Genomic DNA, 47,219 nt, shown 5'->3' with positions numbered 1-47,219 from the left:
CCATAAGATCCGGCACTTTGGCCTCTACGCCTCGGCCCAGGGTGGAGGTCTGCTGGAACAGGCCAGGGCCCTGCTGCCTGCTCCGAAACCCAGAGCCGAGGCGTGTCCAGCCGAAGGCACGGGGCAACGCTGCCCTCATTGTGGTGGTCTGATCCTCTGGCGGCCGCTGATGAGTGAAGCCTCCAGGGCACCCCCGGCGGTGATGCCATGACTGTCAGCCTCTCAGCTATCCATCACCTGCACCACGACCTCCACCACGGCGGGACGGCGAAGCCCTGCTATGACGCCAACTCGGTCCAAGCCCCCTGCCGGGACTGTCGGGCTCAGCAGTCAGCAATCCCTGGGCGACAGGGGACCTGGCGTCCCCAAAAGTGGATCAGCAGGCGCGATTTCCCCATAGCCCTCGCCCAACTCCCCCGCCGCTCCGGGCTTGTTCAACACCGCATTTCATCGGTGGGGGCTCCGTCTACCTGAGGCAGCCTCGCCCACGCCCCACCGACGAAATGCTCACTGTTTTCAGAGATCAGCTGACGCTCGTTCTCGCTCATTCCATGAGCATGGCCACCCTGAACGAAAAGTACAACCTAATGGCTCATATGGACTGAATTTGTAAGCGTCCATCCCCCTGCGGGGGCTGAACGCTTACGAAATTTTCACCTTCTTTGCACGTCTCTGGAGCCGCTCCCAGGTAGTCTTTGGTTTCCAGGGTGATCCAAGCTACGACTTTCAGACCCAAAACATGCGGGTGAATGTCATGGGCATCCGGGGACTGTTCTTTAAGTTCAGGGATAACGAGGTTACCTATCGCAACAGTGTCATTGTAAACAAAAGCGGGGTCTTTGATGATTGCATCCTGGTGTTGCAGAACGAAGGCTCCAGCACCAAAGTCCATTCCTTTAGCGCATCCTTGGAATACGGGATGCCCGCCCATGGGAATGAGGCGAAACTCCGGGACCTTCGCTTGGGCATGCATCGCTACCGATTCGGAGTCCATCACCAGAGCCGTCCCAGAATCAGGCTGGACAAGGCCCCTGTCTTTCCCAAAGGCAAGGGCTACCGGGCTCTGCGACCCATAAATGCGGGAGCATTCTACGACGACAACCGTGATCGAACTCAGAACCCCAAGGAACCCCTTTCCCATACGGATCAGCACAACATCCACGCCGGAAACGCCTCCGATCAGGAATCGGGCTTTACAGGCAGCGAGGGGTGCCAGGTCGTCAAAGAATGGGGTCAATTTAAAAAATTCATCGAAGTCGTTGAATCCGACTACAGTCTGAACGAAACCGACAAGAATGAGATGGCGGACCCCGCGCCAGCCGGGAATGTGCCTGTGCGCGACATCACCTACACCCTCCTGGATTCCACCTGTCTCTTTCCCTGCATGCTCCCTGTGGGCAAGGATAAGAAAAAACTAGTCATTAGCTTCACCGATACCGCCACGGCCCTTGCGAATGTGAAGAGCCTGCTGGAGGACGTGAACCGGGGCTTCCATGGCGGAAACTTCCCCATCGGGCAGAACAACTGCTGGCATGGGGGATTGCATGTGGCCGCGGATCTGAACACCCCCATCTACGCCCCCATGGCGGGGGAGATCGTGGCCTTCCGCCTGGGGAACGGCGGGGCGGGGCAGGCCAGCGCCCGCTGGCAGCAGAACGGGGAGGAGCGGAGCCTGGACCTGGGGAACCGCAACTTCATCCTGATGCGCCACCGCATGGAGGACGCCATGGGCTGCCTTCTCACCGGGCAGGCCTACAGCGATTCCAAGGGGAATGTCCTGGGGGGGCATGAGAAGGTGTTCTACAGCCTGTACATGCATTTGGCGGAGCACCGGGACCTGACTCAAAAGAACATCGGGGAAGATGCGTTCCCCTTTCGGTGGATGCAGGATGGATACACGGTAAAAAAGACCGAAGACAAAAAGCATCCCACCTCCTTCCCCGCCTACCCCACCCTCCTGGACGGCGATGGAGTGGTCCGTTCCAAGCGGGCCATGGTGGACACCCACCACGGGAAGGTCACCCTGGTGCCGGGCGACCGCTTCCGGGTGCTGCAGGACAACCTGCTGGTGCAGGACAATGATGTCTGGGTACAGATTGAGCGCTACTTCGATGGCGCTGCCTCCAGCTACCTGGATCGGCCCCAGAAGCTCTATACCCTCAAGAAGCACGTCGGAAGAAAGTTTTCAGCCCTCTTCCCAGAGTGGAAGCAGCGGGATTTCCTTCCGGCCCTGACCCGGGGGGACATCCTGATCGCGGAGGAGGCCTTCGGTCATCCCGTCCTGGTCAACCCGGGTGATCTCCTGTGGCGGACGGGAGCGGGCGTTCAGCCGGGCGGGAATACCGGGGGCTTTCTGCACTGGTCGGTCTTCTCTACGGAGCCCATCTTCCCTGGGTGGAATCAGATCGTGGATGACACCCAGGACTCGATCATCGAGGATCGGAAGGTGCTGGATCTGGTGCCCCAGGCCCCCGAGCGGAAGGGTAAGCCCCTGTTGTGGTGGGAGGTCAGGGACTTCTACCGCTCGGAGGAGCCGGAGGTTAAGCAGAAGGTCTGGAAGCTGGGCTGGACCGCCGTGAAGTTCCAGACCGAGTGGGCCGGGGATCCAGCCCAGCACGCAACCCACCTGGGCACCATGCCCCTGGAAGAGGGCAAGAAGCTCAACCAGGAGCACTACAAGAGTGCTGCAGCCCCCTTTCTGTGGTGGGGAGACGTTGCGGCCAAGGTCGGCCTGCCGACTGATGGGAAGGTGTGGCACTACAACCCGGCCATCTTCACCCTGGCCCTGGGGGTGTTCACCGAATCTGCCGCCGAGCGTTTCAGCGATTATGCGTGCGAAAGACTCTCGCTGGATCGATCGCCTGGGATTCGATGGCAGGAATACGCCACCTTGAAACCACTGGAAGACGTCGGGCTCGCGCCTTGGGAAAAACTGGCAGGGTTCTGAAGACGATGCCAACAGACGAGTCTCCCGAATCTGTTCAGTCGGCATTCCATGCCATGACTGGCTAACCCAATGAGTCTTGACAGTCGGGGAAGAATCTCTTCTTTACCGTCGGTGCCTCGCCATATGCCCCCGATTCCCGAAGACCTGCTCGAACTGGCGGATGGCGATGGGATCGCCCTCTAGCCGGATGGGCTCCCTGAACTCCTGGGGATCGATCTGGGCGAACTCGCCCCCCTTGGCGATATTGCCATTGATGTAGGCGATGAATTCCTCCTGGCGGCGTTTGATGTAGCCCTTGAAGGGTTTGGAGATGAAGCCTAGAAGGGCGGAGTCCAGGGTGGTCCAGGTCCGCAGGTAGCTCTGGAAGCCCTTGGGACCTTCCCAGTAGCGGTACATGACCACCATGCGAGCCCCCACGGCGAAGGGATTCCCCATGCGCCCCTTTTCCACCCGGCCATCGACGAGGTATACCCGCAGGCCGTACTGGCGGTGCACCAGGGTGAGGGTGCCAGCGAGTCCCTGCCCATCCTCGATGGTGAGCCGACGACCCGGCTCCTCGAAGGCGTAGAAGGACGGCACGAACTGGCAGTGACGCCACATGGCCGCCGCCAGGCGGGGATGGTCGAAGAGCTTCTCCATGATGTCGAAGCGCACCGGGACCGGATCCGTGTGGGTCTCAAAGGTGAAGTCAGGCTTTCGAACCACCGCCTCCACCACCGCCCGGTGATGGGGGGCCATCTGGTTCAGGGGGAGCTGAGCCATGGCCCAAGGCGAGCAGAACAGGATCAACAGCGCCAGGAAGCCACGCATCAACCCGGGCAGGACCAGGGGCCTGCGGGCCGACAAAGGCTTTTCATCCTGCGTATCCTGGCCATCCTGTTGAAAGGAAAGGGGAACAGGATAGGCAGGATGAGCAGGATAAAAGACACGCAACCCAGTGATGCCCGTCGAAACCATCGCCCTTCCCATGGGTGCCGAGGCCTGAACGGATACACGCCTGGAAATCCTGTCAGCCATTTCGTTCCCCCACTGCCTCCACTCTACGCCCAAGCCCAATCCATGGGCACTGGTGCCACAATGGAAGCCGAAGCAATCCAACGGGATCCCACAATGACGACCTACGCTGAAGCCCTTCGACAGATCCTGGAACAGACCGCTCCCATGCCTCCAGCTCCAAAACCCCTGGCCGAGGCCCTGGGACTGCCGGTGGCGGAGGACATCCTGGCCCAGGAGGCCCTGCCCCCCTTCACCAACTCAGCCATGGACGGCTTCGCCCTGCGGGGGGTCGATATCCTCCCAGGAGTCCGCCTGAAGGTGCTGGGTACCGTGGCGGCCGGCCAGGTGGCCGAGCAGAACGTGGTCGCTGGCACGGCCCTGCGGATCATGACCGGCGCCCCTCTGCCGGAGGGGGCGGATACGGTGGTGCCATTGGAGCACACAAACCATGGCGAGGACTGGGTGGAGTTCCCCAAGCCCGTCAAAACCGGCTCCAACGTCCGGCTGGCGGGAGAGGACATCCAGCCAGGCACCAGGGTCCTAGAGGCCGGAACCATCCTGAACCCCGCCGCCATAGGTGTCCTGGCCTCCCTCGGCCTGGACCGGGTGGCCGTGCGCCCCCGCCCCCGGGTGGCGGTCATGAGCACCGGAAACGAGCTGGTGGACGCCTCCCAGAAGCCCGGCCCTGGCCAGATCCGGGACTCCAACAACCCCGGCCTCTGCGCCCAGATCACGGCCCTGGGGGCCTGCGCCCAGCCCTTCCCCCGGGTGCGGGACACTCGGGAGGCGGTGGAAGCGGCCGTGCGGGAGGCCCTGGCCACCTGCGATGTCCTTCTGACCACGGGCGGCGTTTCCGAGGGAGACTACGACTTCGTCAAGGTGGTGCTGGAGGAGTTGGGTGCCAGCAAGCTCTTCTGGAAGGTGGCCCAGAAGCCCGGCGGCCCTTTTGGCGTCTGGAGCCTGAATGGCAAATTGATCTTCGGCATTCCCGGCAACCCGGTTCCCGCCATGGTGATGGTGGAGGAGTACGTCCGGCCCGCCCTGCGGAAGATGATGGGCTTCCAGACCCTCTTCCGTCCCGAGCGCCAGGCGATCCTGGAAGATGCCTGGAAGAAGGGCAAACCCGATGGAAAGATCCACATCCTGCGGGTGATGCTCCGGGAAGAGCCCGATGGTCTCCACGCCAGGCTCACGGGCCCCCAAGGCTCTGGGGTCCTCAGTTCCATGCTCCTGGCCAACGGTCTGGCCATGGTGGGGGCGGATACCCTGGAAGTCCAGAAGGGCAGTTCCGTCCTCGTCCACCTCACGGAGGAGCCTGAGGACCACTGATCCAGGCCATCCTTTCTGATACCTTCAACTAGTTCCCGAAGGCTCCCCATGCCCACCCTCGCCCATCTTCTGCACCTCTCCCCCGAGACCCTGTGGATGGTCGCCAAGGTCCTCATCGTTTTCGGGGGCCCCTTCACCCTGGCCTCCCTCCTCACCTGGGTGGAACGCCGGGGGGCCGCCATGATCCAGGACCGCATTGGCCCCAACCGGGCGGCCCTCTTCGGGAAGTGGCGCCTGCTGGGCCTGCCCCAGATCGCCGCCGACGGCATCAAGGCCTTCCTCAAGGAGGACCTCGTTCCGCCCCACGTCAACAAGCTGGTGTTCTGGGTGGCACCGCTCCTGACCTTCCTGCCGGCGGTCATGGGCTTCGCCATCATCCCCTTCGGCCAGAGTTTCGTGAGCGGTGGGCAGACCTACCACCTGAGCCTCCTGGATCCGGGCAACGGCATGGGGATGCTCTACCCCCTGGCCATCGGCTCCATGGCGGTCTACGGGGTGTTGACTGCCGCCTGGAGCAGCAACAACAAGTGGTCGATCCTGGGCGGCATGCGGGCCAGCGCCCAGATGGTCAGCTATGAGATCGCCATGAGCCTGGCCGTGATCACCATCTTCATGCGGGCCGGGGCCTACGACCCCCATCAGATCATCCAGGCCCAGTGGGGCCTTTGGAACGTCCTGCCCCAGTTCCTGGGCTTCCTGGTCTTCACGACCTGCATGTTCGCCGAGACCAACCGCCTGCCCTTCGACTTCGCCGAGGGCGAGGCCGAGATCGTGGCGGGCTACCTCACCGAATATGGCTCCATGAAGTTCGCCCTGATGTACCTCTCGGAGTACGTCCACATGGTGACGGCCTCGGCCCTCATCGTGACCCTCTACTTCGGCGGCTGGCGGGTTCCCTTCGTGGCGGATCCCGGGGTGTGGCTCTCGGTGCTCGCCTTCCTGGTCAAGCTCCTCTTCTTCTGCTGGCTCTTCATCTGGATCCGTTGGACCCTCCCGAGGTTCAGATATGACCAGCTCATGAAACTGGGATGGAAGGTCATGCTCCCCCTCTCCATGGCCAATTTCCTGTTCCACGCCTTCCTCATGTTCAAGCGGGGCTGACCATGGCCATCCTCATCAAGCAGGTCGAACTGAGCTGGCTGGACCGCACCTATGTCTGGCCGATCCTCAAGGGCATGGCCATCACCCTGGGGCACTTCTTCCGCCAACTCTTCACCCCCACCTCCAAGCGCTTCACCATCCAGTACCCGGAGATGAAGAAGGAGATGCCCGAGGGCTACCGGGGCCTCCACGAACTGAAGCGCTTCGAGGACGGTTCCGTGAAGTGCGTGGCCTGCTTCATGTGCGCCGAGGCCTGCCCGGCGCGCTGCATCACCATCGAGGCCGAGGAGTTCTCGGAGCTCAACCTCACCCAGGGTTTCGAGGAGAAGCGACCCAAGCGCTTCGAGATCGACCTCCTGCGCTGCATCTTCTGCGGGATGTGCGAGGAGGCCTGCCCCAAGGACGCCATCTGGCTCCGCAAGGACTACGAACTGGTGGGGACGGACCGGGAGGCCCTGCGCTACGGGAAATGGGATCTCCTGAACACCTACGCTGAACCTGACGGAAAGCCCGTGATCAAGACAGACCCCACGCCCTCGACCCCCAGCCGCAAGGAGGTCGCATGTTCCTGATCTTCGCCCTGATCACCCTCCTCGGTGCCGTGGCCATGTTCCGAAGCCGGAACCTCATCGTGGCGGGGCTCTGCCTGGTGCTGTGCTTCCTCGGCGTGGCGGGACTCTTCCTGCTCCTGGCCAACCCCGTGGCGGCGGCCCTCCAGATCATCGTCTACTCCGGGGCCATCGTGGTCCTGGTGCTCTTCGTCATCATGCTCCTCAACAGCCACGAGGAGGAGCCCGCCGAGCATCCCCGCAGGATCCAGCGCTGGCTGGGAGCCCTGGCGGCCGCGGGCCTGGGGGCCGGAGCCTGCAAGGCCGTCCTGAGCAGCCCGGCTCTGGCCAGGCTCGGGCAGGAAGGCCCGGTGAAGGTCATGGACCTGCACCAAGTGGGCGTCAGCCTCTTCCAGCAGCATGTCGTGGCCTTCGAAGCCGCCGGCCTTCTGCTCCTGGCCGCCATGGTCGCCGCCGTGGCCCTTGTGAAGAAGGAGCTGTGATGAGTCCAGCCCTGCTCCATGGCAGCCTGCAAGGCTACATCCTGGTGGCCCTCCTCCTCTTCGTCATCGGCCTGGCGACGGTGCTGATCCGACGCTCCCTGCTGATCCAGTTCATGGGCATCGAACTGATGCTCAACGCCGCCAACGTGGCCCTGCTGGCCTTCGCCCGATACCGGGGCGGGGATGTGCAGGGGACAGTGTTCTATCTCTTCATCATCGCCGTGGCGGCCTGCGAGGCAGCGGTGGGCCTGGCCCTGGTGGTGGCCCTCTACCGCCATCGGCGCACCACCGATTCCGACCGCGCCGATGCGCTCCGCCGCTGAGGGACTGATGCATATGACCACTTGGCTCATTCCCCTCCTCCCCCTCTTCGGAGCCGCCATCATCGGGCTCCTGGGCAGGAAGCTCGGCAGGATCGCCGTTTCCGTCATCGGTGTCGGCGTGGTGCTGCTGGCCTTCGCCTTCACCCTCAGGGCCTTCGTCCTGGCGGGAAGCGCCCCGGACCACCGCCTGGCCTCCTGCTCCTTCACCTGGATGAGCACCGGGAATCTCTCGGTCCCCATGGGCCTGGTCTTCGATCCCCTGTCCTCCCTCATGGCCCTGGTGGTGACGGGCATCGGTGCCCTGATCCACCTCTACTCCGTGGGCTACATGTGGGAAGAAGAGGGCTTCGCCCGGTACTTCGCTTACCTGAACCTCTTCATCTTCTTCATGCTCTGCCTGGTGCTGGGCAACAGCCTGCCCCTGCTCTTCGTGGGCTGGGAGGGCGTGGGCCTCTGTTCCTACCTCCTGATCGGCTACTACTTCGAGACGGACTACGCCCCGGCGGCGGGCCTCAAGGCCTTCCTCACCAACCGGGTAGGCGACCTGGGCGTGCTCATCGGGATGATGGCCCTCTTCGCCCACTTCGGCACCCTGACCATCGCTGAGCTGCTGACCAAGGTGGGGCATCTGAGCCCCGAGGTGGGCTTCGGCATCCTCAGCTTCGCCACCCTCATGCTCTTCGTGGGCGCCTGCGGCAAGAGCGCCCAGGTCCCGCTCTACATCTGGCTCCCGGACGCCATGGCGGGCCCCACCCCCGTCAGCGCCCTCATCCACGCCGCCACCATGGTCACGGCGGGCATCTTCATGGTGTGCCGCCTGGCGCCCCTCTTCCAACTGGCCCCCATCACCCTGAGCGTCATCGCCTGGGTGGGCGGCATCACGGCCCTCTTCGCCGCCACCATCGGCCTGGTGCAGCGGGACATCAAGAAGGTCCTGGCCTATTCCACGGTCTCCCAGCTGGGCTACATGGTCATGGCCCTCGGCGCCGGGGGCTTCGCGGCGGGCTTCTTCCACGTCTTCACCCACGCCTGGTTCAAGGCCCTCCTCTTCCTGGGGGCGGGCAGCGTGATCATGGCCATGCATCACGAACAGGACCTCTTCAGGATGGGCGGGCTCCGCGCCAAGCTGCCCATCACCTTCTGGACCATGCTCCTGGCCACCCTGGCCATCATGGGCTTCCCGGGCTTCTCGGGCTTCTTCAGCAAGGACGAGATCCTCTACCTGGCCTACCTCAGGCACCCGGCCCTCTGGGTGATCGGCGTGGCCGCAGCCTGCTGCACCAGCTTCTACATGTGGCGCCTCATGGCCCTCACCTTCTGGGGCGAGCCCCGGGATCCCCACGCCTATGAGCACGCCCACGAAAGCCCCTGGACCATGACCCTGCCCCTGGTGATCCTGGCGGTGGGAAGCGTCGTGGTGGGCTATCTGGGTGTTCCCGAGGCCTTCGGGGGTCACTTCGCCATCGGGCGCTTCCTGGAGCCCTCCCTCAGCTTCGGGCAGCTCCACGCCCACGAAGGCCACCACGAGGGCCCAGCCATCCTCCTGGCCTGCATCTCCACGGTCCTGGGCCTGGGCTTCGGCCTCTTCGGCTTCCTGAGCTACCGCTCGGGAACGGCCCTGGCGGAGTCCCGGGCGGCCCGCTTCCCCACGCTGCACCGCATCCTGCTGAACAAATACTATGTGGATGAAGGCATCGAGCGCGGCATCCTGGCCCCGGTGCGGGGTCTGGGGCGCCTTCTCTGGCAGGTGGGTGATGTGATCATCGTGGACGGCATCGGAGTGAACCTCCCGGCCGCCCTGGCGCGACTGGGCGGGGAATTCCTGGCCCTCTTCCAGACCGGCCGCGTCCGCAACTACACCCTGGGCATGGTCCTGGGGGCTCTGGCGATCCTCTGGATCTTCTTCAAGTAGGGGGCGCCATGATCAGCACCTGGATAAACACCCACCTTCTCACCTTTCTGGTTTTCGCCCCGCTGGTGCTGGGCCTGATCCTCCTCTGCCTCCCGCAGAAGCAGGCTCCCATGGCCAAGCTGCTGGGATTCCTTGGAAGCCTCGGCGTCTTCGTAATCAGCCTGGTGCACTTCCTGCGCATGGGGGGACACTCCTACGTGGAGAACCTCCCCTGGATGACCCTGGTCAACATCCCGGTGGACTACCATCTGGCCCTGGATGGCCTCAACTTCTGGCTGGTGCTCCTCACCACCTTCCTGACCCCCCTGACCCTCCTGGGTACCTGGGCCAGCCTGAAGGAGCGCTCTGGACTGGCCACGGCCCTCTTCCTGATGCTGGAGACAGGGATGCTGGGAGCCCTCCTGGCCCAGGATCTCTTCCTCTTCTATCTTTTCTGGGAGGCCATGCTCCTGCCCATGTACTTCCTCATCGCCCTCTGGGGCGGGGAGGAACGGCGCTACGCCTCCCTCAAGTTCATGCTCTACACCCTGGCAGGCTCCCTGCTTTGGCTGGTGGCCCTGCTCTACCTCGCGGGCAAGTCCGGAAGCTTTGCCCCGGCCCTCATGGCCCAGACGGCCCTGACGCTTTCAACGGGCATCCAGGGCATCCTCTTCCTGGCCTTCGCCCTGGCCTTCGCCATCAAGGTTCCCCTCTTCCCCTTCCACACCTGGCTGCCGGACGCCCACACTGAGGCCCCCACCATGGGTTCCGTAATCCTGGCGGGCGTGCTCCTCAAGCTGGGCACATACGGATTCCTGCGCTTCGCCCTGCCGATCTTCCCGGGCGCAACCCTCCACTACGCCAAGCCCATGGCCATCCTGGCGGTCATCGCCATCATTTACGGGGCCCTGGTGGCCATGGCCCAGAAGGACATCAAGAAGCTGGTGGCCTACAGTTCCGTGAGCCACATGGGCTTCGTGATGCTGGGGATGGCCAGCCTGACGATCATCGGCACCCAGGGTGCCATGCTCCAGATGCTCAACCACGGCGTCTCCACCGGAGCCCTCTTCCTCCTGGTGGGCATGCTCTACGACCGGGCCCACACCCGCATGATCTCGGACTTCGGCGGCATCGCCACCCGGATGCCCGTCTTCACCTTCTTCTTCATGGTGGTGACCCTCAGCAGTATCGGCCTGCCCCTCACCAACGGGTTCGTGGGCGAGTTCTGGATCCTCAATGGCACCTACACCTCCGCCTTCGGCTGGGGAAGGGCCCTGGCCTGCATCGCCGCCCTGGGGGTGCTCCTGGGCGCGGTCTACATGCTGTGGATGGTCAAGCGGGCCTTCTGGGGAGCGGCGAATACCGATGAACATAGCGGCACGGCCCATCTGACGCAGGATCTCAATGGCCGGGAGATCGCAGTGATGGTACCCATCGTGGTCCTGATCTTCTGGATGGGTCTGCATCCCCAGACCTTCACGGCCATTTCGGAGCGCCCGGTGGCCGAACTGATGGCGCCCTTCCAGCCCGATGCACCAGCCAAGATGGCGGAGGTGGCCCGATGAGACTGACCCCCGACCAGATTTCCGCCATCATGGCTCTGCTGATCCCCGGGGTGGCGGGCTGCCTCCTTCCCCTGGCGGCCATCGACAAGGATCAGAACACCCAGAAGTGGATCCGGGCCGCCATGTTCTTCATCGCCCTCTTCGCCCTGATGGGCTGCTTCTTCTACGTCACCTCCCTCTGGGGGAAGGGCGCCCAGCCAAGCTTCGGCCCACTGCGCATGGACCGTCTGGCCCAGTTCGCCACCATCTTCATCCTCATCACGGCAGCCCTGGCGGTGCTCCAGCTCTGGGACCACCTCCACCAGGAGGGATGGGTGAAGGGCGAGGCCCTGTCACTCCTGTTGTTCTCAGTGACGGGTATGATTCTCTTCTGTTCCAGCACCAACCTGATGTTGCTCTTCCTGGGTCTGGAGCTGCTCTCCATCCCTCTCTACGCGTTGACGAGCACCCTTCGCCAGCGACATGAAGCCCTGGAAGGTGGCGTGAAGTACTTCATTACGGGCGCCGTGGCTTCCAGCTGCTTCCTCATGGGAACGGTGCTCCTATACGGCATGACAGGGACCCTGGATGCCGCGGCCATGATCCCGCTCATGCCGAAGCTGGGGGGCGACCCGATGGTGCTCATCGGCGTGGTCCTGCTCCTCCTTGGATTTCTCTTCAAGATCAGCGCCGTGCCCTTCCACCAGTGGACACCGGATGTCTACGAATCGGCCCCCCATCCCATTGCCGGATTCATGTCGGTGGCTACCAAGGGGGCGGCCCTCTTCGCCCTGATTCGCATCTTCCCGGCGGCCCTCGTGCGCCAGGAAGGCATCCTCCAGGGAAAGGTCCAGGCAGCCCTGATCCTCGTGGCAGCCCTGACCCTGATCCTGGGCAACCTCACGGCTCTGACCCAGACCAATGTCAAGCGGATGCTCGCCTACTCCAGCATCAGCCACGCAGGCTACCTCCTGCTGGGCATGGTGGCGGGCACCTCCCAGGCCTTCATCGGCATGGGCTTCTACCTGGTGAGCTACCTGGCCATGAACATGGGGGCCTTCGGCCTCCTGACCGCCTTCGGGCTGGCTGGGGGCCGCACCACCTACGAGGATCTCCGCGGCCTGGGCTGGAAGCGCCCGGAACTGGGTTTCGCCGCCGTGATCTGCATGTTCAGCCTGGCGGGCATCCCGCCCACGGGTGGCTTCTACGGCAAGTACATGATCTTCCGGGAGCTGATCGCCCAGGGCCATGTCGGCCTGGCGGTGCTGGGGGTCCTGGCGAGCCTGGTGTCCGTGGCCTACTACCTGCGGGTGGTGGTGGCCCTCTTCCTGGAAAAGCCCCTGCCCTCCGCGGAACGGGAGGCCTCCGAGCATCCACCCCTCGTGGCCTCCCTGGCCAGCGGCACCGTCCTGGTCTGCGGGGTCCTGGTGATGCTCATCGGCATCTTCCCGGGCTTCCTCAGCTCGGTCTTTGCCCAGCGGGCGGTGCAGGAAGGCCTGAACCTGCTGAGATGAGCTCAACCATCCGCCATCCTGGTCCGTCTCTACCTTGTGTAATGCTCCGTTCTGGGGCCTGTGGGAGCTTGGCATGGCGTTGAAGCGGAACACCTGGATCGGAGCGGCTGTGGTGGTGGTCCTGGCGGGAGCCGGCATGGCCTGGGCCCTGCGCAAGCCTGCCGAGGAGATCAAGTGGCGCACCGCCTCGGTGGATCGGGGGGACATCACCCAGCGCATCAGCGCCACGGGCACCATCAACGCCCTCGTCCAGGTACCCGTGGGCACCCAGGTCTCGGGCGTGGTCACGGACCTCTATGCCGACTACAACAGTCTGGTGAAGAAGGGCCAGATCATCGCCCGAATCGATCCCACCGTGTGGGAGACCCAATTGCGGGACGCGGAGGCCGCCCTCCAGCGGGCCCAGGCCACCTATGACAACGCCAAGGCCGACTTCAACCGGAACAAGCGCTTGGCCTCTCTCCAACTCGTGGCGGAATCGGATCTGGAGGCCAAGGAAATGGCCATGAAGACCGCCTCCGGAAGCCTGGAATCCGCCCGGGCGGCCCTCTCCAAGGCCCGGATCAACCTTGGCTACTGCACCATCCAGGCCCCGGTGAACGGCGTGGTGGTGGCCCGCTCCGTGGATGTGGGCCAGACCGTGGCCGCGAGCTTCAGCACCCCCAACCTCTTCACCATCGCCCAGGACCTCTCCCGGATGAAGGTGGAGGCCTCCATCGACGAAGCCGACATCGGCCTGGTGATGGTGGGCCAGAGGGCCTTCTTCACCGTGGACAGCTTCCCGGAGAAGCAGTTCAAGGGCTCCGTCAGCGAGGTGCGCCTGGAACCCATCACGAACCAGAACGTGGTGACCTACAAGGTGGTCATGGAGGTCACCAACGAGCCCAAGGCCTCCCAGCCCTCCAGGACCGAGACCGGCCCCGGCACCGCCCGCTATGTCCCCTCCGGGGGGCAGGTCTACCAGGGGGATCTGGCCCTGATGCCCGGTATGACAGCCAATGTCAGTATCGTCACCAGCCGCCGAGAGCAGGTTCTTCGGGTTCCCGCGGTGGCGCTGCGCTTCAATCCGAACGCTTTCCTGAAGACCGAAGAGGGCAAGAAGGGCGAGAAGGCGTCCCAGGGCGGCAGCCGTGGCCCCACCGCCAAGGGCATCGTCGCCAAGCGAGAGGATCGGATCTGGATCCTGGAGAACGGCAAGCCCAAGGCTGTGCCCGTGCAGGCAGGGGTGAGCGATGGCCAGTTCACCGAGATCTCCGGAGACAACCTCTCCGAGGGGATGTCCATCCTCACCGGGGTTGAGGACACCAAGAAGGCCTCCAGCTCCGCCTCCCCCCTGGGGGGGACTCCCGGCGGCATGCCGCGGCGCTAGTGTGGTGGCCCTGAATAACTGGGACCACCCCCTTGGGGGCACTGCCGTGCCCCCAAACCCCCGCCAAGTGTGGTGTCAGAGCCGCTTTCAATGGTTCGCATTTCAACGGGACACCACACTAGGAGCGCAACCATGACCGGATTCTACGAGTTCATCAAGCTCGCCCTATTTGCCATCACCCGGAACAAGACCCGGGCCTTCCTGACCATGCTGGGCATCATCATCGGCGTGGGCTCGGTCATCGCCATGATCGGCATCGGTGAGGGGTCCAAGCGCGCCTCCGTGGCCATCATCGAGAACATGGGCTCCAACATGCTCACGATCTTCAACGGGGCGGGAGGCAAGAGCAGCATGGGCCCCATGAGCCAGGGCAGCGTGGAGGTCCTCCGGGACGACGACGCCCAGCTCATCATGAACGAGTTGGGAGACGGCAGCGTGGTGGCGGCCAGCCCCATGGTGCGCACCAGCCGACCCGTGGTGTACCAGAACAACAACTACGTCACCAATGTCCAGGGTTCCAATGTTCACTTCCCCCGCATCCGGGGGTGGGATGTCCGGCTGGGCCGCTTCTTCACGGAGGGCGAGGTCAAGGGCCAGGCCAAGGTCTGCGTCCTGGGGCAGACCGTAGCGGACAACCTCTTCCCCAACGGGGAGGAGCCCGTAGGCCAGACGATCCGCATCGGCAAGATGCCCTTCGAGGTCATCGGCGTCTTCGAAAAGAAGGGAGCCAGCCTCATGGGGGACCAGGACGACACCCTGGTGGCCCCCTACACCACCGTCATGCGCAAGATCATGGGCCGGGACCGCATCCAGAACATCACCGTCAGCGCCCGGGAGGGCAAGGGGGACGAGGCCGAGGCCGAGATCACCGCCCTGCTGCGCCAGCACCTGCGCCTCGGCCCCAAGGACGAGACCCCCTTTCAGTTCCGCAAGCAGGACGACTGGATCAAGATGCAGGAGCAGCAGGCCGGGGTGCTGACCCTGTTCCTGGCCATGTCCGCCGGGATCTCCCTGGTGGTGGGGGGCATCGGCATCTCCAACATCATGCTGGTGAGCGTCACCGAACGCACCCGGGAGATCGGTATCCGCCGCGCCCTCGGGGCCACCCGCCGGAAGGTGCTCTGGCAGTTCCTCACCGAAGCCGTCGTGCTCTCCATCCTGGGGGGCGTTCTGGGCATCGTCATGGCCCTGGTGGCCATCTGGATCATGAAGTCCTTCACCCCCCTGCCCGCCGTGGCCATGCCCTGGGCCATCGCCCTCGGACTGGGCTTCAGTGCAGTGGTTGGCATCCTGGCGGGCTTCCTTCCGGCGCTGAAAGCGGCCAAGCTGGATGTGATCGATGCATTGAGATACGAGTGAGCCGCCACGACCCCTTCCAGTCCCTCCGATACGCCGAATTCCGCTGCTTCCTGCTTGGCACAACGGCTGTCTTCATGGCAACTCAGATCCAGACCGTCGTCATGGGTTGGCAGGTCTATGCCATCACCCACGACCCCCTTTCCCTGGGCTTGGTGGGGCTGTCCGAGGCCATCCCCTTCCTGTGTCTCACCCTGGTGGGGGGCTACGCCGCCGACCGCAGGGACCGCCGAGGGCTCTCCCTGGGGGCCACGGCCCTGCTGCTGCTCTGCGCCGTCCTGCTCTTCGCTTACAACCTGGGAGCCCCGGCCAGCGCCCTGCCCTTCTATGCGATCCAGGCCCTCGCGGGTCTGGGACGCGCCTTCTATCGCCCCGCCTCCCAAGCCCTGGGGACGGAACTGATCCCCCGGGAGGCCTATCAGAACGCCGCCACCTGGCGCAGTTCCCTGGGCCATCTGGCCATGGTGCTCGGCCCCGCCCTGGGGGGTCTGCTCTTCGGTTTCGGCAGCGCTGGCCTGGCCTATGGAGTGGAGGCCTGCCTGATGGTCCTGGGCTTCGCGTTCCTGATGCGACTGAAGCCCAGGCCCCGCCATACCCCTGCGACCGGAACCTTGTTCCAGAGCCTTTCGGAGGGCCTGCATTTCGTCTTTGAACGGAAGCTCATCCTGGGGGCCCTTTCCCTGGATCTCTTCGCTGTGCTCTTCGGCGGTGCCGTGGCACTCCTGCCGGTCTTCGCCTCTGACATCCTCAGAACCGGTCCTGAGGGCCTCGGCATCCTTCGCGCAGCGCCAGCGGTGGGCTCCGTCGCCATGAGCCTGGCCCTGGCCTTCCTCCCTCCCATGCGACGGGCGGGACGCACCCTCCTGTGGTTCGTGGCCGCCTTCGGGGCCTGCTGGATCGCCTTCGCCCTCTCCCGGAGCTTCGCCCTTTCCCTGGCCATCCTGGCGCTCTCCGGCGCCTTCGATAACGTGAGCGTGGTCCTGCGGGCCACCCTGGTGCAGAGCTTCACACCACAGGGCATGATGGGCCGGGTATCGGCCGTGAACAGCTTCTTCATCGGCTCCAGCAACGAACTGGGCGCCTTCGAATCCGGCCTCGTCGCCAAGCTCATGGGCCTGGTGCCCAGCGTCATCTTCGGGGGATTCATGACCCTGGGGGTGGTGGCGGCCACAGCGAAACTGGTGCCGGAGCTCAGGAAGCTGGACCGGATGGACGCAAAGTAGGGCAGTAAATGCCTAACCAAAGAGCGAGAGGGTGCTGGAACTGGACCCGCTCCCCGAATCACCAAGAAAATCGAGCAGAGAATTCTGGCTTTGGGCTGAAAGAAGGGCGGAGAGCAGGGACTTGTGATCCGAGCTGCTGGCGAGGATGCCCGACGCGTTGTAAGTGCTGGTTCCACTCTTCAGGCTGCTCAGGACATTGACCAGACTCTGGGGATTATCCTGGAAGTAGCTTGTCAGTTCGGTGATATCCCCCGCGACATCCTCCTGCCCGGAAAAGAGGTCGGCCATGGCTTCGGTCACGGAATCAGGAGCCTGGGCAAGCTCCTGTGCCGTCGAGGAGATGGAGACAACATCCCCGAGGACACCGGAGAGGCCGCTTGCGCTCTGCGAGCTTCCCTCTTCAGCCAGCAGTTGCTGGAGGAGGAGATTGCCAATGCTCGAGATGCTGTTCGAATCAACCGAATTGACGCTCATGGGGGCTCCTGGGCAACCAATGCAGACCAAGGCCAGGAACAGGCAAATTCCCCGCCATTACGATGGCCCAGGCCTCAAGGTCTGCCGCTCCCCTCAGAAGAGGCTCACGCCCTCCATCTCCACCGGCTGCTCGATGCCCATGAGTTTGAGCAGTGTGGGCGCCACGTCGCAAAGGGCACCCCCAGATCGGAGCTGGCGCGCCTCGAAGCCTTCGGCGACGAGCACGGCAGGCACGGGGCTGAGGGTATGGGCGGTGTGGGGGTTTCCCTTCTCGTCCCGCATGCACTCGCAGTTCCCGTGGTCGGCGGTGATGAAGAGGGCGCCCTTCCGCTCCAGAACAGCCTGTGCGATCTGGCGGACGGCGTCGTCCACCACGGCGCAGGCACTGGTGGCGGCGCCCAGGTCGCCGGTATGCCCCACCATATCGGGGTTGGCGAGGTTGCAGACCAGGAGCTGGTGCTGCCCCTCCTTGATAGCCTGCACCAGGCCACGGGTCACCAGATGGGCGCTCATCTCCGGCTGGAGATCGTAGGTCGCGACCTTCGGCGAGGGCACCAGGATCCGATCCTCGCCCGCGAAAGTCTCTTCCCGGCCCCCGCTGAAGAAGTAGGTCACATGGGCATACTTCTCGGTCTCAGCAGTGCGGAGCTGCTTGAGGCCACGCTGCGCCACCACCTCGCCCAGGATGTTGGTGAGATTCTGGGGGGGATAGGCCACCGCAACGTAGGGCTCCAGCTCCCGGTCGTACTGGGTGAAGGTCACAAGCTTGACCTTGGGCCGGTGCGCGGGCTGGAACCCCACGAAGTCGGGGTGGACCAGGGCGTGGCAGAGCTGGCGGGCGCGATCGGCCCGGAAGTTGAAGAAGATGACCCCGTCCCCGTCCTGGATGGGATGGAAATCCGGAAGCCGGGTGGGGCCCACGAACTCGTCGGTCTCGCCCCGTTCGTAGGCGGCGTTGATCCCCGCCAGGGCATCGTCGGCTTCGTACTCGGCCACGCCGTCCACCAGCATCTTCCATGCGCGCTCAACCCGCTCCCAGCGGTTGTCCCGGTCCATGGCCACGTAGCGGCCGCAGAGGGAGCCGATCTTCACCAGGGGGCAGTTCCGGAGCTGGAAGCCGAGCCACTGGAGGTAGCCATCGGCGCTCTTCTGCTCCGTATCCCGACCGTCCAGGTAGGCATGGATGGTGGTGGGGACCCCCTCGGCCTGGGCCCACTGGGCCAGGGCAACCAAGTGGTTCTGGTGGCTGTGAACGCCACCATCGGACACCAGACCCATGAGATGGAGCCGCCCCCCGGTGGTCTTGAGATTCCGCAGGAGGTAGGCCATGGCCTCGTTCTCTCGGAAGCTGCCCTTTTTGATGGCCGCGTCGATGCGGGTCAGCTCCTGCCAGACCACCCGACCGGCCCCCAGGTTCATGTGGCCGACCTCGGAGTTGCCGAACTGGCCCTCGGGGAGGCCCACGGCCTCGCCGCTGGTGAGGAGCTGGGTGGCGGCGTAGCGGCGGCGCAGGTCGTTGAAGTGAGGCATCCCCGCCACGTAAGGCGCATCGAAGGCATTCCTGGGGCCATCCCCGAATCCATCCAGGATGAGAAGCGTGATGGGGCCTGGGATCATGGACACCTCTCTGGTATGACGCGTTTCAACCGCGCATGACGCCGCGCAAAAACCAGGATATTCTATCGGGCACCAGGATTGGGTTCCTCCATCCCGGAAGAACCAGCAACCACCACCTCGCCCCACTGGGGCCACCTATTATTTCTGAGGTATGTCATGGCTCACCAGATTTCCGACGCCTGTGTTTCCTGCGGCGCTTGCGCTTCCGAGTGCCCCGTCGAGGCCATCACCGAGGGACCTTCTGCCTACGTCATCAACGCCGACACCTGTGTCGATTGCGGCGCCTGCGTCAGCGTCTGCCCCACCAGCGCCATCTCCCCCGCCTAAGGCAGGAGCGTTTCAGAAGAAAAGGACCCGGGCGACCGGGTCCTTTCTTTTTGGGCACGGCACCTTCCATGGGGTTCCAAGGGGTGTCAGGATAGGGCCGTGATCGCCTCGAAGGAGTTCCCGGTGAACCTCCCGCAGCCCAGACAGACCGGATACACCCTCGACGACTGGCAGACCTGGGAAGGCCGGTGGGAGCTCCTCGATGGCGTAGCCTACAACATGACGCCCTCCCCCAACCCAGAACACCAGCGGGTGGCGACCGAACTGGTGACGGACCTCAACTTGGCCCTGAGGGAGGACAGGAAGCGTTGCGGCGGCGGGAGCTGCCAGGTCATCGCCGCACCCATCGACGTCTTTCTGCCCACGGGGGTCGTGGTCCCGGATCTGGTAGTGGTCTGCGATCCCGCGAAGATCACGCAGCGGGGGGTCGAAGGCGCTCCGGATCTGGTTGTGGAGATCCTGAGCCCGAGCACCGCCGCAAGGGATCACAGCATCAAGCGGTGGGCCTATGAGGCAGCAGGCGTCCCCGAGTACCTGATCGTGGACCCCGAGCAGCAGCTGGGCATCCTGCTGCACCTCCAGAACGGGCGCTACGAGGAGGCCGCCCGCATCACCTGGGGATCGCTCGCGCCGCTCCTCAGCGGGCGGATTTCCGTCCCACTCGGCTAGGGCCTAAGCCTCCATCGCAGCATTGTTCAGCAGGTAGAGCACGGCCATCCGCACCGGGACACCGTTGGTGACCTGGTCCAGGATCACGCTATTGGGGCCGTCTGCCACTTCGGAGGTGATCTCCACGCCCCGGTTCATGGGGCCGGGATGGAGAACAACCGCCTCGGGCTTGGCCCGGCGCATCCGCGCGGCGTTGAGCTGGTAGTAGCGGACGTACTCGCCCTGCCCCGGGATGTAGGCCCCGGTGCCCCGTTCGAACTGGCATCGCAGCATCATGATGGCGTCCATCTCCGGGATGATCGCATCAAAGTCGTTGGTGCAGTGGATGCCGGGCCAGGTGGCCTGGAGTTCCCGGGGGAGGAGGGTGGGTGGCCCCACCAGGGTGACATGGGCCCCCATCTTGGTCAGGAGCCACAGGTTGGAGCGCACCACCCGGCTGTTTCGGATATCCCCCACGATGGCCACCTTGAGGCCCTCCAGGCGGCCGAAGTGCTTGCGCAGGGTGTAGGCATCCAGCAGGGCCTGGGTGGGGTGTTCCCGCGCGCCATCTCCGGCGTTCACGATGCTGGCCTTGGTGATGTGCTGGGCCAGCATGACCGGAGCCCCGGCGGCGCTGTGGCGCATCACGATGAGATCCGGACGCATGGCCTGGAGGTTCATGGCCGTGTCGATGAGAGTCTCGCCCTTCGAGAGGGAGCTGGAGTCAGGGTAGAAGTTGATGATCTCCGCCGAAAGCCGCTTCTCCGCGATCTCGAAGCTGTTGCGGGTGCGGGTGCTGTTCTCAAAGAAGAGGTTCACCACCAGACGCTTGCGCAGGGCCGGGACGATCTTGATCTCGGGACGGTCGCAGACTTCCTCGAAAGCCTGGGCCTGGTCCAGGATCATCTGGATGTCCCGGGGCTCCAGGGGCTCAATGCCCAGAAGGTGGCGATGGGGGAAGGTGTAGCGTTCCTGTGTCATCTCAACCTCGCGTTTCCAGGAAGACCCCATCGGTTCCGTCGATCTCCCGGACCTTGACGGACACCCGCTGATTGTCGGCCACATCCAGCTTCAGGCCCAGGAAATCCGCCTGGATGGGGAGTTCGCGCCCCCCGCGATCCACCAGGACCGCCAGCCAGACCCGCTTGGGACGGCCGTGATCCAGAAGGGCGTCCAGGGCGGCGCGGATAGTGCGGCCCGAGAAGAGCACATCATCCACCAGGACCACGGTGCGTCCCTTGAGTGAGAAGGGGATCTCAGTGGGGCGCACCAGGGGAACCCCGGCCCCCTCGGAGAGATCGTCCCGGTAGAGGGTGATGTCCAGAACGCCCACCGGCACCTCCTGGCCCAGGATGGCACCCAGCTTGACGGCCAGGCGCTCCGCCAAGGGCAGACCGCGACTGCGGATCCCCAGCAGGGCCAAGGACTGGTCGGTGCCGAAGGCAGCGGCAATCTCCCGGCAGAGACGCTGGAGATGGGATTCCATACGCTCCGCATCGAGCAGGCAGGCATCAGTCATGGGAGCTCCTCATCAGTGATCGGATTCGTGAAGGAAGCGCACCAGCATGCGGTCCACCAGTTCCCAGACCTCCAGAAGGGCTCCCAGAGCCATGGCCAGGCCGATGCCCAGAAGCATCCCCCGTCCCCAGGGCCCCATCAGGAAGCGGGCGAGATCGGGCCAGTTCCACAGGAATTCCGGAAGTCGGTACCGGCTGTAGAGAGCAAGGCTGCCCAGGAGCATCCCTCCCCACATCAGGTAACAGAAACGCAGCCCTCGGAGAAGGCAGTCCCATAGGAAGGGGCGCTGACGAACTGGAGCCATCCTCCTAAGATAACCCGGGAACTCGCTTCAGACCTTCAGGATCTCGGCATCCTTGTGCTTCACGGTCTCGTCGATCTCCTTGATGAAATCGTCCGTGAGCTTCTGGATCTGATCGAGGGTCTTCTTGGCGGCATCCTCGGAAACCCCCGCGTTCTTGTCTTTCTCCAGCTTCTTCACATCATCGTTGGCGTCCCGACGGACATTGCGGATGGCGGTCTTGATCTCCTCGCCCATCCGGTGGACCACCTTGGTGAGTTCCTTGCGGCGCTCCTCGGTAAGGGCGGGGATGGGCAGGCGGATGACGTTGCCATCGTTGGCGGGATTCAGGCCCAGCTCACTCTTGAGGATGGCGGTCTCGATGGCCTTGATGGAGCTCTTGTCGAAGGGCTGGATCACCAGGGTCGAGGACTCGGGCACGCTCACGGAGGCAAGCTGCGTGAGGGGCATCTCGGAGCCGTAGTACTCGACGTGGATGCTGTCCAGGATGCTGGGATTGGCCCGCCCGGTGCGGACAGTGGCCATTTCCCGACGCAGGGTCTCGATCGAGGTCTTCATGCGCTTCTTGGTCTCGGCCAGGATCGAATCAACGGTATGGGCAGTCATGGTTCACTCCAGAGCAAAAGTCAGTTCAAGTTCGCAACAGCCATCATAGCCCGAGGCGGAAAAGCTCGCACCGATCACTGCGCCCGCTGATGGCGGGTATGGAAGGGCACCGTGATCGGAATACCGAAGGCATCCAGGCTTGCCTTGCCCTCCAGCCGCCAGACGGCCTTGTCCCCCTGATGCACCACTTGGCTGATGGGAGCCCAGTTCCGGCGCAGATCGCCGTAGGCGAAGGTCAGGTCCAGGACCATGGGGGAGGTGGCCCTGGGCGCCAGATCCACCCCCTGTGGGAGATCCACCGAACCCACACGGCGCAACTGGCCCATCTCCTCAAAGCCCAGGTCCCCGACGATGCGCCGGGCATGGAAGTGGACATCACTGGGGTTGTCCACCCGCAGGACCATGCGAACCACCAGTTTCGAGCGGTCCAGAGGCAGGGCCATGTCCAGCCGGGGCTCCACCCGTTCCAGGCGGAAGCTCAGCCGCGAAGCAGCCTGGCGATAGGAGGCCGCGAGATCCGGCCGGTGGCAGGAAACCACCAGCAGGAGCGCCGGAACAGCCAGCCAGGCCCGGCGCATCACTCGCCCCGGTAGATCACGCAACTGCCGGTGGTCTCGAAGAGCTCCAGCTGGCAGAGGCCCGGAAGGAGCGGCTTGAGCTGCTGCCAGATCCAGACCGAGATATTCTCGGAGGTCGAGAGGGGGATGATGTCGTTCAAGAAGTGGTGGTCCAGCTTCTCGATCACGCTTCCCTGGACGATCCGCACCAGATCCCCGAAGTCGATGACCATGCCTGTCTCGGAATCCACGGGCCCTTCGATGGAAACGAAGAGCCTGTAGCTGTGCCCGTGCATGTTCCGGCACTTGGCAGGGTGGTTATAGAGGAAGTGGCCCGCCTCGAAGCTGAATTCCTTGCGAAGAATCATGATTCACCAATTAGATAATTGAAAAACAAAGGGAGGAGCAAGGTCATGCTCCTCCCCTTGGATGATACCGCAGGCCTATTTGCTCGCAGAAATCTTGGGAGCCATGAGATTCAGGCCATTGCGTTGGAGGTCGAAGACCTGGGAAGCCACCCCCACCAACAGCGCAGTCTGGAATTCATCTCCGCCCTTCTTGTTGGCCCCGGCCGGGGGAGCGCTGTGGATGGAGGAGGATTTCCGCCCTTTGGCCCAGCTCAGGCCCAGGTCGAAGTTCCACTTAACGCTCTTCCCGCTCAATTCCCCGGCGATGTGGTTCATGAGACCATCCCCGCCGTAGGCCACCTGGAGGTGACCCGGGCCCTCCATACCTTTGCTGCGGTTGGCGATGGCGACGGACGCAAGCTTGCCATTCCCCTGGTAGTTGAAGGTCATGGTCGTGTGAACGCCCTGGCCCTCGTTGGAGAAGCTCATCCGGTAGGGGAGGTGCGTGGCCTTGTCGTAGGCGATCTCCATCCGTCCCCGCTTCCAGAACCCGAAGGTCTCCTTGAGGTTCTGTTCCCGCTTGGCGGGGTCATAGGCTCCGGAGGGGGCGAAGAAGACTGCGGTCTGAAGGGTGCGGCCGTTCAGATTCTCCTCCTTGCCCAGACTGGGCTTGAAGGTCGAGGCGTCAACGTAGGCCGCCTTGATGTCCAGGATCACGGAGCGGAACCAGCCCATGTAGGAAAGGGGCGCGTCGCCGGTGGGAAGGTCCACGGCCGTGGTGTATGCGTTCTGCTCCTTGCTGTAGATGAAGCCCCGCCTGCCCACCCGGGTGTAGACCATATGCCCGAAGTCCCCGGCCGTCTCCGTGCGGAAATCACCATTGGCGAAGTAGGTCCCTTGAAGCTGGAGGGCGGCCTTGCCGCCCTTGGAGGCGATGCCCCTGAGCTGGCCCTGGGAGACCTGACTGGCCTTGGCGTTGATGGCAGCGGCGGAAAGGGTCAGGTCCATGCGCCCACGGATATCCACGGCATTGCAATCCTGATAGGCCTTGCCGAACCAGGCCCCGTCCACCGAATCCAGCACCTGCTGGAAAGCCTGCCGGGCCGCCTGGGCGTCCGCGCTTGGCACAGCCTTGGGACGGGGGCCCTGGGCGAAGGCAGCGCCACAAACCAGAATGAGGGACAAGGTGGAGGCAAGACGCATCTCTGGTACTCCTAGCGCGAGCGTTTGAAGGGGACGTGGGGCTTTGGTCTCGGCTTTGGCTTCGGCTCAAGCTTCTTCTGCTCGGCAAAACAGCTTCGACAGAGGGCCTGCTTGGGATCAGGAGGCATGTAGTCCAGGACATCCGTGGCCCCACAAGCAGTGCACTGGATCTGGATCAGGATCTGGGTGCCGGTCTTGCGTTGGGGCTTCTGGACAGGGTGATTCTTCCGGTAGCAGGCGGGACAGTCGTAGTACTTCTGATCAGCCGCCAGCTGGAAGGGCTTGCCGCAGGTCGCGCAAATCTTCTCCCGGATGTCGCTCACGGGAGCGGGCTTGTGCTTCTGGACCAGAACCCCGGACTTCTTTGGCTTTGGAGCCTCGTCCTCGGGAGTTTCGGCCTGCGAATCAATGGGATCGGTCATCATAGAGGGCCCCGGTTTTCCTTGGTCTGCAAAGCATCAAGGATAACATGGGCCCCCGGAGCAAGGCTCCGAGGGCCCAGGCAGACTCCAAGTCCAGACTAGTCAATCGTGAAGCTTGCGGTTCCGCGGATATCCCGGGAAGAGGAGCCGACATAGACGCTGTAGGCACCCTTCACGGTGGTCCAGGCATCACTGGTCTCGCTGAAGACCTTCAACTGTTCGGCCGGGATGCAGATGGACACGGTGCTGCTGGCACCGGCCCCCAGGGTCACCTTCTGGAAGCCCTTGAGCACCTTGGGTGGCTCACCAGCGGTGCTGGGGAAGCCGATGTAGACCTGGGCCACTTCGGCACCAGCCAAGCTCCCACTGTTCCGGATCGTAGCGTTCACCGTCACGCTGCCATTGCTGTTCCGTTTGGCGCTGACGCCGCTGTAGGCAAAGGTCGTATAGGAGAGACCATGCCCGAAGGGGAATAGGGGGGCCTGCTCCATGGCGTCATACCAGCGGTAGCCCACCAGGAGCTCCTCGCTGTAGCTGACCTTATCAAGTCGTCCGAAGGTGCCGGTGGTGCCGTCAGCATTCAGCCCGGGGTAGGTCGCCCGGGTAGTGCCGGGCCCCTGGGTGGCGTCCCTGGGGAAGGTCATGGGGAGCTTGCCGGAGGGATTGACGTCCCCGTAAAGCAGCTGTGCCGCGCCGGTGCCGAAATGTTCTCCCGGGAACCACATCTGAACCACCGCCGCCACCTCGTTGATCCAGGGCATGGCCACTGGTCCACCGCTGGTGATAACCACCACAGTATTGGGGTTGGCCTTGGCCACAGCGGTCACCAGGGCATTCTGATCGCCACGCAGGCCCAGGTAGTTCCGGTCCGAACCCTCGCTTTCACGGTTGCCCACGAAAACCACGGCCACCTCATTGGCAGCTGCGGCGGAGACCGCATCTGCGAAGGCCGTGCCAGGAGCGGCAAAGCCCATAGAGAGGTAGGTGCCCAGTTTCGTTCCGAGACCGACCGCCATTTCCGGCAGGACTAGGCCCATGTCCAGGGCCTGCCTGGGGCTGTACTTGACCTCGATCCGGACCGGAGTTCCCTCGGTCAGATCCGCTGCGAAAGAATCGACCGAACCGAAGTCGGCACGGCTGCTCCCCACCATCTTCCCGTCGATGTACACCTCGACGATGCCTGAGTTGCAGAGGGAGAAGCGGTAGGTTCCCGTAGCCTGGGGCGTCAGATAGCCGCTCCAGTCCACGGACCACTGGTGGTCGCCCGCCAGGCCGGAGTATGGGAGGGGAATCCCGATCCCGGAGTTGTCCGAGAAGCTTAGAGCGTATTCCGTCTGGGTTCCGAGGACGCTCCCGGAGAGGTCAGGGCTGTTGTAATAGGTGGCCGTGACACCGGGCGTCGTTCCGTCGCTGTCCGTTGTGAGCTTGAGAGAACTGTCGAAGGTCAGCCCAGTGTCTTGGTCCACCATCAGGACACCCGCCGGGGTCCACGAGTGACTTACAACTTCGAAGGGGGTCGAAAGAGCCCCGACGCCCAAGGTGCCTTGGGTGAATGCCGCACTGGCGGCCTTGGCATTGATGGCCGAGTAGGGGGTCACCAGATTGACGGGCCTGACGTAGGCTGCACCGTAGAGATTGGCATTCACCCTGGCCTGCATGGTGGCCGTGTTGGCATCATCCCCAGCCATGGAGCCGATGACAGCCACGCTCTGGCTCGTTACGAGGGGCAGTACGCCGCTGTTCTTCAGGAGCACAGCCCCCTTGGTGATGGCGTCGACTGCCACCGCCTGATGGTTTGCGACCCCGTTGGTGGTGGGTGGATTCACATCCAGCCCCACCCGCCAGATGGGCATGAGCTGACGACGGATCATGTCATTCACCCGCTCTTCAGAGACAACACCCTCGTAAAGGGCCTGCACCAGGGTGTCCTGGGTCGCCACCGGGAAAGCGGCACTGATCTTGGCATCCAGACCTGCTGCGAGGCATTGGACAGGATGGAAATAGGCGGGGTAGTCGGGTATGGCAAAGCCGTCAAAGCCCCAATCGTTTTTGAGAACGCCCAGGGTATAGGGGTTTTCCGCGGCCCACTCCCCGTTGATCTTCGGGAAGCTGGTCATGACACCGCCACCGCCGCCGTTCTGGAGCGCCGATTTGAAGGCAGGAAAGTAGATCTCGTGAAGCGCCCGGGTGGACACGATCACATCATTGCCCGTGTAGGCGTAGGTGCTGGTGAACGAGGGCTTGTTGTCCTCTCCCGTCCGCCCGGCTTCCTGGGTGTAGGCGGCAAAGTGCTTGGGCACGGCCACTACGTGCTGCGACTGCATCCCATCCACGACGGGACGGGCGATGCTGGCCGCCAGGAAGGGATCCTCGCCATAGCCCTCCCCCGCCCGGCCGAAGTGCCAGGTGCGGAGGACGTCCATGGCCGGACCGTATGCGAAGCCATAACCAAGGTCGTGGAATTCCTGACCGATGGCGGCCCCATAGGAGCCAGCAAGGGTCGTATCGAAGCTTGCGGCCACGGTCACAGGGGAGGGGAAGGCCGTGCCATTGCCACTGCCGTCCGCTACGCCTGCCGGGCCGTCTTTGCGCTTGTATGCCTCAAGGCCATAGGTGGCCAGCAATTCCTTGGCGGCAAGCCCCTCGTCCGAGGTATCACCCCCGTCCGTGCTCAGAGCCAGAGCCAGAGCCACCTTATCTTCAACAGACGTGAACGAATCCAACAGGAACTGCGCTCTGCAGGCAGGGGTATAGGCAGGATTCAACCAGGGTTGAGTTTCCCCATCCGCAGGGGTGCACACCGTAGTTGTGGGAGGCGTCACGCTTCCGGCGGATCCGCTACCGCCACCACAGCCTGTAAGCAGAAGAACTGTCCCGCAGAGGACACCCGCAAGCCCCAAGTGCAGGCGGCACTCGGCCCGTCGGCCCTGGAATAAAGATCCGTGTAAGCGTTCAGCCCCCGCAGGGGGATGGACGCTTACAAATTCAGTCCATATGAGCCATTAGGTTGTACTTTTCGTTCAGGGTGGCCATGCTCATGGAATGAGCGAGAACGAGCGTCAGCTGATCTCTGAAAACCAGGCCCTAAAGGCAATGGTGGAACAGCTTTTGGGGCGCGTGGCGGATCTGGAGGCGCGCATCACCCAGAACTCCGGCAACAGCTCCAAGCCCCCCAGTTCGGACATGGGTAGGAAGCGCAAGCCACCGGTAGATCCGAGTGGACGGAAGCGCGGCGGTCAGCCGGGTCACGCCGGAAAGACCCGGGAGCAGGTTCCGCCCGAGGAGGTGGATGAGGTGAAGGACGCCGATCCCGAGGCCTGCGAGCGTTGCGGGGAATCCCTGGAGCAGGCCCCCCGGCGGGATGCCATCATCCGGCAGTTCTGCGAGTCGCCAGCGTTCCGGGCCTTCATCACGGAGCTGAGGCAGTGGTCCAAAGCTTGCCCCCGGTGCGGGCATGTCACCCGCGCGGCTGCGCCGGTGGGGACCCCAAAGGGTGCTTTCGGCCCCCGTCTCCAGGCGCTCACCGGGGTGCTCTCGGGGCGCTTCCGGCTGACCAAGCGGGAGATCATGGTGATGCACCGATCCGTCTTTGGCGTGCGGATGTCCCTGGGTTCCGTGGCGGCCTGCTGCAAGTCGGTGAGCGAGGCTGTGGCCCCGACTGCCAGAGCGATCCACGAAGAGGTGAAGGCCTCCCCAGTGGTGCACGCCGATGAAACGGGGTTCGGTCGCTGCGGAGAGGATCGGATGTGGCTCTGGGTCGCCGCAACGGCGGAGGCCGAAGCCTTCCGACTTCTGCCAGGACGGGGCCAAGCGCAGGCCAAGGACATCCTCGGCGAGGACTACCCGGGCATCATCCAGCGCGACCGATGGAAGCCCTACGAGAAGTTCCTCAAGGCCAAGCACCAGCTCTGCCACAGCCACATTCGACGTGACGTGCAGGGGATGTTGGAGAGCAAGGGTGAGACGGGAACCCAGGGCTGCATGCTGAAGCTGGCCAGCGACAAGGCTTTCCATCTGTGGCACCAGTGTGAGCAAGAGGAAATCAGTCGGGAGGAACTGGCCAAGGGGACACAGTCGATCCAGGCGGAGATGCGGGAGCGGTTCGAGATCCTGGCGAAGCACCCCGATACCACCAAGAAAGCACGGGGGACAGCCAACGATCTGCTCCGGCAATGGGATCGACTCTGGACCTACCTGACCCATGAAGGGGTGGTGCCGACCAACAATGAAGCCGAGAGGGCGATCCGCAAGGCGGTGCTGTGGCGGAAGGTGAGCCTGGGGGTGGAGAGCGAGCATGGCGCCCGCTTTGTGGAGCGCATGCTGACCCTGGCAGGCACGGCCCGGAAGCGCGGCGTGGACCTGCTGGAGTGGCTGACTCAGGCCATGAAGGCCAGCCTCGTCGGAATCGCCGCACCGGATTTCACAGCCTGATGCGGTCCCCGTGGAATCAGAAACCCCCTCCATGCGGAGGGGGCTGAACGGCTACAGATCCGTTAGGGTTCAAATGCATGCACACCTCCGCTGAATGCCCAAAATGGCATAAATAGACCAACCACACCTTCTGACTACAAACGCCCTCTTATAAAGAAAAAGCAGCTTATACAGACATCCACCGGCATAAGCAATCTCGATAAATCCATCAGATAACCGAAAACCAGATCACCGGATGAAATATGGGCGCATCGACTTTGGAAACAAGGTTCAAAGTAGACGACCCTCGACACCTGGAACAATGTATCGAGGCAATTCAAACCGTTGTATTTTTTTCAGAACAGGTGATTTTATTTATTAAAAATAAAAATAAGAACATAATCCAATGAAATGCTACATATTTTTAAAATACAAATAAATAACAAATCAACCGAGACGCAGTGCGTTTGATCACAGACATTACCAGCACAAATGGATGATCCTGGGTGCCGGAAAGTTCCCATTCGACACAGGCCACCCATTCAATGGATATCGAAGCCTTCGAGCATCAGATGCATCTGCTTTCACCGCTCGAGGCTCGGTGCAAACAGATCTTCCAGGCCCCCAACCGGGCCGAAGGCATGGTCGAGCTGAAGGCGATGCTGGACGCCTATGCCACCACCCACCACGGGAACTTCCCCGGCATCCCGACTCGAGTCAAAGTAGTCCCGGGCTTCGTCACCCTCTCCGATGAGGCGGATATCGCCGTCGTGAGACAGCTGCGCTATCTCACGGAGTTCCGGCACAGCCATGGTTTCATCGAACTGCTCTACGTCTACGCCGGACAATGCCATCTGCAGTCCAGCCTCGGCGGAACGCTCCTGAATGAGGGAGATCTCTGCATCGTTTCACCCGACACCTTGCACACCCACGGCGTAGATGACGATTCAGCCATTCTGCTGTACGCCATGTTCCGCCAGGACTCGTTCGATGGCGTCTTCCAAAGCCTGCTGTCCGAGTCGTCCATCGCCTCCGACTTCCTGGTGGAGGCGATCTACGGGGCCGAAGCGGATCAGAACATCCTGTTCCACACGGGAAGCGATGCCGCGGTGAAGAAGACCTTTCTCCGGCTCTATTACGAGTGCGAGCAGGCCCTGCCCCTTCGCGATCCCATGATGGCCAACCTGCTGAACCACCTGATCCTCACGCTGGTCCGGGACCACGACAAGGATGTGGAGATCGTCCAGGCGGGGCGGAGCCAGGAGAGCAACGCCCTGTCGCCCGTCATCAGCCACATCCACGCCCACTACCGGACCATCACCCTGCAGGAACTGGCATCCCGGTTCAACTATTCGCCATCCCGCCTTTCAGATCTCTTCAAGCGCCATGTCGGCAAGACCTTCAACACCTTCATCCGGGAGCTTCGCATCCACAAAGCGGCCCGCCTGCTGAAGAGCACCCGCATCAGGATCTCCGATATCGCAGAACACCTCGGGTACGCCGACACCAGCCACCTCAACAAGGAATTCAGGCACTTCTTCAGGACCACACCGGCAGCCTACCGGCAGAGCGAAGGAACGTGGTAGTTTCGTGTCACCCCCCAAGAGATCACCACCATGGACATCCAGGAGTTCGAGACCCAGCTGCACCGTCTCACCACCTTCGAGGAGTTGTGCAGGGAGATCCACTTCAACCCGGATCCTGACCGCCAGGAAAAGGACCTAGCCTACCGGAATCTCCTGGAAAGCCTGATCGGCAATAACCCCGGTATCCCTGGGCACATTCAGGTCAGGCCCGGCTTCGTCACCCTGGCGGACACCACTGACGTCTCGGTGGTGCGGCAGATGCGCTACACCCCGGAATTCCGGCACAGCCACGGGGCCATCGAGCTGATCTACGTCTATGAGGGCCAGTGCACCATGCGCTCTGCCCTGGGGGATACCACCCTTCGGGAGGGAGACCTTTGCCTGGTATCCCCGGATACGCTCCACGCCCACGGTGTGGGAGACGATTCCACAGTTCTGCTCTACGCCATGATCCGCTGCAGCGCCTTCGATTCCATCTTCTACAACCTGCTGGCCCATCAGGACATCGTCTCCACCTTCCTGATCAGGGCCCTCTACGGCTCCGAGGCGGACCAGACGGTCATCTTCCACACCCTGCGGGATCTGGAACTGAAGCAGACCTTCCTGGAGCTCTACTTCGAGTGTGAACAGGACCGTCCCCTCCGGGGGGCAATGCTGAACAACCTGACCCACCGCCTCATCCTCCTCCTGCTGAGGAACCACGAGGAATCCGCAGAAGTCATCCAGGAAGGCAGTGCCAGGGAAAGTGCGGCCTTGGTCCCCATCCTGCGGCATATCCACGCCCATTTCCGGACAGTCACCCTGACCGATCTGGCGTCCCGCTTCCACGTCAACGCCCCGGAGCTTTCAAGCCTGCTCAAGCGCTACACGGGAAAGACCTTCAGCGAGTCCGTCAGGGAAATCCGCATTCACAAGGCCGCCAGGCTCCTGGAGAACTCCGAGCTCTCTCTGGCCGCCATCGCGGAAAGCAGCGGCTACACGGATGCCAGCCACTTCCACAAGGAGTTCAAGCGATTCTATGGCATGACCCCGGGGGCGTACCGCAAAACGCACCTGATCGTCTGACAAGCCCTATCCCTTCATGGCCTCCGCCACCGGGAGTCGGCTGGCCCTCCAGGCAGGTGGGAAGCCCCCCAGCATTCCCATGAGGATGCTGAAGGCCACGCCCTCCAGCATGAGGCGGGGGGTGATGGTGAAGGCGAAGCTGATATCCGAGAAGGTATCGAAATTGGTGGTGGCGGTCTGGATGCCGTTGAAGCTGAGGGCCAGACAGGCGCCCACCACACCGCCCACGGCGCAGAGCATGAGGGCCTCCCACTGGAAGCTGGCCAGGATCTCCCGGCGCCGGAAGCCGATGGCCCGCAGAGTGCCGATCTCGGCCGTGCGGCCCGCCACGGCGGCGTACATGGTGTTCATGGCCGCGAAGATAGCCCCCACGGTGAGGATGACCGTGATGAGCTTGCCCAGCACTTGTATCGGCTTCCCAGCCTCCGTCTGCTGGGCAAAGTAGTCCTTTTCGGAGTGGACTTCCAGCTTGAGGCGCTTGTCGTCCTCCAGGATCCTGGCCAGCCGCGCCATGCCCTCGGGCGAAGCCACCCGCACCATCATGGAAGAATAGACCGTGCGCTTCTTCGCCTGCAGCAGGTCCTCCACATCCGTCCAGATCTCCGAATCGAAGGCGCTCCCCCCGGCGTCGAAGACGCCTACGATCCGCCAGGCCTTGCCCCCGAGCGTGAGGGTCTTTCCCAGCCCCACTCCGGCAAAACGCGCCACCATCCGCCGGGGCACCACCAGTTCGGACAGCCCCGAACGGAACCAGCGCCCCTCCACCAGCCGGGCCTGGGGCCGCATGCGGATGCCCGCTGGCTCCATTCCCCGGAAGGCCACGTTGGCCCCACCCCCCTCCCGCTGTTCCAGGAGGTTGACGATGAAGCACTCGGCGCTGGCCAAGGGTCCCACTTCGTCCTGGACCACCAGGGGGTTGACGCGGAGGATGCGGGCCTGATCCCGATCCAGGGTGCTGCCCAGCTCCGTGCGGGAGTTAGGCCGGATGAGGATGGCCTGATCCCCACGACCGCTGGAGATGAAGGCCCGGGAGATCCCCTGGGACAGGGAGAGCACCACCACGAAAATCCCCACCACCACGGCGATGGCTGCGGCTGTAGAAAGGGTGCTCACCCTGCGCTGCCAGAGGGAGCGCCAGTTGTAGCTCAGGGGCACGGGATGCCGTATCGCCGCCCAGGCCAGCCAAGCCAGGTAGGGGACGAGGATGAGGAAGAGCATCACAGGGCCCTCAACCCTTCAATGATGGGGCGGCGGGTGGCCCGGTAGGCAGGGATGAAGGTCGAGAGCAGTCCCACCCCCATGGTGGCGTGCAGGCAGAACATAAGGACCTCCCCCGGGACCGTGAAATCCTGGAGGTAGGGCAGGAAGGTCCCGGCGGTCTGGCGCACCCCCCCGGCCATCAGCCAGGCGATCCCCAGACCCAGACCACCCCCGAGGACGGAGAGCAGCACCCCTTCCGCCATGAGAAGCCCCAGGACCTGCAGCCCGGTGAAGCCCATGGCCCGGAAGACCGCGATCTCTGTGGTGCGCTCCCGGATGGCCATGGCCATGGTGTTGGCGGTCACGACGAGGATGGCCACCAGGACCGCCGCCGTGATGCTCTGGATCATGGCCGAGTAGTTACCCATCATCTTGAGGAAGGTGAGCTGGAAGGCATTCTCGGTTTCACTGGTGGTGGGGTCGACGGCATCCGCGAAATGCCGGTCGATGCGCTCGATGAGCCCCGGAACGTCCTCGGGGTGCCGGGCCCGCACCCAGATGTTTCCGATGTGCCCCTTCATGTAGGAAACCCCCTCCTCCAGCAGTTTGTAGTGGAAGTGGAGCGCCTGCTCATCCGAGGGCTTCCTGGAGCGGAAGGTGCCGCGTAGGGTGAGCCGCACCGTGATGGGGAAGATATCGCTCTTGAGGGTGATGACATCCCCCACCTTCCAGCCGTATTTATCCGCCAGGGCCTGGCCGGCGATGCAGCCGTTGCGATCCCGCATGAAGTCCCGGAACTGACTCTCGGAGTAGTCCACGATCTCCTCCCGGAAGACCGTGGTGAGGTATTCCGCTTCAGTGGCGAAGTTGGGAAAGAAGTTGGAGCGGTCGATGTAGACCCCCTGGAACCACTGGAGCCCCATCACCGCCTCAACTCCCGGCTGCCGACGGATCCAATCGGCATGGCGAATGGGCAGGAGGTTGGTGATGGACACCTTGTGGCGCACCGCGATGCGGTTGGAGGCGTTGGGGTTCTTGGTGAAGCTGTCCAGGGTGAAGAGCACACTCTGGAGCACCGCCACCAGCGCCACCGACACCGCCAGACTGAGCACCGTCAGCACCGTCCGGCGCTTGGAGCGCAGGAGGGAGCGGAGGATGAGGTGGAGGTAATTCATGGGGAGGGAGGGCGATTCACGCGGAGGCACGGAGACGCGGAGGGAGAGAGCTTATTGACGATGCGATGAAGGCCCTCTTTGAGCTTCGGGGCTCCAAAGTTGATGAGGAGACCGACAGGCAGGTGCAGGAGTCGGAGGTAGGTCAACAGCTGCTTGCTGTGGACCGGGGCCAGTTGCTCCACGGATTTCAGTTCAACGACAACCCGCCCCTCAACCAGAAGATCGGCCCGAAAACCCTCATCAAAAAACATCCCGTCATATTCAATGGCGATACCCTTCTGACGCTCTACGTGGAAGCCGCGCCTTTCCAACTCCCTTGCCAGAACAACTTCATACACTGACTCCAGCAAACCGGGACCCAAATCGATGTGGATCTTGAGCGCCGCATCCACCACCCCCCCCGTGATGTCATCCAGTTCAAGGGCCCCAGTTTCCCTCCGCGCACTCCGCGGCTCCGCGTGAGCCCCTTCATTCTCCTTTTCCCTCATCTCCTCACCTCCACCGTGCGCTCCAACACGCCCTTCTCCAGGTGGACCTGCACCCGGGCATGCTGGGCGGCCTTGGGGTCGTGGGTCACCATGAGGATGGTCTTGCCCATTTCCCGGTTGAGGCGTTCCATGAGGCCCAGGACCTCCTCGGCGTTCCTGGCATCCAGGGAGCCGGTGGGCTCGTCCGCAACCAGGAGATCCGGGTCACCCACAATGGCTCGCGCAACAGCCACCCGCTGTTCCTGGCCCCCGGAGAGCTGGCGTGGGTAGTTCCCCATCCGGTCCGCGAGCTTCACCAGTTCCAGGGCCTCCAGGACCCGCTCCCGGCGCTGGCTGCGGGAAAGATCCGTGAGGAGCAGAGGCAGTTCCACGTTTTCATAGGCATTGAGCACCGGCACCAGGTTGTAGTTCTGGAAGATGAAACCGACATAGGCGGCCCGCCAGGCCGCCAGTTCGTCATCATCCAGATCATTGAGAGCATGGCCGCAGACCTCCAGGTGCCCCCCGCTGGGGCGGTCGATGCCCGCGATAAGGTTCAGCAGGGTGGTCTTGCCCGACCCAGAGGGGCCCATCAGGGCGTAGTAGCCCCCTTGGGGGATCTCCAGTTCCAGCCCCTGGAGCACCGGGATTTCCAGGCTGCCCCTGAAATAGCTCTTGCTGATGTCCCGGCAGCGGATGATCATCCCCGCACCTTGACCCTGGCGCCTTCCTGGAGCTTGAGGTCCGCCGGGATGACCAGGAGCCGGGTGGCGGGATCCAGTCCCTCGATCTCCAGCCCCACCGGATTCTCGGCCACCACCTTCACCACCTGGAGGACCGCCCGCCCATCCCGAAGGACCCACACCAGGGTCTGGTCCCTGCGCCGCACCACCTGCTCCCGGCCGAGCACCACCACATCCTTGGGGTAGGGATCCCCCAGGAAGGTGACCTTGGTCCCCATGTCCGGCAGCAGACGGTCGTCCTTCTGGAGGAAGGCCACCCGCACGATCACCACGGCCTTCTGGCGATTGGAAGTGGGATAGATCTCACGCAATTCCCCCTTCAGGACCTGGGCCCTGGGGTCGTTCTCCAGGGCATCCACCCGGATCTCCACGGGCATCCCCTTGCGGAGCTTGGTGATGCCGGTCTCGGTGACCTCCACCTCGACCTCCAGGGAATCGAAGTCCGCCAACACCGCCACCGCGTTGATGGCATTGGCCCCGCCAGCGGTGCCCGGGCTCACGGTCTCGCCCACCTCCGAGAGCTTCTGGGTCACGGTGCCCGTGAAGGGCGCCCGCAGGACCATGTTCTCCAAGCTGGCATCCTGATAGCGGAGCTGGGCCTTCAAGGCGGTGACAGCGCTACGCAGCCTGTCCAGGCTGGCCCGGTCCAGGATGCCATCCTTGGCCAGAGCCTCGCCTCGATGCAGATCCAGTTCGGCCTGGGCCAGGTTGGCGGCGGTCTGGTCCCTGGCGGCGCGGAGGTCACTGTCCTCCAGGCGTGCCAGCACTTGCCCCCGGGTGACCCGACTGCCCTCCTCCACCCCCAGCCAGACCACCCGACCAGGCACCTTGGCCGAAAGGGTCGCCCGATGCCTGGCCACCAGATAGCCCGAAGCTGTCACCAGGGGATTGCGCTCTCCGGCTTTGTATACCGCCGGGGCAGCCAACGCCAGGTTCAGGGGTGCCAAACGCTGGGCGAAGCTCACGCCCACGGCAAGCACGCCCAGGATTCCCAGGGCGATCCAACCCCAGGGCAGACGCTTCTTGATGACGGGTTTGGCCGCAGGAGTCACAGGTTCTCTCCAGGAAAGACAGGAACAGATTAGCGGCACCTCCTGTTCCGGCCTTGGATAAAAACCGGATCGGCGCCTCCTGGTCCTCGGCGAAGGCATAGCGCTCACTTCTTCCGGAGGGTGCCGTAGCACTCATCCGAGTCCATGGGGATAATGGTGGACCTGCCTTCGCGATGGGTCTCAGGCATGTATCTTCCAGTTGGCAACCCTTTTTTGGACATCGAGTGTACCCGATCCGCTTCATCACCATCGGCCGCCCCAAACTGGGGGCCTGCCGCGAACTGGAGACCCACTACGGAGGCCTCCTGAAGACCTACGCCAGGATGGATCTGGTGGAGATCCCCGAGGCCAAGGGCTCGCCGGAACGCCAGCTCAAGGAGGAGGCCGCCCGCATCCGCCAGCACCTGGGCGGGATCCGCTGCCCCGTTCTCCTGGACGCCGGGGGACCCGCCCGCGGCTCCGAGGCCTTCGCCAAGTGGCTCGGGGAAAGGATGGACCGGGGGGAGAGCCTGGCCTTCGCCGTGGGCTCCAGCCACGGATTCGATTCCGAGCTGAAGTCCGAGGTCCGGGAGAAACTCAGCCTGAGCCCCATGACCTTCCCCCACGACCTGAGCCGGATCATGTTCCTGGAACAGCTCTATCGGGCCTTCACGATCCTCAAGGGGAAGACCTACCACAAATAGGCCATGCGCCCCCGCCGCAATTCCGATTGAAAAAGCAGGGGAATTTCGGTAGTCTTTCCCTCTTGCGTGAACAAGCCGCGTGCCGAATCCTTGCATCCGGTCGGTTCCAGGAGGATCCAAATGAGACCCAATATCCACCCCGAGATGCACGAAGTCACTGTCCATTGCCAGTGCGGCTTCGAGTTCCAGACCCGCTCCACCAAGAAGGAGCTGCGCGTGGAAGTCTGCGCCGCATGCCACTCCTTCTACACCGGCAAGCAGCGCGACATGACGATCGCTGGCCGCGTCGAGAAGTTCAACCGGAAGTATGCCAAGAAGGTCGAGCCCGTCGTCCAGGCCGAGGCCGCTCCCGCCGAGATCCAGGCCGAGCCCAGCACCGAAGCCGCCCAGTAGGCGCTCTGATCCCAGGAACGGGCCGTTTTTACGGCCCGTTCTTTTTTCATATCCCTAGTTCCTTCCCCGCCCGGTGATCCATGTTCGACCAGCTTGAGTCCCTCGATGCCAAGTTCCAGGAGATCGAAGCCCAGCTTCAAGATCCCGCCATCGTGAGCGATTCCAAGAAGCTCCGGGAACTCACCAAGCTCCGCGCCGAGCTGGAGCCCGTCGTACTGGCCTGGGCCGAACAGCGGACCCGCCTCAAGCAGCTGGAGGAGGCCGAAGGCATCCTCGGCGACAAGGACATGGACCCCGAACTCCGGGAAATGGCCGAGATGGAGATCCCAGACCTCAAGAAGGGGATCGAGGCGGGCGAGGCCGAGCTGAAGAGGCTCCTGGTCCCCAAGGACCCCAAGGACGCCCGCAACGTGATCCTTGAAGTCCGGGCCGGCACCGGCGGCGAGGAGGCTGCCCTCTTCGCGGGAGAACTCTTCCGCATGTATATCCGCTTTGCCGAGCGCAAGGGATTCAAGGTCTCGGTCCTCGACGAAAGCGAAGCCGACATGGGTGGCCTCAAGGAGGCCGTGGCCGAGATCGAGGGCGATGGGGCCTACTCGGTCTTCCGCTTCGAGTCCGGCGTCCACCGTGTCCAGCGCGTGCCTAAGACCGAAACCCAGGGCCGCATCCACACCTCCGCCGCCACGGTCGCCGTCATGCCCGAGGCCGACGAGGTGGATATCCAGATCCACGAGAAGGATCTGCGCATCGACACCTTCTGCTCCGGCGGCAAGGGCGGCCAGAGCGTGAACACGACCTATTCCGCCGTGCGCCTCACCCACCTGCCCACCAATACCGTCGTGCAGTGCCAGGATGAGCGCAGCCAGCTGAAAAACATGGCCAAGGCCATGACCGTCCTCCGCAGCCGCCTCCTGGAGAAGGCCCAGGCCGAGGTGGACGCCGTCAGCTCCGCCCTGCGCAAGTCCCAGGTGGGCTCGGGAGACCGCAGCGAGAAGATCCGCACTTACAACTTCCCCCAGAGCCGCATCACCGACCACCGGATCAACCTCACCATCCACCAGCTGGATGCGTTCATGGCGGGCCAGCTGGAGCCCGTCCTGGAACCCCTGCGCGCCGCCTTCGAGGCTGAGAGGCTGCAACAACTCCAGGGGTAGGCCCGCCATTCACTGCGGCCGCTGAGCGCTCGGCCCAAGGCCTCGTCGCACGCGGCCATTGGCGGCCCGCGATCGGACGCTGCCCCGCAGCGTCCTCCCACTCAGGCTTCGCCTTCCCGGAGCGGGACCCCCCATGGCGGGCCAGCTGGAGCCCGTCCTGGAACCCCTGCGCGCCGCTTTCGAGGCTGAGAGGCTGCAACAACTCCAGGGGTAGGCCCCCCATTCACTGCGGACCTTCCCCGATGCGGCCATAATGCTCCAGATCGTTCTAAGGAGCATGACTCATGGCGAAGTGCCACGCCTGCGGCCAGGAAATCACCTATCCGCCCATGATGAAGGGCGTTTTCCGATATTGGCGGAAGAACACCCTTCGCAGGACCTTGCCGATCTTTGATTGCCCGCACTGCGGTACCCAGTGCCAGGAGAGTGCCGTCTCTGCCTACACCTTCATCGCGCTGTGCCTGGGCGCTGGGGTCGTCCTATTCACCCTCGGGAAACACCTGATGGACCCAGCGGTGCACCCTGTCGGCTGGGTGCTGTTTCTCGTTGCGCTCTGTGCGCTGGCGCATTACCTGTGGTGGCGCTGGCTGGCGCGACTGAAAGAACCCCATGAGTTCTGGTGGGAGTGAGCTTCAGGAAATCGAGCTTCTTGTCGTCGCGGGCCACAAGGGCAATCCGCTTGCGGGATGGAAGACACCCGTCCCCTTCGCCCCTCGGATGGCGTCATGGGCAGGATCCAGGGACTCCTGCCCAAGGGAGGCGTCAAGGTAGTCGCAACCCGCCAGAAGGCACTGCCTCTGATGACTGCAACGAAGGTGCCTGACCGCAAGCGACAGGTTTCCATCGGGCACGAACTCACCGCTCAGGATGACCATTCTCCCCATGTGGGAGCAATCGACCCGATCCGCGAAGAATTCCTTTGGGCTTGGCATGGCGACCTCCTTCCACATCCAGCATCGATCACGTCATCATTCGCCTCATTACGAGGACCCCGCGGTCCACACCTCAAATATCGGCCCGGCCTCAGCATCTGAATGCCAACCCTGTTGAATCCCTGTAACTTCGTCCCCCTTGCCTCGGGAGCCGCGCAGCTCCAACTCGTCGAGGCCTCCCCGTAGGTGTTGATCAGGCATGACTTGCATAAAAGAGCAGCTTTGGCCATCGGAGGATCGCTTCAGGATTTCGAGAAAACCCCCAGCAAGTCCTTCCAGGCGAAGAGAAGAATCTCGACCAGGATGAGAAGGACGACAGCCCACTCCAGGCGGCGCCCTTTGCGCGTATCCAGAAGCCCCAGGAAAGTGGCCCCCGCATCCTGGAGATAGGCCAGCTTCTCCCGGATGGCGCCCAATCGCTCTTCGAGGTCGAACTGGTCGTAGAGGGCGCTATCAAGGTGGGCCAGGGCCTCGCTCTCCCAAGTTTCAGGGGGATCATCGAACAGGGTCAGGCTGTTCAGGACGGCGGCTCTCACCTCCATGGCAAAGCCCACAATGCGCAAAACTTCCCGGTGGGGGAGGATCAGCCGCCCATTGTGAGCGAGCGCAGCAACCACCGGCTGAAAGCGGGCCATCACCCGACTGACTGCGCCCTCGAAATGATCCAATGCCACACTCTGAGCCAAGGCCAGACTGACAATACCGAGCTTCTCCAGGCTGAATTCCCGAAGTTGCACCTCGCTGAATCCCACGGAATCCTCGGGAGCCCCAACCTTGACTATGAGGAAGTCCCTCGCCTGCTCCTCCAACAGGTGATGCATGGGCAGAGCCCGCAGTTCCTCGTGGATCAGAGAGATCAAGGCCTCTGGGCAGTTCCAGAAGACGACCCCACCGAAGCGGGAGAGAAAGACAAAGCTCCCCTTTTGAGGTTCCAGGATCAGAGGGCTGGTACTAATGATGGGGTGATGGGACTGGGACGCGCAAAAAGCCTTCAGGTCGATCTGCCCCTCGAAGTAGTCCGCCTGGAGAGTGAACTCCCGCTCCTCCCCCTCAGGAAGAAGAAGCCGAACTCGGGGAATAGGGGGCATCACAACTCCAGCCATCCAGGAACCATCTTCCACGTCGTCACCACTGGGCCCTCACAGCGACTACGGAGGGTTTCAAGAAAAAGCGGGGCAGCACCCAAGGGCCGCCCCGCCTTCCCAACCAGATCCCAACCCTAGGAGAAGCTTGTCTTAGAAGGCCACCTGAAGGGCAGCCACCAGGGTATTGCCACCCTGCTCCCCAGTCTGTCCACTGACAGGCTTAAGGAAGTTCTCGCTGCGCATGATGTAGTTGAGCTTAAAGTTAGCAGACTTGACCTTCTCGGGCTTCCAGGCGTAGAGGTAACCCAGGGTGACCTCGGAATACTCAGGAGAGTAGTCGGCCGTGGCAGTCTTGTAGGGGTTGGTGGCGGTGTACCAGTCGTCGCCCTGGTTGTAGTTCATGTGGTCATAGCGCGCCAGGAAGGTGTGCTGACCGAGGGTGTAGGCGCCAGTCACAACGAAACCGAAGAACTTCTGGTCCAGGTGCTCACGCTTGGAGCCGTAGGTGGTGGTAGTTGTGGCGGTGACAACGTTGGTGGTGGGGTTGTTGGCGTAGGTCGTGGTGCTGGTGCCTGAACCGATGGTGGCGAAGCGGCGTCCCAGGAGGCCCGTGATGGCTTCACCGGAGAAGTGCCAGGAGTCGTTCTGGAACACGTAGTAGACACCGTAGTTGGTGGTCTTGTCCCTGTTCTCGGCAACATCAGCCTGCGTCACGCCGTAGGAGGTCCAAGCGGTCGAAGCATTGGAGATTCCGCTCTTGGTGGACACATCGGTGGAACCCTGGAGGGTGTAGAAGCCGAACTTGTGAAGCTTCTCGTAGCTGAAGTCCACGCGAGCGACGATATCCTTCTGGGCGTTGGTTTCGTTGGCGCGACCGGAGCCATTGAAGAGACCGAGGTGGATGGTGGTGGCGAAGTCCTTGTCATCTCCCATCTTCATGCTCAGGACACCGCCGCGCTGGCGGTCGTCGCCGAAGACGCGGCCCATCTGGCTGCGCTCGACCGTGAGCAGCTCCGAGGATGACGTGAATCCTTCATAGGTCTGAAGATTCTTGAACTGACCAACCTTGGCCGAAAGGCCGAAGGGCATCTGGTACTTGATGACAGCGTCCTGGAGGATGTCGCTGCTCTTGCTGGCATCGACCATCACTTCGTAGTCGACCCCTTCCAGAACGCTGCCAGCGATCTTCAGTTCGGTGCGACGAATGCTGAAGCCGTTCTCCTGGAACTCGCTCCGGAGGTTGTAGTACTTGTTGGGGGTGACGCTGGTGCTGTTGTTGCGCAGGTTGCTGTCCAGCATCTGGCTGTACCAGACCTGCACCAGGCCGCTGACCTTGGGTGAGGACTGGGCAGAGGCGGGGGCAGCGGCGACCAGAGCCAGGGCGACCAGGCCAGTAAGTGCGAAAGCCTTCTTCATGGATTCTCCTTGTCCGAATCGTCGGCAAGGTAAGGTTCCCGGTCGGCCGTTAAACTCCGGCGCCAATCCTGTGATGAGAGGGTAAATTATCCCTCACGATGAAACTTCTCCAGAGTCCGGATCAGCCCCTTCTCAGCACCTTGTGGGCCTCTTCCAGGGGCACCCTGGCCCCGAAGCCGCCTTCGTAACTATGCCAATAGCCCAGGTCATCCTCGGGATAGGCCCAGCACCAGTAGCCATCCCCCGAATCGAAGTCCACCAGCCAAAGGCCCTTCACCTCGGGGCCAAGATCCTGGACAGCCTCTGTCCAACTAGAGACCAGAGCGTTGAGGCGCTGCCGAAGGGAATCGACCCTGCGTTCATCGTCCCGCTCCTCGGCCTCTTCCAGTTCCTCGGAAAGACTGGCCGCAAGCTCGAACACCGGACGCGTCATAGCCTTGACCTTCGGCATCACATCCCGGGCTTCTTCAAGGGTGAAAACTCGGTTCATGTCAGCCTCCGGCGATCCCGCATAATCATTGGATGCACAATGACCCTGCTCCGTCCTCTATCGACACTCCGAAGCGCCCCTTGAAAGCGGTACTGGTGGTGGCAGGAGAGGCTTCCGGGGATCTCCACGGCACGGAGATCCTGCGGGAACTGAGGGCCCAGCGCCCCGATCTCCGGATCGTAGGCATCGGCGGCGAGGGGATGAGTTCATTCATGGACCGGAAACTGGCAGATGTCCGGGATCTGGGCGTCGTGGGTTTCGTGGAGGTAATCCGCCACTACCCAGCCCTGCGCCGCCTCTATGCCCAGCTGCTCCAGGTCGTGGAGGAAGAGAACATTGACGCGGTCCTCAGCATCGACTACCCCGGTTTCAACCTGAAGCTGGCCCAGGAACTCCGGAAGCGGCGGCCAGGCATTCGGTTGCACCACTTCGTATGCCCCCAGGTGTGGGCCTGGAAGGCGGGGCGCATCCCCAAGATCGGCCAGACCCTCGACGCCCTCTACTGCCTCTTCGACTTCGAGCCACAGCTCTTCAAGGGCTTCCCGGTGGAGGCCCTCTGGGTAGGGAACCCTCTGGTGGAGAAAGTGAAGCCCGAAGCGGAGCGGGAAGCCTTCTTCAAGCAGACAGGCCTGGACCCCTCACGCGCCCTGGTGGCCCTCCTCCCCGGAAGCCGCTGGGGCGAGGTCCAGCGCCTCCTGCCCGTGATGGCCGAGATGGTCCGACGCTGGCAGAATCCCAGCACCCAATGGGTCCTGCCCGTGGCGAACACCCTCTCGGACGAATTGATCCAGGGGCATATCCAGGGGACCTCTATCCTTCCGGTCCGAAACCTGGGCTATGCTGCCCGGGCCTATGCGGACGCGGCCCTGGTATGCTCCGGCACCGCCACCCTGGAAACGGCCCTCCTGGGCACCCCCTTCGCCATCCTCTACAAGCTCCATCCCCTGACCTACGCCCTGGCCAAGCTCCTGGTGCGGGTCAAGCACTTCGGGTTGGCCAATATCGTGGCGGGCCGGGAGGTGGCCCCGGAACTCCTCCAGGGCGAAGTCAAGCCCGAGGCCCTGGAGCGGGAACTCAAACGTCTCCTGGACCCGACCATCGCCCCCGGCATCCGGGCCAACCTGACGGAACTGCGGGGACACCTGGGGGAACCCGGGGCAGCCAGACGAGTCGCGGCGCACTTTCTGGGGGCGATGCCGAGGCGCTAGCAATTTCAAGTAATGAGTACATAGCATGTTGTTGACATGCTTCCAGGACAGTTCACCGTCCTTCCGCTTTTATCCTGCCCATCCTGCTTATCCTGTTGAATTTTTGAACAGGATAAACAGGATGGGCAGGATAAAAAAATAAACACTTTATATATACCAAGTAGAAATAAGGTTGGCAACGTCATGATCCGCAGCGGGCCTGATGGAAGTCCACTGTCATGTCATCCACGGCTGTGGGTGCTGAATCGGCACCTGTCTTGAACTGCCCGGACGCATCCCCGTTTGCGATTTGAGAGCTGAGGCAGGGCTCCCTTCAGAACCGGTATCCCAGCCCCACGGAGATGCTCGCGGCATTGAAGCCGGATTCCGGAGAACTGTAGTGGCCCCGGATTTCGGCATCCACACTGGTGCTCATGCGGTACCCGAAGCCGACACTGCCGCCCCAGCGGACGGTGCGGGTGGAATTGCCCCCCCGGGTCAGCTCCCAGCCGTAGGCCCCGACGCCCGCCACGAGGTAGGGCCCCAGGAGGTTGGGGTCTTCGTCAGGGCGGAAGAACTTGATCCCCTCCACATCGAAATGGAAGACCCTGGCCCGGTCATCCCCGGTGAGCCCGCCACCCAACCCCTTGCCCATCACATCCATGCCCCCCACCAGACGCACGGCATAACCGTCCTCCAGTTGATGCTCCAGAAAGATGCTGAGTCCGAGACCCACGGGCCCGGAGGCGTCCTTGAGATCCCCGATGGGGTAGTCCAAACGGGCCTGGACGCCCATGTATTTGGGATCCGCATCCTGGGCCCCCAGGGCCAGGGCAAAGACGGGGCAGAGCCAGAGAGCAGGACGCATGATCAACCTCGGTAGCCTGAAACCACCCTATCCCAGCTCCCCTGAGCCTTCAAAATCAATTCCGCCACGGAGCGCAGAACCCCCCTCCCCCCGGGAACAGGGACCACGTAGTGGCAGGCCTCCAGGATCTCCTGGGCTGCATCCGCCGGGCAGCAGGCCAGTCCCACCCTGCTGAGGAGGGGCAGGTCCGGGAGGTCATCCCCCAGGTGAGCCACCTGGTCCGGCCGCAGGGCGTATTTGGCGCAGAGCTGCTCCAGGATCGGCAGCTTGGCCAAGTGGCCCGCGAAACAGTCCTCGACCTTGAGCCCCTCGGCCCGCTTCCGGGTAGCCGGGGAATCCAGGCCCGAGATGAAGGCCACAGGGATCTGGCACCCCTGAAGCCACTTGATGGCCGCCCCGTCCCGGACGTTGAAGGACTTGGTGTGGCCGATCTCCAGCCCGAAGTGGAGCGAACCGTCCGTGAGGACCCCGTCCACATCAGTGCAGACCAGCCTGATGTTGCGCGCACGTTCAAGGAGACTTTGCATGAGGAAGAGTCTAGCCGAGGGCCGCGGGGAACGCCTCGGCACACAAATACGAATCCCGACCATGAGCATGCCCAAGCCTCCCAGGGCTGTGGAGGGGTCCACAGCCCTGGGAGGCTTGGGCATGAGCTCGGTCTCAACCCGGGGGCTGTAGCCCCAGACTACGGGGGGGCCTATCTAGCTATCCCTGGGCTAGTTTGCACCGCGAAACGCTGTCCTCAGGCCTTGACGACCAGCTTGCCGCCGCTGGGCAGGTCGTAGCTGCCGGCTTCGGCACCGAAAGCGGTGATGGTCACACCCTTGAGGGCATCCAGCTGGGCCGGATAGACGTCGGCGATCAGGGTGACCGTCGAATCGGCGGTGGCGGTCCACTTGCTGGCCTGGTCGAGGGCCAGGTTGCCGTTGAGGATGGCGCCCCGGTAGGTCACGGCAGCCATGGAAATCCACATGCCACGCTCCGGATCCTCGTGCAGCAGGTCGCCCTCGAGGTTCATGTTCTTGAACACCACGTTGACACCATAGGGCGTGGCGCTGGGCACGGTGGCGCAGGGGTCGTCGTTCTTGATGGTGCGCACCAGAACCTTGTTGCCGGCCGTGATTTCGACGGCATCAAATTCCAGCTGGGTGTTCTCGCTCTTGACCAGGACAACGTCCTTGCCGGTGACGATGGAACCGCCGTTGACGAACAGCGAGCTGACTTCTTCAGGCACGCCGCAGACATTGTGGCTCAGCACGAAATAGGTGGCGCACTTCGACACGCAGTTGTTGAAGGTCATGTCGCCTTCGCCGGCGATGATCCCCGCCATGCCGTCCACATCGAAACGGCAGTTGTTGAAGACGTCATGGCAATCGGGGTCAGCGTAGGCGCCATAGCCCTTCTTGGTGGCGATCACGTCACAATCATTGGCTTCGAGGTAGACAAAGCCTTCGGCCACTTCGGTGGACAGGGCGCCCCAGCCGTCGCAGATGATCTTGCACTTGTTGAAGTAGGTGTAGGAGTTGCTCATGCTGCAGTGGGTGCGGCAGTTGCCACCGATCTCCAGGGGGGGAGGCGGCGTCTGCATGAGGCCAGCAGCCGGAGCATAGCCCTCGCCAAAGGGTTCGCCATGGGCATAGAGCACCGAGTTGTTGACCCGCAGGGTGCTGAACTTTTCGGCCACCGAGCAGAAGCGGCTCTTGCCGGCGGTATCGATCACGACGTTGTTGGCCGTCAGGTCACCGTGCTGGGTGACCGCGAGGCCAACGGCAGGGCTGCAGACACCCGTGCCACTGCCGTGCAGGGCCATCACGGCGTTGTCGACCGTCACCTTGGAGGCGCCACCTTCGACATAGACACCCCCACCGGTGCCCTTGTAATCGACCACCAGCAGATCCTTCGCCGAGTTGTCGGAGTACTCGCCGCCGAAACGGATGGACGCATCGCATTCGGCGGCCACAGCCTTGCCGTCCTTGATGCACACGGCGGCCTTGGAGGCCGGGGCGCCCTGGAACCAGTTGATGATGGGCTTGCCCGGGTTGAGACCGGCATTGACACCCATGATGATGTCTTCGGTCTTGACGGACAGCGTGGACGGCAGCCGGGACGGCTTGCTGACTTTCTTGGCTTTGATCATGCTCATTGTGTGAACCCCTTTTGCAATTCAGGAGCGGTCACTCTCGACCGCGACTAGGTTGATTTGTCTACTTCTTCCAGCGGATGACACCGCCGAGGAGGTTGGGATCCAGGTTCCAGACCATGTCGTAGGCCTTGGAAATATCCTCGAACTCGAAGCGGTGGCTGATCAGGGGCGTGATATTGAGGGACCCGAACTTGATGAGGTTCAGGATGACCCGGATATCCTCATCGCTGGTCCAGGTATCGGAGTTGACGTAGCGGACAAGGTTGTCGCCCATGACCGGGGGCCACTCGCCCTTGATGGTCAGGTCGGCCCGCTTGAGGGCGAAGGGCTTGGAGTTGATGTAGCCGCCGATGAGGGTGGCGCCCTTCTGCATCAGGTTGTTGTCGTACTGGGGGGCGTCGCCGCCGTGGACCTGGGACATCATCATGACCCGGCCGCGCTCGGAGACCAGCTCGAAGGCCTGATCCAGGGGCTTGCGGGCACCGGTGGCCTCGAAGATCACGGGG

Annotated in this window: 47 protein-coding genes and 3 pseudogenes; 24 read left to right on the top strand and 26 right to left on the bottom strand. The window is 63.2% G+C overall.

The genetic code is table 11. The annotated features are described in order from the left end of the window. Positions 1–211, top strand: a pseudogene (locus HOLFODRAFT_RS25125) (IS91 family transposase); the annotation flags it as partial. A 381-nt stretch (positions 212–592) separates the two neighbouring features. Here the strand turns inward: HOLFODRAFT_RS25125 and HOLFODRAFT_RS24595 are convergent. Beyond that, positions 593–931, bottom strand: coding sequence for a hypothetical protein (locus tag HOLFODRAFT_RS24595; protein ID WP_148300460.1), 339 nt, complete (start codon positions 929–931; stop codon positions 593–595). Between HOLFODRAFT_RS24595 and HOLFODRAFT_RS0214230 the strand changes: the two genes are divergently transcribed. Further along, positions 920–2,947 (top strand): hypothetical protein, encoded by a 2,028-nt coding sequence (locus tag HOLFODRAFT_RS0214230; protein WP_148300459.1) that lies wholly within the window; start codon positions 920–922, stop codon positions 2,945–2,947. The genes HOLFODRAFT_RS24595 and HOLFODRAFT_RS0214230 overlap by 12 nt on opposite strands. A gap of 102 nt (positions 2,948–3,049) precedes the next feature. On the opposite strand, the gene HOLFODRAFT_RS0214225 is transcribed toward HOLFODRAFT_RS0214230, so the two are convergent. Beyond that, positions 3,050–3,793 carry a hypothetical protein gene (locus HOLFODRAFT_RS0214225; RefSeq protein ID WP_005031628.1) on the bottom strand — a complete coding sequence of 248 codons (744 nt, stop codon included), beginning with the start codon at positions 3,791–3,793 and terminating at the stop codon, positions 3,050–3,052. A 264-nt stretch (positions 3,794–4,057) separates the two neighbouring features. Between HOLFODRAFT_RS0214225 and HOLFODRAFT_RS21485 the strand changes: the two genes are divergently transcribed. The 11 genes from HOLFODRAFT_RS21485 (at position 4,058) to HOLFODRAFT_RS0214170 (ending at position 16,644) form a co-directional block, all read left to right on the top strand. After that, entirely contained in the window at positions 4,058–5,272 is a 1,215-nt protein-coding gene (locus tag HOLFODRAFT_RS21485) for a molybdopterin molybdotransferase MoeA (protein ID WP_005031626.1), read from the top strand. 48 nt (positions 5,273–5,320) lie between these two features. Further along, positions 5,321–6,373, top strand: a complete 1,053-nt coding sequence (gene nuoH / locus HOLFODRAFT_RS0214215; RefSeq protein ID WP_005031624.1) for an NADH-quinone oxidoreductase subunit NuoH — start codon at positions 5,321–5,323, stop codon at positions 6,371–6,373. A 2-nt stretch (positions 6,374–6,375) separates the two neighbouring features. Beyond that, the gene (locus HOLFODRAFT_RS21480; protein WP_005031622.1) at positions 6,376–6,945 is read left to right on the top strand and encodes a NuoI/complex I 23 kDa subunit family protein; all 570 of its coding nucleotides are present in this window, start codon (positions 6,376–6,378) and stop codon (positions 6,943–6,945) included. After that, entirely contained in the window at positions 6,936–7,424 is a 489-nt protein-coding gene (locus tag HOLFODRAFT_RS0214205; protein ID WP_005031621.1) for an NADH-quinone oxidoreductase subunit J family protein, read from the top strand. The genes HOLFODRAFT_RS21480 and HOLFODRAFT_RS0214205 overlap by 10 nt, the downstream gene beginning before the upstream one ends. Next, complete coding sequence (gene nuoK / locus HOLFODRAFT_RS0214200; protein ID WP_005031619.1) at positions 7,424–7,747, top strand: NADH-quinone oxidoreductase subunit NuoK; 324 nt, start codon at positions 7,424–7,426, stop codon at positions 7,745–7,747. Before HOLFODRAFT_RS0214205 ends, nuoK begins: the two co-directional genes overlap by 1 nt. A gap of 7 nt (positions 7,748–7,754) precedes the next feature. Continuing rightward, positions 7,755–9,659 carry an NADH-quinone oxidoreductase subunit L gene (gene nuoL / locus HOLFODRAFT_RS0214195; protein WP_005031615.1) on the top strand — a complete coding sequence of 635 codons (1,905 nt, stop codon included), beginning with the start codon at positions 7,755–7,757 and terminating at the stop codon, positions 9,657–9,659. 8 nt (positions 9,660–9,667) lie between these two features. Further along, complete coding sequence (locus tag HOLFODRAFT_RS0214190) at positions 9,668–11,203, top strand: complex I subunit 4 family protein (protein ID WP_005031613.1); 1,536 nt, start codon at positions 9,668–9,670, stop codon at positions 11,201–11,203. Continuing rightward, positions 11,200–12,696: an NADH-quinone oxidoreductase subunit N gene (locus HOLFODRAFT_RS21475; RefSeq protein ID WP_005031612.1), complete on the top strand. Its 1,497-nt coding sequence runs from the start codon at positions 11,200–11,202 to the stop codon at positions 12,694–12,696. Before HOLFODRAFT_RS0214190 ends, HOLFODRAFT_RS21475 begins: the two co-directional genes overlap by 4 nt. Positions 12,697–12,769: 73 nt before the next feature. Further along, positions 12,770–14,065: an efflux RND transporter periplasmic adaptor subunit gene (locus tag HOLFODRAFT_RS0214180; RefSeq protein WP_005031609.1), complete on the top strand. Its 1,296-nt coding sequence runs from the start codon at positions 12,770–12,772 to the stop codon at positions 14,063–14,065. Positions 14,066–14,197: 132 nt separating this feature from the next. Then, a complete protein-coding gene (locus tag HOLFODRAFT_RS0214175; protein WP_005031606.1) occupies positions 14,198–15,424 on the top strand; it encodes an ABC transporter permease in 1,227 nt (408 codons plus the stop codon). Further along, positions 15,421–16,644 (top strand): MFS transporter, encoded by a 1,224-nt coding sequence (locus HOLFODRAFT_RS0214170; protein WP_005031603.1) that lies wholly within the window; start codon positions 15,421–15,423, stop codon positions 16,642–16,644. The genes HOLFODRAFT_RS0214175 and HOLFODRAFT_RS0214170 overlap by 4 nt, the downstream gene beginning before the upstream one ends. Positions 16,645–16,656: 12 nt before the next feature. Here the strand turns inward: HOLFODRAFT_RS0214170 and HOLFODRAFT_RS23395 are convergent, their stop codons facing one another. Both HOLFODRAFT_RS23395 and gpmI read right to left on the bottom strand, forming a co-directional pair. Then, entirely contained in the window at positions 16,657–17,118 is a 462-nt protein-coding gene (locus HOLFODRAFT_RS23395; RefSeq protein ID WP_005031602.1) for a hypothetical protein, read from the bottom strand. Between the two features lie 93 nt (positions 17,119–17,211). After that, positions 17,212–18,735, bottom strand: a complete 1,524-nt coding sequence (gene gpmI / locus HOLFODRAFT_RS0214160) for a 2,3-bisphosphoglycerate-independent phosphoglycerate mutase (protein WP_005031600.1) — start codon at positions 18,733–18,735, stop codon at positions 17,212–17,214. Positions 18,736–18,891: 156 nt separating this feature from the next. On the opposite strand from gpmI, the gene HOLFODRAFT_RS0214155 reads away from it, so the two are divergent. Continuing rightward, positions 18,892–19,062: a DUF362 domain-containing protein gene (locus HOLFODRAFT_RS0214155; protein ID WP_005031596.1), complete on the top strand. Its 171-nt coding sequence runs from the start codon at positions 18,892–18,894 to the stop codon at positions 19,060–19,062. 99 nt (positions 19,063–19,161) lie between these two features. Beyond that, positions 19,162–19,731: a Uma2 family endonuclease gene (locus HOLFODRAFT_RS0214150; RefSeq protein WP_005031595.1), complete on the top strand. Its 570-nt coding sequence runs from the start codon at positions 19,162–19,164 to the stop codon at positions 19,729–19,731. Positions 19,732–19,734: 3 nt separating this feature from the next. On the opposite strand, the gene HOLFODRAFT_RS0214145 is transcribed toward HOLFODRAFT_RS0214150, so the two are convergent. The 9 genes from HOLFODRAFT_RS0214145 to HOLFODRAFT_RS0214105 form a co-directional block, all read right to left on the bottom strand. After that, positions 19,735–20,691 (bottom strand): aspartate carbamoyltransferase catalytic subunit, encoded by a 957-nt coding sequence (locus tag HOLFODRAFT_RS0214145; protein ID WP_005031592.1) that lies wholly within the window; start codon positions 20,689–20,691, stop codon positions 19,735–19,737. Between the two features lies 1 nt (position 20,692). After that, the gene (gene pyrR / locus HOLFODRAFT_RS0214140) at positions 20,693–21,229 is read right to left on the bottom strand and encodes a bifunctional pyr operon transcriptional regulator/uracil phosphoribosyltransferase PyrR (RefSeq protein WP_005031590.1); all 537 of its coding nucleotides are present in this window, start codon (positions 21,227–21,229) and stop codon (positions 20,693–20,695) included. A gap of 12 nt (positions 21,230–21,241) precedes the next feature. Further along, complete coding sequence (locus HOLFODRAFT_RS0214135; protein WP_148300458.1) at positions 21,242–21,532, bottom strand: hypothetical protein; 291 nt, start codon at positions 21,530–21,532, stop codon at positions 21,242–21,244. Positions 21,533–21,559: 27 nt separating this feature from the next. Then, positions 21,560–22,135 (bottom strand): ribosome recycling factor, encoded by a 576-nt coding sequence (gene frr, locus HOLFODRAFT_RS0214130; protein ID WP_005031586.1) that lies wholly within the window; start codon positions 22,133–22,135, stop codon positions 21,560–21,562. 74 nt (positions 22,136–22,209) lie between these two features. Next, positions 22,210–22,713 carry an LEA/WHy family protein gene (locus tag HOLFODRAFT_RS0214125; RefSeq protein ID WP_005031584.1) on the bottom strand — a complete coding sequence of 168 codons (504 nt, stop codon included), beginning with the start codon at positions 22,711–22,713 and terminating at the stop codon, positions 22,210–22,212. Beyond that, on the bottom strand, positions 22,713–23,060 hold the full coding sequence (gene queD / locus HOLFODRAFT_RS0214120; protein WP_005031580.1) for a 6-carboxytetrahydropterin synthase QueD: 348 nt from the start codon (positions 23,058–23,060) through the stop codon (positions 22,713–22,715). The genes HOLFODRAFT_RS0214125 and queD overlap by 1 nt, the downstream gene beginning before the upstream one ends. A gap of 75 nt (positions 23,061–23,135) precedes the next feature. Next, entirely contained in the window at positions 23,136–24,242 is a 1,107-nt protein-coding gene (locus tag HOLFODRAFT_RS0214115; RefSeq protein WP_005031578.1) for a hypothetical protein, read from the bottom strand. Between the two features lie 11 nt (positions 24,243–24,253). Further along, positions 24,254–24,667 (bottom strand): hypothetical protein, encoded by a 414-nt coding sequence (locus HOLFODRAFT_RS0214110; protein ID WP_005031576.1) that lies wholly within the window; start codon positions 24,665–24,667, stop codon positions 24,254–24,256. Between the two features lie 95 nt (positions 24,668–24,762). Then, a complete protein-coding gene (locus HOLFODRAFT_RS0214105) occupies positions 24,763–27,357 on the bottom strand; it encodes a beta-glucosidase (protein WP_026939331.1) in 2,595 nt (864 codons plus the stop codon). Between the two features lie 349 nt (positions 27,358–27,706). Here HOLFODRAFT_RS0214105 and tnpC point away from each other — a divergent pair, with 349 nt between their 5' ends. The 3 genes from tnpC (at position 27,707) to HOLFODRAFT_RS0214090 (ending at position 31,725) form a co-directional block, all read left to right on the top strand. After that, positions 27,707–29,095 (top strand): IS66 family transposase, encoded by a 1,389-nt coding sequence (gene tnpC / locus HOLFODRAFT_RS0214100; protein ID WP_005031572.1) that lies wholly within the window; start codon positions 27,707–27,709, stop codon positions 29,093–29,095. A 551-nt stretch (positions 29,096–29,646) separates the two neighbouring features. Then, on the top strand, positions 29,647–30,660 hold the full coding sequence (locus tag HOLFODRAFT_RS0214095; RefSeq protein ID WP_244432630.1) for a helix-turn-helix transcriptional regulator: 1,014 nt from the start codon (positions 29,647–29,649) through the stop codon (positions 30,658–30,660). Between the two features lie 30 nt (positions 30,661–30,690). Continuing rightward, positions 30,691–31,725: an AraC family transcriptional regulator gene (locus HOLFODRAFT_RS0214090; protein WP_005031568.1), complete on the top strand. Its 1,035-nt coding sequence runs from the start codon at positions 30,691–30,693 to the stop codon at positions 31,723–31,725. 6 nt (positions 31,726–31,731) lie between these two features. Here the strand turns inward: HOLFODRAFT_RS0214090 and HOLFODRAFT_RS0214085 are convergent, their stop codons facing one another. The 5 genes from HOLFODRAFT_RS0214085 to HOLFODRAFT_RS0214065 are packed head-to-tail and all read right to left on the bottom strand — an operon-like array spanning position 31,732 to position 36,362. Continuing rightward, positions 31,732–32,943, bottom strand: a complete 1,212-nt coding sequence (locus HOLFODRAFT_RS0214085; RefSeq protein ID WP_005031566.1) for an ABC transporter permease — start codon at positions 32,941–32,943, stop codon at positions 31,732–31,734. Further along, positions 32,943–34,100 carry an ABC transporter permease gene (locus HOLFODRAFT_RS0214080; RefSeq protein WP_005031564.1) on the bottom strand — a complete coding sequence of 386 codons (1,158 nt, stop codon included), beginning with the start codon at positions 34,098–34,100 and terminating at the stop codon, positions 32,943–32,945. The genes HOLFODRAFT_RS0214085 and HOLFODRAFT_RS0214080 overlap by 1 nt, the downstream gene beginning before the upstream one ends. After that, positions 34,097–34,588, bottom strand: a complete 492-nt coding sequence (locus HOLFODRAFT_RS0214075; RefSeq protein WP_005031561.1) for a GxxExxY protein — start codon at positions 34,586–34,588, stop codon at positions 34,097–34,099. Before HOLFODRAFT_RS0214075 ends, HOLFODRAFT_RS0214080 begins: the two co-directional genes overlap by 4 nt. Further along, on the bottom strand, positions 34,585–35,271 hold the full coding sequence (locus tag HOLFODRAFT_RS0214070; protein ID WP_005031555.1) for an ABC transporter ATP-binding protein: 687 nt from the start codon (positions 35,269–35,271) through the stop codon (positions 34,585–34,587). The genes HOLFODRAFT_RS0214075 and HOLFODRAFT_RS0214070 overlap by 4 nt, the downstream gene beginning before the upstream one ends. After that, positions 35,268–36,362 carry an efflux RND transporter periplasmic adaptor subunit gene (locus HOLFODRAFT_RS0214065; protein WP_005031553.1) on the bottom strand — a complete coding sequence of 365 codons (1,095 nt, stop codon included), beginning with the start codon at positions 36,360–36,362 and terminating at the stop codon, positions 35,268–35,270. The genes HOLFODRAFT_RS0214070 and HOLFODRAFT_RS0214065 overlap by 4 nt, the downstream gene beginning before the upstream one ends. A gap of 224 nt (positions 36,363–36,586) precedes the next feature. Here HOLFODRAFT_RS0214065 and HOLFODRAFT_RS21470 point away from each other — a divergent pair, with 224 nt between their 5' ends. From HOLFODRAFT_RS21470 to HOLFODRAFT_RS0214035, 4 genes and pseudogenes are all read left to right on the top strand, one after another. After that, positions 36,587–37,045: a 23S rRNA (pseudouridine(1915)-N(3))-methyltransferase RlmH gene (locus HOLFODRAFT_RS21470; RefSeq protein ID WP_005031550.1), complete on the top strand. Its 459-nt coding sequence runs from the start codon at positions 36,587–36,589 to the stop codon at positions 37,043–37,045. A 120-nt stretch (positions 37,046–37,165) separates the two neighbouring features. Beyond that, positions 37,166–37,363: pseudogene (rpmE, locus tag HOLFODRAFT_RS21465) on the top strand (50S ribosomal protein L31); the annotation flags it as partial. Between the two features lie 155 nt (positions 37,364–37,518). Continuing rightward, complete coding sequence (prfA, locus tag HOLFODRAFT_RS0214045; RefSeq protein WP_005031547.1) at positions 37,519–38,592, top strand: peptide chain release factor 1; 1,074 nt, start codon at positions 37,519–37,521, stop codon at positions 38,590–38,592. Between the two features lie 284 nt (positions 38,593–38,876). Further along, the gene (locus HOLFODRAFT_RS0214035) at positions 38,877–39,221 is read left to right on the top strand and encodes a hypothetical protein (RefSeq protein WP_005031545.1); all 345 of its coding nucleotides are present in this window, start codon (positions 38,877–38,879) and stop codon (positions 39,219–39,221) included. Positions 39,222–39,224: 3 nt separating this feature from the next. On the opposite strand, the gene HOLFODRAFT_RS0214030 is transcribed toward HOLFODRAFT_RS0214035, so the two are convergent. The 4 genes from HOLFODRAFT_RS0214030 to HOLFODRAFT_RS0214015 form a co-directional block, all read right to left on the bottom strand. Then, on the bottom strand, positions 39,225–39,524 hold the full coding sequence (locus HOLFODRAFT_RS0214030; protein ID WP_005031543.1) for a hypothetical protein: 300 nt from the start codon (positions 39,522–39,524) through the stop codon (positions 39,225–39,227). 242 nt (positions 39,525–39,766) lie between these two features. Further along, on the bottom strand, positions 39,767–40,612 hold the full coding sequence (locus tag HOLFODRAFT_RS0214025) for an RMD1 family protein (RefSeq protein ID WP_005031541.1): 846 nt from the start codon (positions 40,610–40,612) through the stop codon (positions 39,767–39,769). A gap of 147 nt (positions 40,613–40,759) precedes the next feature. After that, entirely contained in the window at positions 40,760–42,025 is a 1,266-nt protein-coding gene (locus tag HOLFODRAFT_RS0214020) for a porin (protein ID WP_005031539.1), read from the bottom strand. Between the two features lie 121 nt (positions 42,026–42,146). Further along, positions 42,147–42,515, bottom strand: coding sequence for a DUF2203 family protein (locus HOLFODRAFT_RS0214015; RefSeq protein WP_005031538.1), 369 nt, complete (start codon positions 42,513–42,515; stop codon positions 42,147–42,149). A gap of 80 nt (positions 42,516–42,595) precedes the next feature. Here HOLFODRAFT_RS0214015 and lpxB point away from each other — a divergent pair, with 80 nt between their 5' ends. Next, positions 42,596–43,723: a lipid-A-disaccharide synthase gene (gene lpxB / locus HOLFODRAFT_RS0214010; RefSeq protein WP_158412963.1), complete on the top strand. Its 1,128-nt coding sequence runs from the start codon at positions 42,596–42,598 to the stop codon at positions 43,721–43,723. A gap of 313 nt (positions 43,724–44,036) precedes the next feature. Here the strand turns inward: lpxB and HOLFODRAFT_RS0214005 are convergent, their stop codons facing one another. Continuing rightward, complete coding sequence (locus tag HOLFODRAFT_RS0214005; RefSeq protein ID WP_005031536.1) at positions 44,037–44,570, bottom strand: outer membrane beta-barrel protein; 534 nt, start codon at positions 44,568–44,570, stop codon at positions 44,037–44,039. A gap of 2 nt (positions 44,571–44,572) precedes the next feature. Then, complete coding sequence (locus HOLFODRAFT_RS0214000) at positions 44,573–45,097, bottom strand: KdsC family phosphatase (protein ID WP_026939327.1); 525 nt, start codon at positions 45,095–45,097, stop codon at positions 44,573–44,575. On the opposite strand from HOLFODRAFT_RS0214000, the gene HOLFODRAFT_RS24905 reads away from it, so the two are divergent. After that, a complete protein-coding gene (locus tag HOLFODRAFT_RS24905) occupies positions 45,096–45,248 on the top strand; it encodes a hypothetical protein (RefSeq protein WP_158412962.1) in 153 nt (50 codons plus the stop codon). The two genes, HOLFODRAFT_RS0214000 and HOLFODRAFT_RS24905, sit on opposite strands and share 2 nt — an antisense overlap. A 64-nt stretch (positions 45,249–45,312) precedes the next feature. On the opposite strand, the gene HOLFODRAFT_RS0213990 is transcribed toward HOLFODRAFT_RS24905, so the two are convergent. Both HOLFODRAFT_RS0213990 and HOLFODRAFT_RS21460 read right to left on the bottom strand, forming a co-directional pair. Beyond that, positions 45,313–46,713, bottom strand: a complete 1,401-nt coding sequence (locus tag HOLFODRAFT_RS0213990) for a hypothetical protein (protein ID WP_005031532.1) — start codon at positions 46,711–46,713, stop codon at positions 45,313–45,315. 61 nt (positions 46,714–46,774) lie between these two features. Next, a pseudogene (locus HOLFODRAFT_RS21460) lies at positions 46,775–47,219 on the bottom strand (zinc-dependent alcohol dehydrogenase); the annotation flags it as partial.

Origin of the sequence: Holophaga foetida DSM 6591 (genome assembly GCF_000242615.2) — a bacterium.
GTDB lineage: Bacteria > Acidobacteriota > Holophagae > Holophagales > Holophagaceae > Holophaga > Holophaga foetida.
Note: the sequence above shows the minus strand (reverse complement) of the source record. Positions and strands in the feature narration are given on the sequence as shown.

Excerpts from the sequence above, each read along its gene's own strand:
- HOLFODRAFT_RS0214230 (WP_148300459.1), top strand. The coding sequence starts at position 920 with ATGCCCGCCCATGGGAATGAGGCGAAACTCCGGGACCTTCGCTTGGGC.
- HOLFODRAFT_RS0214015 (WP_005031538.1), bottom strand. The coding sequence starts at position 42,515 with ATGAACCGAGTTTTCACCCTTGAAGAAGCCCGGGATGTGATGCCGAAG.
- HOLFODRAFT_RS0214070 (WP_005031555.1), bottom strand. The coding sequence starts at position 35,271 with ATGATCATCCGCTGCCGGGACATCAGCAAGAGCTATTTCAGGGGCAGC.
- HOLFODRAFT_RS0214005 (WP_005031536.1), bottom strand. The coding sequence starts at position 44,570 with ATGCGTCCTGCTCTCTGGCTCTGCCCCGTCTTTGCCCTGGCCCTGGGG.
- HOLFODRAFT_RS24595 (WP_148300460.1), bottom strand. The coding sequence starts at position 931 with ATGGGCGGGCATCCCGTATTCCAAGGATGCGCTAAAGGAATGGACTTT.
- HOLFODRAFT_RS0214080 (WP_005031564.1), bottom strand. The coding sequence starts at position 34,100 with ATGAATTACCTCCACCTCATCCTCCGCTCCCTCCTGCGCTCCAAGCGC.
- HOLFODRAFT_RS21480 (WP_005031622.1), top strand. The coding sequence starts at position 6,376 with ATGGCCATCCTCATCAAGCAGGTCGAACTGAGCTGGCTGGACCGCACC.
- HOLFODRAFT_RS0213990 (WP_005031532.1), bottom strand. The coding sequence starts at position 46,713 with ATGAGCATGATCAAAGCCAAGAAAGTCAGCAAGCCGTCCCGGCTGCCG.
- HOLFODRAFT_RS0214205 (WP_005031621.1), top strand. The coding sequence starts at position 6,936 with ATGTTCCTGATCTTCGCCCTGATCACCCTCCTCGGTGCCGTGGCCATG.
- HOLFODRAFT_RS21485 (WP_005031626.1), top strand. The coding sequence starts at position 4,058 with ATGACGACCTACGCTGAAGCCCTTCGACAGATCCTGGAACAGACCGCT.
- HOLFODRAFT_RS23395 (WP_005031602.1), bottom strand. The coding sequence starts at position 17,118 with ATGAGCGTCAATTCGGTTGATTCGAACAGCATCTCGAGCATTGGCAAT.
- HOLFODRAFT_RS0214000 (WP_026939327.1), bottom strand. The coding sequence starts at position 45,097 with ATGCAAAGTCTCCTTGAACGTGCGCGCAACATCAGGCTGGTCTGCACT.
- queD (WP_005031580.1), bottom strand. The coding sequence starts at position 23,060 with ATGATTCTTCGCAAGGAATTCAGCTTCGAGGCGGGCCACTTCCTCTAT.
- HOLFODRAFT_RS0214030 (WP_005031543.1), bottom strand. The coding sequence starts at position 39,524 with ATGCCAAGCCCAAAGGAATTCTTCGCGGATCGGGTCGATTGCTCCCAC.
- HOLFODRAFT_RS0214085 (WP_005031566.1), bottom strand. The coding sequence starts at position 32,943 with ATGCTCTTCCTCATCCTCGTCCCCTACCTGGCTTGGCTGGCCTGGGCG.
- HOLFODRAFT_RS0214115 (WP_005031578.1), bottom strand. The coding sequence starts at position 24,242 with ATGCGTCTTGCCTCCACCTTGTCCCTCATTCTGGTTTGTGGCGCTGCC.
- HOLFODRAFT_RS21475 (WP_005031612.1), top strand. The coding sequence starts at position 11,200 with ATGAGACTGACCCCCGACCAGATTTCCGCCATCATGGCTCTGCTGATC.
- HOLFODRAFT_RS0214110 (WP_005031576.1), bottom strand. The coding sequence starts at position 24,667 with ATGATGACCGATCCCATTGATTCGCAGGCCGAAACTCCCGAGGACGAG.
- HOLFODRAFT_RS0214175 (WP_005031606.1), top strand. The coding sequence starts at position 14,198 with ATGACCGGATTCTACGAGTTCATCAAGCTCGCCCTATTTGCCATCACC.
- prfA (WP_005031547.1), top strand. The coding sequence starts at position 37,519 with ATGTTCGACCAGCTTGAGTCCCTCGATGCCAAGTTCCAGGAGATCGAA.
- HOLFODRAFT_RS0214125 (WP_005031584.1), bottom strand. The coding sequence starts at position 22,713 with ATGCGCCGGGCCTGGCTGGCTGTTCCGGCGCTCCTGCTGGTGGTTTCC.
- HOLFODRAFT_RS0214025 (WP_005031541.1), bottom strand. The coding sequence starts at position 40,612 with ATGCCCCCTATTCCCCGAGTTCGGCTTCTTCTTCCTGAGGGGGAGGAG.
- HOLFODRAFT_RS0214075 (WP_005031561.1), bottom strand. The coding sequence starts at position 34,588 with ATGAGGGAAAAGGAGAATGAAGGGGCTCACGCGGAGCCGCGGAGTGCG.
- HOLFODRAFT_RS0214035 (WP_005031545.1), top strand. The coding sequence starts at position 38,877 with ATGGCGAAGTGCCACGCCTGCGGCCAGGAAATCACCTATCCGCCCATG.
- HOLFODRAFT_RS0214020 (WP_005031539.1), bottom strand. The coding sequence starts at position 42,025 with ATGAAGAAGGCTTTCGCACTTACTGGCCTGGTCGCCCTGGCTCTGGTC.
- nuoK (WP_005031619.1), top strand. The coding sequence starts at position 7,424 with ATGAGTCCAGCCCTGCTCCATGGCAGCCTGCAAGGCTACATCCTGGTG.
- HOLFODRAFT_RS0214095 (WP_244432630.1), top strand. The coding sequence starts at position 29,647 with ATGCATCTGCTTTCACCGCTCGAGGCTCGGTGCAAACAGATCTTCCAG.
- HOLFODRAFT_RS0214180 (WP_005031609.1), top strand. The coding sequence starts at position 12,770 with ATGGCGTTGAAGCGGAACACCTGGATCGGAGCGGCTGTGGTGGTGGTC.
- HOLFODRAFT_RS24905 (WP_158412962.1), top strand. The coding sequence starts at position 45,096 with ATGAGGAAGAGTCTAGCCGAGGGCCGCGGGGAACGCCTCGGCACACAA.
- frr (WP_005031586.1), bottom strand. The coding sequence starts at position 22,135 with ATGACTGCCCATACCGTTGATTCGATCCTGGCCGAGACCAAGAAGCGC.
- HOLFODRAFT_RS0214145 (WP_005031592.1), bottom strand. The coding sequence starts at position 20,691 with ATGACACAGGAACGCTACACCTTCCCCCATCGCCACCTTCTGGGCATT.
- tnpC (WP_005031572.1), top strand. The coding sequence starts at position 27,707 with ATGAGCGAGAACGAGCGTCAGCTGATCTCTGAAAACCAGGCCCTAAAG.
- nuoL (WP_005031615.1), top strand. The coding sequence starts at position 7,755 with ATGCATATGACCACTTGGCTCATTCCCCTCCTCCCCCTCTTCGGAGCC.
- pyrR (WP_005031590.1), bottom strand. The coding sequence starts at position 21,229 with ATGACTGATGCCTGCCTGCTCGATGCGGAGCGTATGGAATCCCATCTC.
- HOLFODRAFT_RS0214155 (WP_005031596.1), top strand. The coding sequence starts at position 18,892 with ATGGCTCACCAGATTTCCGACGCCTGTGTTTCCTGCGGCGCTTGCGCT.
- HOLFODRAFT_RS0214135 (WP_148300458.1), bottom strand. The coding sequence starts at position 21,532 with ATGGCTCCAGTTCGTCAGCGCCCCTTCCTATGGGACTGCCTTCTCCGA.
- HOLFODRAFT_RS0214090 (WP_005031568.1), top strand. The coding sequence starts at position 30,691 with ATGGACATCCAGGAGTTCGAGACCCAGCTGCACCGTCTCACCACCTTC.
- nuoH (WP_005031624.1), top strand. The coding sequence starts at position 5,321 with ATGCCCACCCTCGCCCATCTTCTGCACCTCTCCCCCGAGACCCTGTGG.
- HOLFODRAFT_RS0214190 (WP_005031613.1), top strand. The coding sequence starts at position 9,668 with ATGATCAGCACCTGGATAAACACCCACCTTCTCACCTTTCTGGTTTTC.
- gpmI (WP_005031600.1), bottom strand. The coding sequence starts at position 18,735 with ATGATCCCAGGCCCCATCACGCTTCTCATCCTGGATGGATTCGGGGAT.